The 57,671-nt window shown below is 73.3% G+C and carries 19 protein-coding genes and 1 pseudogene (2 of these 20 running past the window's edge); 10 read left to right on the forward strand and 10 right to left on the reverse strand.

Translation table 11 applies throughout. The features are described from left to right. From IF67_RS0124460 to IF67_RS0124475, 4 genes are all read left to right on the forward strand, one after another. Positions 1-12,474, forward strand: the 3' portion of a protein-coding gene (locus IF67_RS0124460) for a non-ribosomal peptide synthetase (RefSeq protein ID WP_030989077.1). It extends 6,168 nt beyond the left edge of the window; 12,474 of the gene's 18,642 nt are visible here — the last part of the coding sequence; the start codon falls outside the window, past its left edge; it ends in the stop codon at positions 12,472-12,474. A gap of 11 nt (positions 12,475-12,485) precedes the next feature. Continuing rightward, a complete protein-coding gene (locus IF67_RS0124465; protein WP_030989078.1) occupies positions 12,486-32,537 on the forward strand; it encodes a non-ribosomal peptide synthase/polyketide synthase in 20,052 nt (6,683 codons plus the stop codon). 281 nt (positions 32,538-32,818) lie between these two features. Next, positions 32,819-33,022, forward strand: coding sequence for an MbtH family protein (locus IF67_RS0124470; protein WP_030077941.1), 204 nt, complete (start codon positions 32,819-32,821; stop codon positions 33,020-33,022). 723 nt (positions 33,023-33,745) lie between these two features. Then, positions 33,746-34,330, forward strand: coding sequence for a GNAT family N-acetyltransferase (locus IF67_RS0124475; protein ID WP_078889601.1), 585 nt, complete (start codon positions 33,746-33,748; stop codon positions 34,328-34,330). 273 nt (positions 34,331-34,603) lie between these two features. Here IF67_RS0124475 and IF67_RS0124480 read toward each other — a convergent pair whose 3' ends face one another. The 3 genes from IF67_RS0124480 to IF67_RS0124495 form a co-directional block, all read right to left on the reverse strand. Further along, positions 34,604-36,490, reverse strand: a complete 1,887-nt coding sequence (locus tag IF67_RS0124480) for an alpha-keto acid decarboxylase family protein (RefSeq protein WP_030989081.1) — start codon at positions 36,488-36,490, stop codon at positions 34,604-34,606. Next, positions 36,487-38,616: a flavin monoamine oxidase family protein gene (locus IF67_RS0124485; protein WP_030989083.1), complete on the reverse strand. Its 2,130-nt coding sequence runs from the start codon at positions 38,614-38,616 to the stop codon at positions 36,487-36,489. The genes IF67_RS0124480 and IF67_RS0124485 overlap by 4 nt, the downstream gene beginning before the upstream one ends. Before the next feature lie 943 nt (positions 38,617-39,559). Then, positions 39,560-40,315 carry a dienelactone hydrolase family protein gene (locus tag IF67_RS0124495; protein ID WP_030989085.1) on the reverse strand — a complete coding sequence of 252 codons (756 nt, stop codon included), beginning with the start codon at positions 40,313-40,315 and terminating at the stop codon, positions 39,560-39,562. Positions 40,316-40,583: 268 nt separating this feature from the next. On the opposite strand from IF67_RS0124495, the gene IF67_RS0124500 reads away from it, so the two are divergent. Continuing rightward, on the forward strand, positions 40,584-41,066 hold the full coding sequence (locus tag IF67_RS0124500; RefSeq protein ID WP_030989087.1) for a hypothetical protein: 483 nt from the start codon (positions 40,584-40,586) through the stop codon (positions 41,064-41,066). A gap of 15 nt (positions 41,067-41,081) precedes the next feature. Here IF67_RS0124500 and IF67_RS0124505 read toward each other — a convergent pair. Beyond that, positions 41,082-41,330: pseudogene (locus IF67_RS0124505) on the reverse strand (MFS transporter); the annotation flags it as partial. A 55-nt stretch (positions 41,331-41,385) separates the two neighbouring features. Here IF67_RS0124505 and IF67_RS0124510 point away from each other — a divergent pair. After that, entirely contained in the window at positions 41,386-41,958 is a 573-nt protein-coding gene (locus IF67_RS0124510) for a S1 RNA-binding domain-containing protein (protein ID WP_030989092.1), read from the forward strand. 105 nt (positions 41,959-42,063) lie between these two features. Here the strand turns inward: IF67_RS0124510 and IF67_RS0124515 are convergent, their stop codons facing one another. After that, positions 42,064-42,594 (reverse strand): hypothetical protein, encoded by a 531-nt coding sequence (locus tag IF67_RS0124515; protein ID WP_030989095.1) that lies wholly within the window; start codon positions 42,592-42,594, stop codon positions 42,064-42,066. Between the two features lie 238 nt (positions 42,595-42,832). Here IF67_RS0124515 and IF67_RS0124520 point away from each other — a divergent pair, with 238 nt between their 5' ends. Beyond that, positions 42,833-45,586 carry a LuxR C-terminal-related transcriptional regulator gene (locus IF67_RS0124520; RefSeq protein ID WP_051818539.1) on the forward strand — a complete coding sequence of 918 codons (2,754 nt, stop codon included), beginning with the start codon at positions 42,833-42,835 and terminating at the stop codon, positions 45,584-45,586. A 188-nt stretch (positions 45,587-45,774) separates the two neighbouring features. On the opposite strand, the gene IF67_RS0124525 is transcribed toward IF67_RS0124520, so the two are convergent. Then, positions 45,775-48,405, reverse strand: a complete 2,631-nt coding sequence (locus IF67_RS0124525; protein WP_030989099.1) for a helix-turn-helix domain-containing protein — start codon at positions 48,403-48,405, stop codon at positions 45,775-45,777. 332 nt (positions 48,406-48,737) lie between these two features. Between IF67_RS0124525 and IF67_RS0124530 the strand changes: the two genes are divergently transcribed. After that, a complete protein-coding gene (locus IF67_RS0124530; RefSeq protein ID WP_030989100.1) occupies positions 48,738-49,451 on the forward strand; it encodes a FadR/GntR family transcriptional regulator in 714 nt (237 codons plus the stop codon). Between the two features lie 104 nt (positions 49,452-49,555). Here the strand turns inward: IF67_RS0124530 and IF67_RS0124535 are convergent, their stop codons facing one another. From IF67_RS0124535 to IF67_RS39500, 3 genes are all read right to left on the reverse strand, one after another. After that, a complete protein-coding gene (locus tag IF67_RS0124535) occupies positions 49,556-52,186 on the reverse strand; it encodes a helix-turn-helix transcriptional regulator (protein WP_030989102.1) in 2,631 nt (876 codons plus the stop codon). 217 nt (positions 52,187-52,403) lie between these two features. Further along, a complete protein-coding gene (locus tag IF67_RS0124540) occupies positions 52,404-53,342 on the reverse strand; it encodes a zinc-binding dehydrogenase (RefSeq protein ID WP_267959231.1) in 939 nt (312 codons plus the stop codon). 69 nt (positions 53,343-53,411) lie between these two features. After that, complete coding sequence (locus tag IF67_RS39500) at positions 53,412-54,731, reverse strand: DUF3103 family protein (protein WP_037839789.1); 1,320 nt, start codon at positions 54,729-54,731, stop codon at positions 53,412-53,414. Positions 54,732-55,202: 471 nt separating this feature from the next. Between IF67_RS39500 and IF67_RS0124550 the strand changes: the two genes are divergently transcribed. Then, on the forward strand, positions 55,203-55,994 hold the full coding sequence (locus IF67_RS0124550; RefSeq protein WP_030989108.1) for a lysozyme: 792 nt from the start codon (positions 55,203-55,205) through the stop codon (positions 55,992-55,994). Positions 55,995-56,201: 207 nt separating this feature from the next. Here the strand turns inward: IF67_RS0124550 and IF67_RS0124555 are convergent, their stop codons facing one another. Continuing rightward, complete coding sequence (locus tag IF67_RS0124555) at positions 56,202-56,993, reverse strand: SDR family NAD(P)-dependent oxidoreductase (RefSeq protein WP_030989109.1); 792 nt, start codon at positions 56,991-56,993, stop codon at positions 56,202-56,204. A 199-nt stretch (positions 56,994-57,192) separates the two neighbouring features. On the opposite strand from IF67_RS0124555, the gene IF67_RS0124560 reads away from it, so the two are divergent. After that, a protein-coding gene (locus tag IF67_RS0124560) for a TetR/AcrR family transcriptional regulator (protein ID WP_030989112.1) crosses the window boundary here: on the forward strand, positions 57,193-57,671 show its 5' portion. It continues 94 nt past the right edge of the window; the window shows 479 of its 573 coding nt (coding positions 1-479); its start codon is at positions 57,193-57,195; the stop codon falls past the right edge of the window.

The following is a 57,671-nucleotide window of genomic DNA, read 5'->3' on the forward strand; positions in this document are numbered from 1 at the left end:
GGCGACGCGCTGGAATTCACCTGGTTCTACTCGGCGCACCTCCACCACGAGGAGACCGTCGCCCGACTGGCCGGGGAATTCGCCCGGGCGCTGGGCGACATCGCCCGGCACGGCGCCCGGCCCGGGGCCGGCGGCCGCACCCCGTCCGACTTCCCGCTGGCCGCGCTCGACCAGCCCACCGTGGACCGGCTGGCCGGCGACGGAGGCACCGTCGAGGACATCCACCCGCTCACCCCCACCCAGGCCGGCATGCTCTTCCACCGGCTCTCCCAGGACGACCAGAGCGTCTACTTCCAGCAGCTCACCTTCGTGCTGGACGGCGTGTCCGATCCGCAGGCCCTGGCAGCGGCCTGGCAACAGGTGACGGACCGCACGCCGGTGCTGCGCGGACGCGTCGTATGGCAGGACGTGCCCGAGCCGCTGCTGGTGGTGGAGCGCGGCGCCACCGTGCCGGTCACCCACCTGGACTGGCGCGCCCTGCCGGACGGCGAGCGCCGGGCCCGGTTGCGGGAACTGCTCGACCGCGACCGGCGGCGCGGGATCGACCTCGAAACCGCCCCGCTGCTGCGCCTGGCCCTGGCCCGGCTGTCCGACACCGAGGTGCAGGTGGTGTGGTCCTTCCACCACCTGGTGCTGGACGGCTGGAGCCTGTTCCAGGTGCTCTCCGACGTCTTCCGGTGCCACGCCGCACTGCGCGACGCGGCGGCCGGGGACGGTGCCACACCCGCGGACCCGGGCATGCCCGGCCGCCGGCCCTTCCGCGACTACGTGGCCTGGCTGCGGGACCGCGACTGGGCCGAGGCCGAACGGCACTGGCGGACCCGGCTCGACGGACTGAGCGAGCCCACCGCACTGCCCTACGACCGTGAGCCCAGGGAGACCCACCGCGCGGAGTCCACCGAGGCGGTGCGCGTCAGGCTGTCCGCCGGCACCTCCCGCCGGCTGGACGAGCTGGCCAAGGGCGCGGGCCTGACCATGAACACCCTGGTGCAGGGGGCCTGGGCGCTGCTGCTGGCCCGTCAGACGGGGCGGCCCGATGTCGTCTTCGGCACCACCGTGTCCGGACGGCCGCCGGAACTGCCCGGCGTCGAGGCCATGAACGGCCTGTTCATCGCGACCGTACCGACCCGGCTGACGGTTGCCTCCGACGGCAGCCTGACGGACTGGCTGCGCCGGGTGCAGGAGATTCAGACCGACGACCGGCGCTTCGACTTCGTACCGCTCGCCCGGCTGAAGGCGTTCAGCGACCTGCCCGAGCGGGTCGGACTGTTCGACAGCATCGTGGTGTTCGAGAACTACCCCGTCGGCGGCGACCTCGCCGCCGCGCACGGACTGCGGCTGAGCGGCCTCGACGGAATCGAGACCACCAACTATCCGCTCAGCCTGGTCGCCTACCCCGGACCGGAACTGGCACTGCGGCTCGGCTACGACCCGGAACTGTTCGACACCGCCACCGTCGAGCGGATGGGCGAGTACCTCACGGTGCTGCTGGAGGGCATGGCCGGCGACGACCGGCGCCCGCCCGCGCGGCTGCCGGTGCTCGGCGCCGCACGCCGGCGCCAGGTGGTCGAGGAGTGGAACGACACCTGCGCCGCACTGCCCGAGGGCACGGTGGCCGAGCTGTTCGCCGCCCAGGCCCGGCGCACCCCCGACGCCACGGCCCTGGACGCCGACGGCGTCTGCGTGACCTACCGCGAACTCGACGCCCGTACCGATGCGTTGGCCCGCAGACTGACCGGGCTCGGCGTGCGTCCGGAGTCGCCGGTCGGCGTCCTCATGGACCGGTCGGCCGCACTGGTCGTCGCCCAGCTGGCCATCGTCAAGGCGGGCGGTGTGTACGTCCCGCTGGACGGCCGCGCCCCGCGGGAACGGCTGCGGCAGGTGCTGGGGGAGACCACGGCGGACCTCGTGCTCACCGACACCGCATGGGAGGAAACCGCCCACGAGGTGGCTCCCGGCGGGCACACCCTGCTGGTGACGGACCAGGGCGCACCGCCCGCGCCGCCCGGCACCGCCGACGTGGAGGGCGCACCCCTGCCCGTCCTCCACCCCGACAACGTGCTCTACCTGATGTTCACCTCCGGCTCCACCGGCCGCCCCAAGGGGGTCGCGGTACGCCACCGGGACGTCGTGGCGCTCGCCTTCGACCGCGCCTTCGACGGACACGACCGGGTCCTGGTGCACTCCCCGCAGGCCTTCGACGCGGCCACCTACGAACTGTGGGTGCCGCTGCTGCGCGGCGGCCGGGCCGTCCTGGCCCCGCCGGCGGACGTGGACGCCGCCACGGTGCGCCGGGCGGTCTCCGAACAGGGCGTCAGCTGCCTGTGGCTGACCGCCGGGCTGTTCCGCCTGCTGGCCCAGGAGGACCCCGAGTGCCTGCGGGGCGCCCGGGAGGTGTGGACCGGCGGCGAGGCCGTGCCGGGTGCCGCGGTACGCCGCGTCCTCGACGCCTGCCCCGGCCTGACCGTGGTCGACGGCTACGGCCCCACCGAGACGACCACCTTCGCGACCCGGCGCACCTTCCGCTCCGGTGACCTGCTGCCCGCGGCCCTGCCCATCGGACGTCCCCTGGACAACACCCGCGTCTACGTCCTGGACGACGCCTTGCAGCCCCAGCCGCCGGGCATCCCGGGGGAGCTGTACATCGCCGGTGCCGGGCTCGCCCGCGGCTACGGCGGCCGCCCCGGCGCGACCGCCGCACGCTACCTGGCAGACCCGTTCGGACCGGCCGGGACCCGGATGTACCGCACCGGCGACATCGTGCGCTGGAGCGCCGACGGCGAACTCCACTTCGTGGGGCGTGCCGACGACCAGATCAAGATCCGGGGCTTCCGTGTCGAACCGGCGGAGATCGAGGCCGTGCTCACCCGCCACACGGCGGTCGCCGAAGCGGTACTGACCGTCCCCGAGGACGGCGGCCGCAAGCGCCTGGCCGCCTACCTCGTACCCGCCCCGGGCGCCACGCTGCCGCAGGCGGAGGAGCTGCGTGCCTTCCTCGCCGCCGAACTGCCCGACTACATGCTCCCCGCCGCGTTCGTGACCCTGGACGCGCTGCCGCTCACGCGCAACGGAAAGGTGGACCGGCGCAGGCTGCCCGCCCCCGACTGGTCGGCCGCCGCCGCATCCTCTGAGCACCTCGCGCCGCGCACCGAGGCCGAGCGGATCCTCGCGGAGATCTGGTGCGCGCTGCTGGGCGTCGACCGGGTGGGGGTCGAGGACAACTTCTTCATGCTGGGCGGCGATTCGATCCTCAGCATCCAGGTCGTCTCGCGGGCCCGCCGGGCCGGCCTGACCCTGACCCCACGGGACCTGTTCCGGCATCCCACGATCGCCGCCCTGGCGGCCGCCACCGGTGCCGCCGCACCCGTCGCCGGCACCGGCCCGGTGACCGGGGACGTCGCCCTCACCCCGATCCAGCACTGGTTCCTCGACGCCCGGCCGCAACGCCCCGGGTTCTTCAACCAGTCCGTCGTCATCGAACTGGCCGAGGACCCCGATCCGCAGGCCCTGCAACGGGCCCTGCACGCCCTGTGGACCCACCACGACGCCCTGCGGGCCCGCTTCGTGCAGCGGGCGGACGGGACCTGGCACCAGCACTGCCCGGCCCCGGAGGCGACGGAACCGCAGCTGCTGGAGGTGCACGACCTCGGCGGGCGGGACGACGAGGAGTGCGCGGCCGCGGTCGAGGCCGCCATGGCCGAGGCGCATGCCGGCTTCCGGCTGGCGGACGGGCCCCTGCTCGCCGCCCGGCTGTTCACCGGGGCGGGGACCCGGCCGCCGCGGCTGTTCCTGACCGTGCACCACCTGGTGGTCGACGGGGTCTCCTGGCGGGTGCTGCTGGAGGACCTGGAGAGCGCCTACCAGCAGGCCCGCACCGGCGGGCCGGTGAGCCCGCTCGCCCGGACCACCTCCGTCCAGGAATGGGCCCGGCGGCTGCACGCGCACACCGAGACCGGCGGGTTCGCCGGCGAGAGCGCGCACTGGAGCGCGGTGGCCGCACACTGCGCGGCGCCGCTGCCCGTCGACGCCGCCGGGACCAACACCATCGCCGACCTGCGCTCGGTCACCGTCCGTCTGGACCGGCAGCGGACCGGCGACCTGTTGCAGAAGGTGCCCGCCGTCTACCGCACCCAGATCAACGACGTGCTGCTCACGGCGCTCGGCCGGGTGCTGGCCGACTGGACCGGACAGCGCACCGTCGCCGTCGGTCTGGAGGGGCACGGCCGCGAGGACCACCTCTTCGACGGCGTCGACCTGTCCCGTACGGTCGGCTGGTTCACCACCCTGTTCCCCGTCGCCCTGGACGTGCCGGCCGGCGACTGGGCCGCGGCGCTCAAGTCCGTCAAGGAGCAGCTGCGTGCGGTCCCCGGCCGGGGTCTCGGCCACGGGGCGCTGCGGCACCTCGGCACGGACGGCGAACTCACCGCCACTCCTCAGCCCCGGATCAGCTTCAACTACCTCGGCCGGTTCGACTGGTCGGGCGACGGCGGCCTGATCCGCGCCGTGCGCGGCGGACTGGACGGCGCCGCCGCGCCCGAGTCCGAACGGCCGCACCTGCTGGACGTGGTGGGCCGGGTCGAGGAGCGATGCCTCGAACTGACCTGGTACTACAGCAGCGGAGTGCACCGCGAGGAGACGGTCACCGCGCTGGCCACGGGCATGCTCACGGCGCTGGAGGACATCGTCGCCCACTGCGCAGGACCGGACGCCGGCGGCCGCACCCCCTCCGACTTCCCGCTGGCCCGCCTCGACCAGGCGTCCGTGGACCGGGTCGCGGCGGACGGCCGCGCCGTGGAGGACATCTACCCGCTGACCCCGATGCAGGCCGGGATGCTGTTCCACAGCCTGATGGACCCGGCCTCGCACACCTACTTCAACCAGGTCCAGCTGGTGCTCTCCGGCGTCACCGACCCCGTCGCGCTCGCCACGGCCTGGCAGCAGACGGCCGACGCCAACCCGATGCTCCGCACCCGCCTGGTGTGGGAGGAGACCGCCGAGCCGCTCCAGGTCGTCCAGGCCCGTGCCACCGTGCCCGTCACCCACCACGACTGGTCCGGGCGGAGCGCCGACGCGGCCGAGCGCGCGCTGACCACTCTGCTCGCCGAGGACCGGGAGGCCGGTCTCGACCTCGCCGCCGCCCCGTTGATGCGGCTGGCCCTGATCAGGCTGTCCGCCGACCGGGTCCGGCTCGTCTGGACCTTCCACCACATCCTGCTCGACGGCTGGAGCGCGGCCCAGGTCTTCGACGAGGTCTGCGAACGGTACGCGGCGCTCACCGGCGGCCGCCGCCCCCAGGCCCCCTCCCGCCCGCCCTTCGGCAGCTACCTGCGCTGGCTGGCGGAGCAGGACACCACACAGGCCGAACAGCACTGGCGCACCGCGCTGGCCGGATTCACCTCGCCCACCGAACTCCCGCGGGACCGCAAGCCCCTGGAGGCGCACCGCGCCTCGTCCTCGGGCTCGGTCCGCGTCACGCTGGACGAGACGGACTCCGCGCGGCTGCGGGAGATGGCACAGCAGTCCGGCCTCACCATGAACACCGTCCTCCAGGGCGCCTGGGGACTGCTGCTGTCCCGCTACAGCAACAACGACGACGTGGTCTTCGGCACCACCGTCTCCGGGCGGCCCGCCGCGCTGCCGGGCGTGGAGTCCATGGTCGGACTGTTCATCAACACCCTGCCCACCCGGGTACGGGTCGACGGGCAGCGCGCTCTGCTGGACTGGCTGCGCGCCCTTCAGACGGCGCAGTCGGAGTCCCGTCGCTTCGACTTCGTCTCCCTGACCGACCTCCGGTCCTGGAGTGAAGTCCCCCACGGGACAGGCCTGTTCGACAGCATCGTGGTCTTCGAGAACTACCCCTTCGACAGCGATGCCCTCGCCCGGCACGGCCTGGGCATCCAGCAGGAACGCGACCTGGAGCCGACCAACTACCCGCTGAGCGTGATCGTCGCCCCCGGCGAACGCCTCACCGTGGCCCTCGACTACGACCCGGCGGCCTTCGACGCCACGACGGTCGAGCGGCTGGGCGCGTGCCTGCGCGTCCTGCTGACGGAGATGGCAGCCGATCCGGACCGCCGGCTGGGGGACCTGCCGCTGCTCACCGAGGAGGAACGCGGACGCGTCCTGCGGGAGTTCGGCGGGCCGGCCGCCCCGCTGCCGCGGCGGGTACTGCCCGAGGTGTTCGAGGAGCAGGCGGGCCGCACCCCGCACGCCGCGGCCGTGCTGGCCGGGGACGACCGCCTCACCTACCGGGAGCTGAACGAACGCGCCAACCGGCTGGCGCGGCTGCTGATCGCCTCGGGCGCGGGCCCGGAGCGGTTCGTCGCCCTCGCGCTGCCGCGTACGGCGGACCTGATCGTGGCCCTGCTGGCCGTGCTCAAGAGCGGCGCGGGCTATCTGCCGGTCGATCCCAAGTACCCGGCCGAGCGCGTCTCGTTCCTGTTCGACGACATCGGACCGGACATCGTGCTCACCACCTCCGAACTGGCCGGCCGGCTGCCGGAGGGGCCCGCCACCCGGATCGTGCTGGACGACCCCGCGTGGGCGGACCGGCTCGCCGGGCAGTCCGCCGCCGACCTCGGCGACGGTGAACGGACCGGTGCGCTGCTGCCCGCCCACCCCGCCTATGTCATCCACACCTCGGGATCGACGGGTCTGCCCAAGGGCGTGGTGGCGACCCACGGTTCGGTGGTGTCCCTGGCCGACTGGGCGGCCGCCGAGTTCGGCGGCCGGGGCCTGTCCCACGTCGTGGCATCCACCTCGCTGAACTTCGATGTGTCGGTCTTCGAGATCTTCAGCCCGCTGCTGTCCGGCGGCTGCGTCGAGATCGTGAGCGACCTGCTGGCCCTGGCCGAACGCTCCGCCCCCTGGACCGCGAGCCTGCTCAGTGCCGTCCCCTCGGCCCTGGGGCAGCTCCTTGCCGAGGACACCGTCCACGTCACCGCGGACACCGTGGTGCTGGCCGGTGAGGGGCTCGCCGCCCGCACCGTCCGCGAGGTCCGCGCCGCCGTCCCCGGCTGCCGGGTCGCCAACATCTACGGCCCCACCGAGGCCACCGTCTACGCCACTGCCTGGTACTGCGACCCCGCGGACCCGGACCGCACCCCGCCGATCGGCAGCCCCGTCGCCGGTGCCCGCGCCTACGTTCTCGACCCGTACCTGCGGCCGGTCCCGGTCGGGGTCCCCGGCGAGCTCTACCTCGCCGGTACCGGCGTGGCGCGCGGGTACTTCGCGCGGCCCGGCCTGACCGCCGGGCGTTTCCTGGCGGACCCGTTCGGCCCCGCAGGCGAGCGGATGTACCGCACCGGCGACCTCGTGCGCTGGGACGCCGAGGGACAGCTGGAGTACCTCGGCCGGACCGACGACCAGGTCAAGGTGCGCGGCTTCCGCATCGAACTGGGCGAGGTGGAGGCCGCGCTGGCCCGGCACCCCGACGTGGCCGAGGCCGCCGCGCGGGTCGTCGAGACCGACGGCCACAAGCGCCTGGTGGGCTATGTGGTCGCACGGGGCGCGGCGAGCGCCGACCCCGCCGCGCTGCGTGCCTTCCTCGCACAGAGCCTGCCCGGCCACCTGGTCCCCGCGGTCGTCGTCCCCCTGGAGCGGCTGCCGCTGGGAGCGACCGGCAAACTCGACCGGCGCGCCCTGCCCGCGCCCGACTGGGCCGCCCCGGCCGCCGGTTACGTCCCGCCGCGCACGGACACCGAGAAGGCGCTCGCCGGGATCTGGGCCGACGTGCTGGGCCTGGACCAGGTGGGCGCCGAGGACAACTACTTCGCGCTCGGCGGGGACTCGATCCTCAGCATCCAGATCGTCTCCGCGGCCCGCCGCGCGGGCCTCGCGCTGACCCCGCGCCATCTGTTCGTCCACCAGACCGTCGCCGCGCTGGCCGCGGCCGCCGAGCAACTGCCGGCCGCGGTGTCCAACGCCGAACAGGGCCCGGTGGTCGGCGAGGTGCCGCTCACCCCCGTCCAGCACTGGCTGTTCGACAACGTCGCGGACAGTCCCGGGCACTTCACCCAGTCGCTCTCCTTCCAGCTGACCGCCGAGGTCGACGAGGGCGCGCTGCGTGCCGCCCTGGCCGCGGTGCTGGAGCACCACGACGCCCTGCGCATGGGCTACGAGGCCACCGGCGACGGCCACTGGCGCCAGTACGGCGCGGCGCCCGGCGCGGCGCCCGCACTGGAGGTGCATGACCTCTCCTGCCGGGCGCCGCAGGAGCGCGCGGCCGAACTGCGCGCGCTGACCCGCGACCTGTGCGCCGGTTTCGACCTGGCCGGGGGGCCGCTGCTGAAGACCGCGCTGTGCCACCTGGGCGACCAGGACCGCCCGGTCCTGGTACTGGCGGCCCACCACCTGGTCGTCGACGCGGTGTCCTGGCGCATCATCCTGGAGGACCTCGACACCGCCTACCGACGGGTGCGGGCCGGGGGCCGGGCCGCGCTCGGCCCCAAGACCACCTCGTTCCGCGCCTGGGCGCAGCGGCTGCACGACCACACCGCCGCCGGCGGCTTCGACGACGAACTCGCCCACTGGAGCGGGCCGGACGGTCACCCGGACCTGCCCACCGACCGTACGGGCCGCAACTCCGCGGACTCCGAGGACACCGTGACCGTCCGCCTGGAGGCCGAGGAGACCCGACGGCTGCTCCAGGACGTCCCGGACGTCTACCGGACCCGGATCAACGACGTCCTGCTGTGCGCCCTGGGCCGGGTGCTGGCCCGCTGGACCGGGCACGACCGGGTACGGATCGGGCTGGAGGGGCACGGCCGCGAGGAGATCTTCGACGACGTGGACCTCTCCCGCACCGTCGGCTGGTTCACCACCATGTTCCCGGTCGCGCTGGACCTGCCGCCGCACGCGGACCTCGCCACGGCGCTGAAGTCCGCCAAGGAGGGCCTGCGGAAGCTGCCCCGCCACGGCCTGGGACACGGCGCGCTGCGCCATCTGCGTACCCCGGCGGCCGCCGGGCTCCCGGCCGACCCGCAGATCGCCTTCAACTACCTCGGCCAGCAGGACTGGAGCGCGTCCGGGGGCGGCGGTCTGCTGCACGCACCGCACGGCGCGCTGGAAGGCGATATGGACCGGGCGGCCGACCGGCCGCATCTGATCGACGTGGTCGGCCTGGTGACGGACAAACGGCTGGAGTTCACCTGGTCGTACTCCGAGAACCTGCACCTGCGCACCACCGTGGCGAAGCTGGCCGAGGAGATGGCCGCCGAGCTGCGGGAGATCGTGCGGCACTGTGCGGAACCGGACGCCGGGGGCCGCACCCCCTCCGACTTCCCACTGGCCGGCCTGGACCAGGAGACCGTCGACCGGCTCGTCGGCGACGGCCGGGACGTCACGGACGTCTATCCGCTGACCCCCACGCAGACCGGACTGGTCTTCCACGGGCTCGACGAACCCGACCAGGGGCTCTACGTGGAGCAGGCCACCTTCGTCCTGGACGGCGTACCCGACTCCCGGCTGCTGGCCGCCGCCTGGCAGCACGTCGTCGACCGCACCCCCGTGCTGCGCAGCGCGGTGGTCCTGCACGAGGTGCCGGTGCCCCTCCAGACCGTCCACCGCTCCGTGACCCTGCCCGTCACCGCACTCGACTGGAGCGCCCTGGCGCAGGACGAGCGCGACACCGCACTGGAGCGGCTGCTCGCCGACGACCGGGACCGCGGGCTCGCCCTGGACCGGGCGCCGCTGCTGCGGCTGACCCTCATCCGGCTCTCCCCGGCAGAGGTACGGGTCGTGTGGACCTTCCACCATGTGCTGCTCGACGGGTGGAGCGTGTTCCAGGTGCTCTCGGACGTCTTCGCCTGCCATGCGGCGCTCGCCCGGGGCACCGACCCCGAGCTGCCGGACCGCAGGCCGTTCGCCGACTATGCCGCCTGGCTCGCCGCCCACGACACGGCCCCGGCCGAGGAGCACTGGCGCCGGGCGCTGGCGGGCCTGTCCGCGCCCACCCCGCTGCCCTACGACCGCCGCCCGGCCCCGGGCGCCGCCACCCGCGCCGGCACCTGGCTCTCGCAACGGCTCGGCGAGCAGGAGAGCACTGCACTCCAGGACTTCGCCCGGCGCCACCACCTCACCCTCAACACCGTCGTCCAGGGGGTGTGGGGCCTGCTGCTGTCGCGCTGGAGCGGACAGCGCGACGTGTGCTTCGGCACGACGGTCTCCGGCCGGCCCGCGGACCTGCCCGGCGCCGACTCCATCACCGGCCTGTTCATCAACACCCTGCCGGTGCGGTGCGACGTGGACGGCGGTGCGGCCCCGGCCGACTGGCTGCGCGGGCTCCAGTCCGCGCAGGCCAACGCCCGTGGCTTCGATCACGTCCCGCTGTCCGACCTGCGCGGCTGGAGCGAACTGCCCCCCGGATCACCGCTGTTCGAGAGCCTGGTGGTCTTCGAGAACTACCCGATCAACGACACCGCGGCCACCGCACACGGCCTGAGCGTCCGTGATCTGCACGCCCTGGAGGCGACCAACTACCCGCTCACCGTGGTGGTCTCGCCCGACACCCGCCTGAGCGTCGAACTCGGCTACGACCCGCGGTACTTCGAGGAGTCCACCGCCGAGTCGCTGGCCGCCCAGCTGGTGCACACCCTGGGCGCCCTGGCGGCACCCGGCGGCGCGGCGAGCGTGGACGCGCTCGACATCCTGCCGCCGGACGAGCACGAGCGGCTGACCGCGCGGCCGCCCGCCGACACGGTCCCGGCGGCCACCCTGGCCGCGCTCGTCGAGTCGGCCGCCGACCGGTGGCCGGACGCCCCCGCGGTGACCGCACCGGACCTCCGGCTCTCCTTCGCGCAACTGGAGGCCCGCGCCAACCGCCTGGCGCACCATCTCCTCACCCGGGGGGCGGGCCCCGGTGACGTCGTCGCCCTGGTCCTGCCGAGATCGGCCGACATGATCGTCGCCCAGCTCGCGACCGCCAAGGCCGGCGCCGCCTACCTGCCGGTGGACCCCGGGTACCCGGCCGAGCGGATCGCGCTGATGCTGCGCGACGCCGCCCCGGCCGTCACCCTGGAGTCCGACGAGGTACGAGACCTCCTGGCCGCCGAGGACGGGACCGCACCCGTCCACCGGCCCACCGACCGGGACCGCGTCCGCCCGCTCGACCTCGACGACCCGGTCTATGTGATCTACACGTCCGGCTCCACCGGCACCCCCAAGGGCGTGGTCGTCACCCACCGCGGCCTGGCGGGCTTCGCCGCCGCCGAGGCCGACCACTACCAAGTGCGGCCGGGCGACCGGGTGCTGGCCTTCGCCACCCCCAGCTTCGACGCCTCGGTACTGGAGCTGTGCATGGCCCTGCCGGCCGGTGCCCGCCTCGTGGTGCCGCCGCCCGGACCACTGCTCGGCGAGCACCTGGCCGAGGTGCTGCGCGGGGAACGCATCACCCACACCCTGCTGCCGCCCGCCGCGCTCGCCACCGTGCCGCCCGCCACCGCGGGGACGCTGCCGGACCTGCGCACGCTCATCGTCGGCGCGGACGCCTGCGGCGCCGACCTGGTCGGCCGCTGGGCCCCGCACCACCGGATGATCAACTCCTACGGGCCCACCGAGGCCACGGTCGTCGCCACCTGGTCAGGACCGCTCCTGCCCGACGGCGCGGCGCCCCCCATCGGCCGCCCGCGACAGGGCAGCGGGGTCTATGTGCTCGACGGGCGGCTGCGGCCGGTCGCCGACGGCGTCGCGGGCGAACTGTGGATCAGCGGGCCCTCCCTGGCCCGCGGCTATCTCCACCGCCCGGGACTGACGGCCACCCGGTTCACCGCCGACCCGTACGGCGCACCGGGCGACCGGATGTACCGCACGGGCGACCTGGTCCGCCGCGACGCCCGGGGCGAGCTCCACTACCTGGGCCGCACCGACCACCAGATGAAGCTGCACGGCCACCGGATCGAGGCGGGCGAGGTCGAGGCGGCCCTGGTGAGCCACCCGGCCGTGCGGGACGCCGTGGTGACCGTACGGGAGGACGAGCCCGGAACACCGCGCCTGGTGGCCCATCTGCTCGCCGCACCGGACACCGACGTCCCGGCCGGCGCGGAGCTGCGCGCCTACGCCGCCCGGACACTGCCCGGCCACATGGTCCCCTCGGCCTTCGTCGTCCTGGAGCGCTTCCCGCTCACCGAGAACGGCAAGACCGACCGCGCCGCCCTGCCCGCGCCAGGACCGGACCCGCACGAGCCCGCCGCGCACGTCGCCCCGCGCACTCCCACCGAGGAATTCCTCGCGGACGTCTGGGCCCAGGCCCTGGAGACGACCGTGGGCGTCGAGGACGACTTCTTCGCCCTGGGCGGCGACTCGCTGCGCAGCCTGCTCATCGCCTCCCGGACCAACGAGACCTTCGGCGTGGCCCTCACACCCCGGGACGTGCTGACCGCCCGCACGGTCGCCGCCCTGGCGGATCTGGTGGAGGAACACGTCCTGCGCGAACTCGAAGACGCCGCACGCGGCAACAGCGACCACAACGAACGGTGAGGAACGACGACATGACGTCTTCGAACGCCAAGAAGGACCGTGCCGCGGCCCTGCCGCAGGAGTTGCAGGAGGCGCTGCGCCGCCGCCTGGCGGGGCAGGCCCCGCCGGCCGCCAAGGCCCGGCAGGGCATCCCGCGCGCGGACCGGTCACAGCCCCTGCCGCTCTCCTTCGCCCAGCAGCGGCTGTGGTTCCTCGACCAGCTCAGGCCCGGCGACTCCCGCTACAACAGCGCGGTGGCGCTGCGGCTGACCGGCACCCTGGACCGGGCCGCGCTGTCCCGGGCGCTCGACGCCGCGCCGGCCCGCCACGAGTCGCTGCGGACCACGTTCGACGACGTCGACGGACGTCCCGTGCAGACCGTGCACCTGGCCGCGCCCGTACCGCTGCCGGTACACGACCTGAGGGCAGGACAGGGTCCCGCACCCGAGGCGGGGGAGGGGACCGGAACCGGCACGGGGGCGCTGGACGACCTGCTGCTGGCGGAGTACTCCCGCCCGTTCGACCTGCGCACCGGTCCGCTGCTGCGGGCCCTGCTGGTACGCGTGGCCGACGACGAGCACATCCTGCTGCTCACCGCGCACCACATCGTCACCGACGGCTGGTCCATGGGCGTGCTGCTGGACGAACTGTGCACGCACTACGACGCCCTGGCCCACGGGGAGACGCCCGCGCCCGCCCCGGCGGCCACGCAGTACCCGGACTTCGCCGTATGGCAGCGCGAACGGCTGTCCGGGGCCCTGCTGGAGGAGCAGCTCTCCTACTGGACCAAGCAGCTGGACGGGACCGTGCCGCTGGAGCTGCCGCTCGACCGCCCCCGCGGCGGCGAGGAGGCCGGCGACGGCGCGGTCCACGAGTTCCGCGTCCCGGCGGCCACGGCGGCCCGGCTGCGGGAGGTGGCGGCACAGCAGCACACCACACTGTTCGCCGCGCTGATCGCCGCCTGCCAGGCCCTGTTCGCCCGCTGGTCGGGACAGGACGACATCGCCGTCGGGTCGCTGACCCCCGGGCGCGGACGCACCGAACTGGAGCGCGCGGTCGGCCTCTTCGTCAACACGGTCGTGCTGCGCGCTCCCGTCGACGCCGCACGCTCCTACCGCGAGCTGCTGGACGTCTCCGCCACCGCCGTCCTCGATGCCTTCGCCCACGACGACACCCCCTTCGAGCGGATCGTGGAAGCCGCGCGGACGGTACGGGAAGCGGGCCGCAACCCGCTCTTCGACGTCATGGTCCTGCTCCACCCCGCCCCGCCCGCGGCCCCCGCCCTGCGGGGCATGACGGCCGGCACCGTCACCGTGCCCCGCCGCGCGGCCACCTTCGACCTGAGCGTCGAGTTCGTCCCGGACGGGGACGGGCTGACCGGGCTGCTGGAGTACCGCACCGACCTCTTCGACGCCCCGACCGCCGCGCGGATGGCCGAGCAACTGGTCATCCTGCTCGGGGGCGTGGCGGCCGAACCGGACCGGCCGCTGGGCGAACTGTCCCTGCTGTCGGAGCGCGAGCGGCGGCGGCTGACCACCGAGTGGAACGACACCGCACTGCCGGTCGCGCCCACCACCTACCCCGCCGCCTTCGAGGCGCAGACGGCCCGCACCCCGCACGCGACGGCACTGGTGGCCGGGGACACCACGCTGGACTACGCCGCGCTCAACGAACGGGCCAACCGGCTCGCCCACCACCTCATCGACCGGGGAGCGGGCCCCGAGGGGCTCGTCGCGCTGCGGCTGCCGCGCACCGCCGACATGATCGTGGCGATCCTCGCCGTCCTCAAAACCGGCGCCGCCTACCTGCCGGTCGACCCCGAACTGCCCGAAGAGCGGCTGCGGTTCCTGCTCGACGACGCCCGGCCGGCGCTGCTGCTCGACGAGGCGGACCTGCGCGCGGTTCCCGCATCGGCCCCCGCGAGCGACCCCACCGACACCGACCGCCGCGCGCCGCTGCACCCCGGCAACACCGCCTACGTCATCTACACCTCCGGGTCGACCGGCCGCCCCAAGGGCGTGTCCGTGGAACACCGGTCGCTGATGAACCTGCTGGCCGGGCACCGGCACGGCTTCGTCGCCGAGGCGGGCGGCGGCCCGCTGCGGGTGGCCCTGACCGCGTCGTTCTCCTTCGACACCTCGCTGGAGGGCGTGCTGCTGATGGCCGACGGCCACCCGCTGCACCTGGTCGACGAGGCGACCCGGCTCGATCCGGCCGCGCTGGTCGAGTACGTCGTCGAGCACCGCGTCGACTTCCTCGACCTGACCCCCTCCTACCTGCGTCAGCTCCTCCCCGCCGGGCTGCTCACCGACCCCCGCCACCACCCCCGGCTGCTGATGCTGGGCGGCGAGGCCGTCGGCCCCGCGCTGTGGCGGGACCTCGCCGCTCTGCCCGACGTCGCCGCGTACAACTTCTACGGACCCACCGAGTGCACCGTCGACGCGCTGGCCTGCCGCATCGACGGCACCGGGCGGCCCGTGGTGGGACGGCCGCTGGCCAATGTGCGCGCCCACGTCCTCGACCACCGGCTCCAGCCGGTGCCGCCCGGCGTCGGCGGTGAGCTGTACCTGGCGGGCGACCAGGTCGCCCGCGGCTATCTGCACCGCCCCGGTCTGAGCGCCGCGCGGTTCGTGGCGGACCCGTTCGGGCCGCCCGGCAGCCGGATGTACCGCACCGGCGACCTGGCCCGCTGGACCGCCGACGGACGGCTCGACTACCTCGGCCGCGCCGACGACCAGGTCAAGATCCGCGGCCACCGCATCGAGCCCGGCGAGGTCGAGGCGGCGCTCACGGCCCTGCCGGCCGTCACCGAGGCGGCCGTCGTCGCCGTCGCCGACGAGCGCGGCCACGCCCGGCTCGCCGCCTACCTGGTGCCCGCCGCCGGGACCGGGCGCCCCGCCGCCTCCGAGCTGCGGGCGGCGCTTCAGCGCACCCTGCCCGGCCCTATGGTGCCCGCGGCCTTCGTCGTCGTGGACGCCCTGCCGCTGACCACCAGCGGCAAGCTGGACCGCCGCGCGCTGCCCGCCCCCGACCTCGGAACGGCCCCGCGCGAGCGGGAGTTCGTGGCGCCGCGCACTCCCGCCGAACGGGAACTGGCCGGGATCTGGTCCGCAGTGCTCGGCATCGCACGGGTGGGGGTCACCGACAACTTCTTCGAGCTCGGCGGCGACTCGATCCTCAGCATCCAGGCGGTCTCCCGAGCCCGCGCCGCCGGACTGCGCCTGACCTCCCGGGACGTCTTCCTGCACCAGACCGTCGCCGAGCTGGCCGCCGCCGTGGAGCTGCGCACCGCCCCGGCGCCCGCGGCGCAGCGGCCGGACGACGCGGGACCGGCCCCGCTCACCCCCATCCAGGAGTGGTTCTTCGCCACCCACGGACCGCTGCGGCACTTCAGCATGTCGATGCTGCTCGACCTGCCGTACGACCTCGACCCGGACGCCCTGGAGCGGGCCCTGCACGCCGTGGCCGCCCACCACCCCGCGCTGCGCACCCGGTTCGTCCGTACCGGCGACACCTGGCACCAGCACCCGGCCGACGCCGTGGCGCCCGGCCTCCTGGCCCGGCACGACGTGTCCCGGACCACCGGCGCCGCCCGGGACGCCGCGCTCACGGCAGCGGCCGACGCCGCCCGCGCGGACCTCGATCCCGCCACCGGCACCCTGCTGCGCGCCGCCCTGCTCCTGCCGGAGCCGGACGCGCGGGCACAACTCTTCCTGACGGCCCATCACCTGGCCGTCGACAGCGTCTCCTGGCGCATCCTGCTCGCCGATCTGGAGACCGCCTACCGTCTGGCCACAGCAGACGAGCCGGTCCAACTGGAGCCCGCCACCACGGCGTTCACCACCTGGGCGGCCCACCTGGCCCGGCACGTCCAAGGCGGCGGACTCGACGACGACCTGGCGTACTGGAGAGCCCAGAGCGAGGCGGCACGCACCCCGCTGCCGGTGGACCACCCCGGCACCGCGCTCGCCGGCTCGGTCCGTACCGTACGCACCCACCTCGACCGCGACACCACCGAGGCCCTGCTGCGCCGGGTGCCCGGCGTGTACCGGACCCAGGTCAACGACGTCCTGCTCAGCGCGCTGGGCCGGGTGCTCGCCGACTGGGCGGGCACGGACCGGGTGACGGTGGCCCTGGAAGGGCACGGCCGGGAGGAGGTCGACGGTCACGACGGCAACGACGGCGATGCGGCTGCCGCTGCCGATGACACCGTCGACCTGTCCCGGACCGTCGGCTGGTTCACCACCCAGTACCCCGTGACCCTCACCCTGGACGGCCCGTCGCGGGAACCGGACTGGGGCGCCACGCTCAAGACGGTGAAGGAACAGCTGCGGGCCGTCCCCCGCCGTGGCCTCGGCTACGAGGCGCTGGCCCGCCTGGGCTCGCCCGACCCGGCCGCCCGCACGCTGCGCGAACTGCCGCTGCCCCAGGTCTGCTTCAACTACCACGGCCAGTGGGAGAGCGTGCACGGCCGGGACTTCGCGCCCGCCGGTGAGGTCCCCGGCCGTGACATGGCCGCCGGTGAAGCGCTCGACCACCTGCTGGACGTCTCGGCCGTGGTGGCCGACGGCGTGCTGGAGCTCACCTGGCACTACAGCGACCAGGTGCACGACGAGAGCACGGTACGGGAGCTGGCGGACGGCACCGCCCGTGCGCTGGCCGCCATCGCCGCCCACTGCGAGCGGCCGGACGCCGGCGGCCGCACCCCCTCCGACTTCCCCCTGGCCCGGCTCGACCAGGCAGGGGTGGACCGCCTGGCCGGGGACGGGCGGGCCGTCGAGGACATCCTCCCGCTGACCCCGCTCCAGGAAGGCATGCTCTTCCACCGCCTGATGGGCGGGGCGGACGACGTCTACCTCGACCAGGCCACCCTGCTGCTCGACGGCGTCGCGGACCCGCGGGCGTTCGCCCGCGCCTGGCAGCGGGTGGTCGACCGGACGCCGGTGCTGCGTACCTCGGTCGTCTGGGAGAACGTGCCCGTACCGCTCCAGATCGTGCACCGCCGGGTGACGGTGCCCACCGTCCACCTGGACCGGCGGGATCTCGACGACGAGCGGCGGACGGCCGAACTCGCCCGGATCCAGTCCGAGGACCTCGCCCTGGGCCTGGACCTCGGCACCTCGCCCCTCATGCGGCTCACCCTGATCCGGCTGCCCGACGGGAAGCTGAATCTGCTGTGGACCTCGCACCACCTGATCCTGGACGGCTGGAGCCTGGCGCAGGTCCTGACCGAGGTGTGCGAGGAGTACGCCGCACTCGTCGCGGACCGTGCGCCGGTGCCGCCCGTACGCCGCCCGTTCGGCGACTATGTGCGCTGGCTGTCCGGCCGGGACGGCCGCGCGGCCGAGGAGCACTGGCGCACCGTCCTCGCGGGCTTCGCCACGCCGACGCCGCTGCCCTGCGACCGCCCGCCCCGTGAGGCCCACCGGGCCCGCTCCGCCGCGGTGCGGACCGCGGCACTGCCCGCCGAGCTGTCCCGGGAACTGCTGCACACCGCCCGGCGCAGCGGACTCACCCTCAACACGGTCGTACAGGGCGCATGGGCGCTGCTGCTGGCGCGCTACAGCGGAGAGCCGGACGTGGTGTTCGGCACCACCGTCTCCGGCCGCCCGGACGCACTGCACGGCGTCGAATCCATGGTGGGGATGTTCATCAACACCCTGCCCACCCGGGTACGGGTCGACGGGCACCGCACGGCCGCCGACTGGCTGCGGGACCTCCAGGACGCCCAGTCCGAATCCCGGCGCTTCGAGGCCGTCTCGCTGGCGCAGCTGGCCGCGCTCAGCGACGTACCGGCGGGCACCGCGCTGTTCGACAGCATGGTCGCCTTCGAGAACTACCCGTTCGACGACGCGCGCACCTCCGGTGCCGGGGTCCGCATCCTGGACGTCGCCTCGCGGGACGCGACCAACTTCCCGCTGGTCCTGCGCGCCCACCACAGCGACCGCCTCGGCTTCGACCTCGCCTACGACCCGGACCTCTTCGACGCCGCCACCGCCGACGCGCTCGCCGACCGGCTCTGCCTGCTGCTCGCGGAGATCGCCGCCGGCCCGGACCGGCCGCTGCGCGAACTGGCGTGGACGACCGCCGAGGAGCGCCGGCGGATGCTGGTGGACTGGAACGGAACCGAGCACGGGCGGCCCGAACCGACCTTGATCGACCTGTTCGAGGACCGGGCGGCCCGTACGCCCGACGCCACCGCGGTCACCTGCGCGGGCACCTCGCTGTCGTACGCCGAACTCGACGCGCGGGCGGGCCGGCTGGCCCACCGGCTGGCCGAGAACGGAGCCGGCCCCGAGCGCTTCGTGGCGCTCGCCCTGCCCCGCTCCCCGGACATGATCGTGGCGATCGTGGCGGTGCTGAAGACCGGCGCCGCCTACCTGCCCGTCGACCCGGAGCTGCCCGGCGGCCGCATCGCCCACCTGCTCACCGACGCCGCGCCGGCCCTGCTGGTGACCACCGGTGCCGTTGCCGGACGGCTCGGGGCGGCCGCCTGCCCCCGGCTGCTCCTGGACGACCCCGAGGTCCGCGCCGACCTGGCCCGGCGCCCCGCCACCGGCCCGGCCCCGGCCCGCCGCCCGCTGCCGGAGCAGCCCGCCTACGTCATCTACACCTCGGGCTCCACAGGCCGGCCCAAGGGCGTGGTCGTCCCGCACGCCAACGTGGTGCGGCTGTTCTCCCGCACCCAGGACTGGTTCGCCTTCGACGAGCACGATGTGTGGACGCTGTTCCACTCGTACGCCTTCGACTTCTCCGTCTGGGAGCTCTGGGGCGCGCTGCTGCACGGCGGCCGGCTCGTCGTCGTCCCGCACGAAGTCACCCGGTCACCCGAGGAGTTCCTGCGCCTGCTGGTGGACGAGCGGGTCACCGTGCTCAACCAGACGCCCTCGGCGTTCTACCCCCTGATGCGCGCGGACGCCGAACACCCGGAGCTCGGGGCGCGGCTGGCCCTGCGGCGGGTGGTCTTCGGCGGCGAGGCGCTGGACCCGGCGCGGCTCACCGACTGGTACGAGCGGCACCCGGACACCGCGCCCGTCCTGGTCAACATGTACGGGATCACCGAGACCACCGTGCACGTCTCCTACGCGCCCCTGGACCGCGCCACCGTGACGGGCGCCACCGCCAGTGCCATCGGCCGCGGCATTCCCGACCTGCGCGTCCGTGTCCTCGACGCCGGACTCGACCCGGTGCCGCCGGGCGCCGTCGGCGAGATGTACGTGGCCGGGGAGGGCCTGGCCCGCGGCTATCTGAACCGTCCCGGCCTGACCGCCGCGCGGTTCGTGGCGGACCCGTTCGGGCCGCCCGGCACCCGCATGTACCGCACCGGCGACCGGGCCCGGTGGCGGCCCGACGGGACCCTGGAGTACTTGGGCCGCGCCGATCAGCAGGTCAAGATCCGCGGGTTCCGGATCGAACCCGGCGAGATCGAAGCCGCCCTGACCGCCCACCCGGGCATCGCCGAGGCCGTGGTCGGGGTCCGCGAGGACACCCCCGGGGTACGGCGGCTGGTCGCCCATGTCGTGGCCGCCGGACAGGGCGCCCCGCCGTCCGCCGCCGCGCTGCGCGCCCACCTGGAACACACCCTGCCCGCGCACATGGTGCCCGCCGCCTATGTCCCCCTGGACGCGCTGCCGCTGACCGTCAACGGCAAGCTCGACCACCGGGCCCTGCCCGCCCCCGGCCCCGACGGCTTCGCCGCCGGCGAGGACCGCACGGCACCGCGCACCGAGGCGGAGCGCCTCGTCGCCCGGGTGTGGGCCGAGGTGCTGGACACCGGGGACATGGGCGTGGAGGACAGCTTCTTCGCCCTGGGCGGCGACTCGATCCTCGCCATCCGCGTCACCTCCCGGCTCCGCGCCGTCCTCGGCGCCGAGATCTCTCCCCGTCTGCTCTTCACCCACCCCACCGTCGCCGCCCTGGCCGCCGCCCTGCCGGACCCGGCCGCGGCGCACCGGGCACCGGACGACACGATCCCGGCCGCCGACCGCACCGCCGCACTGCCGCTTTCGTTCGCCCAGCAGCGCCTGTGGTTCCTGGACAGCTTCGAGCCGGACAGCACCGAGTATCTGACCTTCTTCGTGCTGCGCCTGCGCGGTCCGCTCGACGAAGCGGCCCTGCGCACCGCTCTGGACGCCCTGGTGGCCCGCCACGAACCGCTGCGCACCACCTTCGCCGAGCAGGACGGCCACGCCCGCCAGCACGTCCACGCCCCCCGTCCGGTGGACCTGCCGCGGCACGACCTGTCGGACACGCCGCCGGACGACCGCCCCCGCGCGCTCGACGCGCTGCTGGCCCGCGAGGGTGCCACCCCCTTCGACCTGGGCAACGGGCCGCTGCTGCGGACCCGGCTGGTCCGCCTCGCCGCCGACGAGCACGTCCTGACCCTGGCGATGCACCACATCGTCACCGACGGCTGGTCCACCGCGGTGCTCGGCCGGGACCTGGGCGAGCTGTACGCAGCGGCCCTGCACGACCGCCGCCCGGAACTGCCCCCGCTGCCGCTCCAGTACGCCGACTACGCGGCCTGGCAGCGCAGCCGCGCGGCCGAGGCCGACTCCGAGCAACTCGCCTACTGGCAAAAGAAGTTGTCCGAGGCGGCCCCGCTGGAGCTGCCGACCGACCGCCCGCGGCCCGCCGTGCGGACCAAGAACGGCGCGCTGCTGGAGTTCTCGCTGCCCGCCACGCTGACCGACCGGCTGCGGGAGACCGGCCGCGGCGCCGACGCCACCCTCTACATGACGCTGCTCGCGGCCTGCAAGGTGCTGCTCGCCCGCTGGGCCGGCCAGGAGGACGTCGCGGTCGGCACCGTCGCGTCCGGACGCGAGCGCCCCGAACTGGAGCACTTGGTCGGGATGTTCGTGAACACCCTCGTGCTGCGCAGCCGGGTGCCCGACGACCTGCCGTTCACCGCGCTGCTGTCCGAGGTGCGCACCACCGTGCTGGACGCCTTCGCCCACCAGGACGTGCCCTTCGAGCGGCTCGTCGATGTGCTCCAGCCGGAGCGCGACACCAGCCGCACCCCCCTGTTCCAGGTCATGGTCGCCCTGCACAACCTGGGCGGCGAGGCACCGGACCTGCCGGGCCTCGACGTCGAAACGCTCCAGCCCCCGGGCCGGCACGCCGCCTTCGACCTCGGCTTCGACTTCGTGGAGCGCGACGGCGGGGTCACCTGCTTCGTCGAGTACAACACCGACCTCTTCGACACGGCCACCGTCGAGCGGGCGGCCGAACGGCTGCGCCTGCTGCTGGAGGCGGTCGCGGACGACCCCGGACGGACGGTGGGCGAACTGCCGCTGCTGTCCGGCGCGGAGCGGCGGCAGGTGCTGGAGGAGTGGCAGGGCGACACCCTGCCCGTCCCGGACCTCACGTTCGTGGACCTCTTCGAGGACCGGGCGGCCCGCACCCCGCACGCCACGGCCCTGGTGGCGCGGGACGCCACACTGGACTTCGCCGCGCTGAACGAGCGCGCCAACCGGCTGGCCCACCACCTCATCTCGCTCGGCGTCGGCCCGGAGCGCGTGGTCGCCGTCCAGCTGCCGCGCACCTCGGACATGCTGGTGGCGCTCCTCGCCGTCCTCAAGGCGGGCGGCACCCAGCTGTCCGTCGACCCGGAACTGCCCGCGGAACGCATCGCGTTCCTCCTCGCGGACGCCGCACCGCAGACCCTCCTGACGGCCGACGCGCTGCGCGACGCACCCCTGGACCGGCAGCCGGGACACAACCCCACCGACGCCGACCGCATCTCGGCCCTGTGCGGCGCCCACACCGCCTACCTCAACTACACCTCCGGCTCCACCGGCCGCCCCAAGGGCGTCGCCGTCGAACACCGTCAGCTCGTCAACCTCTGCCACGACCACCTGGCGGGGCTCGTCACCCCGCACACCACCGACGGACGGCCGCTGCGCTTCGCACTGAGCGCCGCCTTCTCCTTCGACACCTCGTGGGAGGGCCCGCTGCTGCTGGCGCTGGGCCAGGAGGTCCACCTCGTCGACGAGGACGTGCGCCTGGACCCGGCCGCGTTCGTCGGGCAGATCGCCGAACGCCGCCTGGACTGCGTCAATGTGACCCCGTCCTTCCTGCACGAGCTGATGGCCGCCGGACTGTTCACCGGCGATCACCACCGGCCCCGGATCGTCCTGGTCGGCGGCGAGGCCGTCGGCACACCGCTGTGGCGGGAGCTGCGGGAGACCGCGGGCGTCACCGCGTACAACGTCTACGGCCCCACCGAATGCACCGTCGACGCCGTGTACGGCCGCTTCACCGACCACGCCGAGCGTCCCGTCATCGGCCGGCCGGGCCGCAACCTCCGTGCCTATGTGCTCGACGGCGCCCTGCGGCCGGTACCGGTCGGGGTGCCGGGAGAGCTGTACCTCGCCGGCGCCCAGGTCACCCGCGGCTACCTGGGACGGCCGGGCCTCACCGCCGCGCGCTTCGTCGCCGACCCGTTCGGCCCGCCCGGCGCCCGGATGTACCGCACCGGCGACCGCGCGCGCCGGGACGGCCAGGGGCTGCTGGAGTACCTGGGGCGCACCGACGAACAGGTCAAGGTCCGGGGCTTCCGCATCGAGCCCGGCGAGATCGAGGCCGCCCTGCTCGGCCACCCCGCGGTCGGCGACGCCGTAGTGGTGGCCCCCGAACACGCGGGCCGGAAACGGCTGGTGGCCTATGTGGTGCCCACCGGCTCGCAGACGCCTCCGGCGGAGGAGCTGCGCGTGCGGCTGCGCCGGACCCTGCCGGACTACATGGTCCCCGCGGTGTTCGTCCCCCTGGAGCGGATTCCGCGGACCAGCAGCGGCAAGACCGACCGGCGCGCCCTGCCCGCACCCCCCGTCCAGCTCGACGCCGGGACGCCGTACGTGGCCCCGCGCACGGAGACCGAGACCGGCCTCGCCGGCATCTGGGCAGAGGTGCTGGGCATCCCCCGGGTGGGCGTCGAGGACAACTTCTTCGCCCTGGGCGGCGACTCGATCCTCAGCATCCAGATCGTCTCCCGGGCCCGCCGGGCCGGGCTCGCCCTCACCTCCAAGGACGTCTTCCGCCACCAGACCGTCGCGGAACTCGCCCTGCGCACCGCCGCCGTGACCCCGCCGCCCGCCGACGGCACCGAGGCCCCGGCCGGACCGGCGCCGCTCACCCCCATCCAGCACTGGTACCTCGACGGCCGACGGCCCGGGGACGCACTGCGCTTCACCATGACCAACCGGCTGGAGCTGGCCCCGGACAGCGACGAGCCGGCCCTGCGGCACGCGGTCGACGCCCTGGTGGCCCAGCACGACGCGCTGCGCACCCGGTGGTGCCATGCCGACGGTTCCTGGCGCCAGGAGGTACTGCCCACCGCCCCCCGGGACGTCTTCTCACGCCACGACCTGACCGGCCTCGACGCCCCCGGGCAGGAGGAGGCCGTCCAGCGCGCGGCCGCCGCCGCACAGACCTCCCTGGACGTCACCGAGGGCCGGGTCGTGCGGGTCCTGTTCTTCGACTGCGGGCCCGGACGTCCCGCCCAACTCCTGCTCACCGTGCACCATTTGGCAGTGGACGGCGTGTCCTGGCGCATCCTGCTGGGCGACCTGGAGACCGCCTACCGCAATTGCGCCGCCGGGCGGCCGGCCTGCCTGCCCCCGGCGAGCAGCGGCTACGGGCACTGGGCGGCCCGCCTGGAGCGGCACACCCGCTCCGGCGCCTTCGACGGTGACCTGGCGTACTGGACCCGGACCTGCCGGGCTCCGGCCGACATCCCCGTCGACCGTCCCGGCCCCCACACCCACGGCACCGCCGCCACCGTCACCGTCCGCCTGGGCCGGACCGAGACCGACGCCCTGCTGCGCCAGGTCCCGGACGTCTACCGCACTCAGGTCAACGACGTCCTGCTCAGCGCCCTCGGCCGTACCCTGGCCCGCTGGAGCGGCCGGGACACCGTACTCATCGGCGTGGAAGGCCACGGTCGCGAGGACCTCTTCGACGACCTGGACCTGTCCCGCACCGTCGGCTGGTTCACCGCCGAGTTCCCGCTCGCCCTGTCCGTCGCCCCGGACGCGGACTGGCGCGACACCGTCCGGTCCGTCAAGGAGCAGCTGCGCGCCGTACCGCTGCGGGGACTGAGCTACGGCGCGCTGCGCCACCTCGCACCGGAGAACCGGCTGCCCGAGGCGCCCGCGCCGCGCGTCGGCTTCAACTACCACGGCCAGTGGGACATCGCGTCCGGCGACCGCCCGAGTGACGACGGCCTCTACCGCGCCGCCCTGCCCCCGGCCGGGCAGGACACCGATCCGGACGAGACCCGCACCTATCTGCTCGACGTGACGGGCGTGGTCCAGGACGGCCGGCTCGAACTCGGCTGGACCTACCCGCCCGCCATGTACGACGAGTCCACCGTACGCCGCCTCGCCGAGGAGACCGTCGCGGCGCTGACCGACCTCATCGCGCACTGCGCCCGGCCGGACACCGGCGGCCGTACCCCGTCCGACTTCCCGCTCGCCCGGCTCGACCAGCACCAGGTGGACCTGGTCGCGGGCGACGGACGGGAAGTGGCGGACATCCATCCGCTCACCCCGCTCCAGGCCGGCATGCTCTTCCACGGGCTGGTCGACTCGGCGGGCGCCTACTTCGACCAGATGGCGGTGCGGATCGCCGGGGTCGCCGACCCGCACGCGTTCGCCGCGGCCTGGCAGACGGTCGCCGACCACACCCCGGCGCTGCGCAGCAGCGTCCGCTGGCAGGGCCTGCCCCGGCCCGTGCAGGTCGTCCACCGTCGCGCCGTCCTGCCCGTCGTCCACCACGACTGGCGGACCCTGACACCCGCCGAGCGCGACCGTGCGCAGGAACGGCTGCTCGCCGAGGACCGCGCGGCCGGCATCGACGTGACCACCGCACCGCTGAGCCGGATCGCGGTGGCCGCGCTCCCCGGCGACCAGATCGTGCTGGTGTGGTCCTCGCACCACCTGATGCTCGACGGCTGGAGCACCGGAGCGCTCTTCGCCGACGTGTGCGCGCAGTACGCGGCGACGGTCGAGGGACGCACCGTCCGGCCCCCGGCCCGACGGCCGTTCCGGGATTTCCTCCAGTGGCTGGGGGAGCAGAACGAGGAGGAGGCCGAGCGGCACTGGGCCGGCACCCTCACCGGGTTCACCGCCCGCACCCCGCTGCCCTACGACCGGCCGCCCGTCGAGGCGCACCGCGCCCGGTCGAACGCGCTGGTGCACATGGAGCTCACCCCCGACGTCTCCGCCCGGCTGCGGGAGACGGCCGGGCGGAACGGGCTCACCGTCAACACGGTGGTGCAGGGCGCCTGGGCGCTGCTGCTGGCGCGCTACAGCGGCCGCCGGGACGTGGTGTTCGGCACCACGGTCTCCGGCCGCCCGGCCGAACTGCCGGGCGTGGAGTCCATGGTCGGCATGTTCATCAACACCGTGCCGACCCGCGCCCGGACCGACGGCGACCGGGGCGTCCTGCCCTGGCTGCGCGACCTCCAGGAGCAGCAGAGCGACTCCCGGCGCTTCGACTTCGTCTCGCTCGCCCGCATCCAGGCGCTCAGCGAACTCCCCGCGGGCGAGGCGCTGTTCGACAGCATGGTGGTGTTCGAGAACTATCCCTTCGACGAGGCGGCCGCCGCCGGTGCGGGCATCCGCATCCAGGACGTACGCGCCGAGGACGCCACCAACTTCCCGCTGTGCCTGCGCGCCTACCTCGCCGACCGCCTCGGCTTCGACCTCGCCTACGACGGGGCGCTGTTCGACCGTGCGACGGTGGAGCGGGCCGCGGCCCACCTGGAGGCCCTGCTGACCGCGGTCGCCGACGGCACCGCCCGCTCTCTGGACGACCTGGGCCTGCTCACCGCCGCCGACCGCGCGGTGCTGCGCCGGTGGAACACCACCGCACGCCCCGCCCCGGGCGGCTCGCCGGTGGACCTCTTCGCCGAGCAGGCGCACCGCACCCCGGACGCGATCGCGCTCACCGATGTGGACGGAAGTGAGCTGACGTACCGTCAACTCGCTGACTGGGCAGACCGGGTGGCTCACCGGCTGAGGGCGGACGGCCTGGCCCCCGAGGGCCGGGTGGCGCTGTTCATGGACCGCTCGGCCGCACTCGTGGTGGCGCAGCTGGCGGTGCTCAAGGCGGGCGGCGCGTATGTGCCCGTGGACGGCCGCGCGCCCGAGGAGCGCCGCCGGACCCTGCTCGACCAGGCGGGCGCCACGGCCCGCCTGACCGCCGGGGAGGTGAGGGCCGCGCGGACCGCTGACCCGGCCGGTGCGCCGGCGCTGCCGCCCGCGGACCCGGACCGGCTGGCGTACGTGATGTTCACCTCCGGCTCGACCGGCACACCGAAGGCCGTGGGGGTGCGCCACCGCGACGTGGCGGCGCTCGCCACCGACAGCCGTTTCACCGGACCTGCCTGCGAACGGGTCCTGCTGCACTCGCCGGTGGCCTTCGACGCCGCCACCTTCGAGGTCTGGGCGCCGCTGCTGAACGGCGGGCGCGTCGTGGTGGCCCCGCCGGGCGCGGTGGACGCGGCCCTGCTGCGGCGGTCGGCCGCCGGGGGAGAGGTGACAGCGCTGTGGCTGACGGCCGGACTCTTCCGGCTGCTGGCCCAGGACGCGCCGGACTGCTTCGACGGGCTGCGCCAGGTATGGACCGGCGGCGATGTGGTCCCCGCCGCCGCCGTACGCCGCGTGCTGGCCGCCTGCCCCGGTCTGACCGTCGTGGACGGCTACGGACCGACCGAGACCACGACCTTCGCGACGTCCTTCGCCATGACCGACGCCGCGGTGGTCCCCGGCACCGTGCCCATCGGCCACCCGCTGGACGATATGCGGGTCCATGTCCTCGACCCACGGATGCGGCCCGTGCCGCCGGGCGTCGCGGGCGAACTCTTCCTCGCGGGCGAGGGGGTGGCCCGCGGCTACCTCGGCCGCCCCGGCGCGACCGCGGACCGGTTCGTCGCGGACCCGTCCGGACCGCCCGGCGCCCGGATGTACCGCACCGGGGACCTGGCCCGCCGCCGGCTCGACGGCACAGTGGAGTTCCTCGGCCGCACCGATGACCAGGTCAAGATCCGCGGCTTCCGCGTCGAGCCCGGAGAGGTGGAGGGCGCCCTGGCGGCCCACCCCGGCGTCGCGGACGTGGCGGTGGTGGCCCGTGCGGAACGGTCCGGGACGAAGCGGCTGGTCGCCTATGTCGTGGGGCATGACGGCCTCGACACCGAGGCGCTGCGCACCCACGCCCGGGACACCCTGCCCGACTACCTGGTTCCCACGGCGTTCGTGGCACTGGCGGCACTGCCCCTGAGCGCCAACGGCAAGGTGGACCGCGCGGCCCTGCCCGCACCCGGTACGGGCACCGACCGGCCGGAGCCGGTCGCACCCCGCACCGAGGCCGAACGCCGCACGGCGGAGGTCTGGGCCGAGGTGCTCGGCGTGGAACGGGTCGGCGTACAGGACGACTTCTTCGCGCTGGGCGGCGACTCGATCCTCAGCATCCGGCTGACCTCCCGGCTGGCGGAGGCGTTCGGGACCGACCTGACCCCGCGGGCGGTGTTCACCCACCCCACCCCGGCCGCACTCGCCGCGCTGCTCACGCAACCGGAGACCGCCCCCGCGGGCCGGGCCGCCATCGTCCCCGCACCCCGGGACACCGCGCCGCCGCTGTCCTTCGCACAGCAACGCCTGTGGTTCCTCGACGCGTTCGCGCCCGGCAGCTCCGAATACATCACCCCGCTGGCCCTGCGGCTGCACGGCCGGCTCGACACCGCCGCGCTCGGCGCCGCCCTGACGGCGCTGGCGGCCCGGCACGAGTCGCTGCGCACCACCTTCGACTCGGAGGACGGCCAGGGCATCCAGGTCATCCACCTGCCCCAGGACGTACCGCTGCCGCTGCACGACCTGTCGGCGCTGCCCGCCGACGACCGCGCGGGGCAGCTGGCACGGCTGCTGTCCGACGACCGCACCCGCCCCTTCGACCTGCGCCAGGGCCCCCTGCTGCGGGCCGGGCTGATCCGGCTGGCGGACGACGACCACGTCCTGACGCTGACCCTCCATCACATCATCACCGACGGCTGGTCGACCGCGGTGCTCACCGGCGACCTGGCGCATCTCTACCGGGCCGCCGTCGGCGCCATCACCACCGAACTGCCACCGCTGCCCGTGCAGTACGCCGATGTCGCGCACTGGCAGCGCACCGCACACGGGGCGGCCGCCGAGGAGCAACTGCGCTACTGGCAGGAACGCCTGGCCGGAACCGAGCCCCTGGAGCTGCCCACCGACCGGCCGCGCCCGGCCGTACAGACCAGAAGCGGGGCAACCGTCCCGCTCGTCCTCCCGCCGGAGACGTCCCGCATGCTGGCGGAGTTCGGCCGGGCCCGGCAGACCACCCTGTTCACGACGCTGGTCGCCGCCGCGCAGACCCTCTTCGCCCGGCTGTCCGGACAGCAGGACGTCGCCGTCGGAACCGTCACCTCGGGCCGCGACCGCGCCGAGACCCAGCGCCTGATCGGCTTCTTCGTCAATACGCTGGTGCTGCGCTCGGCCGTCGACCCGGACCTGGCCTTCCCCGAATTCCTGGCGCAGGTGCGGGAGACGGTCCTGGACGCCTTCGCGCACCAGGACGTGCCGTTCGAGCAGGTGGTGGACGAGGTCCAGCCCGTCCGCGACACCAGCCGCGCCCCGCTCTTCCAGGCCATGGTCGTGCTCCAGAACGCGCCCGGAGCGGCGCTGGACCTGCCCGGTCTCCAGGTGAGCGACATCGAGCCGGACACCCACCACGCCGGCTTCGACGTCACGCTGGAGTTCGCCGAGACCGGCTCCGGCGCGCTGCACGGGCTGATCACCTACAACACCGACCTGTTCGACGCCGTCACCGCCGAGCGGATGGCCGACCAGCTCACCACACTGCTGACCGGCATCGCCGAGGACCCGCACCGCCCCCTCGGCGCGCTGCCCCTCGCCCCGGACGGCGAACTGCGGCGGCTGCTGGCCCACGGGTGCGCCACCCCGGGCGCGGTGCGCCCGGCCACCCTGCCCGAGCTGTTCCAGCGGCAGGCGGCCCGGACGCCCGACGCGGTGGCGCTCGTCGACGGCGCACACGAGCGGACCTTCGCGGAGCTGGAGCGCGCGGCCAACCGGCTGGCACACCACCTCATCGGCCGCGGCGTGGGACCCGAGCGCGTGGTGGCGCTGGCGCTGCCCCGCTCGGCGGAGTCGGTGGTGGCGCAGCTGGCCGTGGCCAAGGCCGGCGGCGCCTTCCTGCCCGTGGACCCGGCCTACCCGGCCGAGCGGCGGGACTTCATGGTGCGCGACTCCGCGGCCGCCGTGGTCCTCGACGACCCCGCCGGCATCTGGCGTACGGACGGCCCCGACGCGGCGCCCACCGACGCGGACCGCATCGCCCCGCTGGCCGACGGGCACCCCGCCTACGTCATCTACACCTCCGGATCGACCGGCACCCCCAAGGCAGTGGCCGTCACCCACACCGGTCTTGCAGGTTTCGCCGCGGAGGCCGCCGCCCGGTACGAGGTACACCCGGGCGACCGGGTCCTCCAGTTCGCCTCACCCAGCTTCGACGCCTCCGTCCTGGAGCTGTGCATCTCGCTGCTCTCCGGAGCCACACTGGTCGCGGGCGAGGAGGGACCGCTGCTCGGCGAACGGCTCGCCGAGGTGCTCGCCGAGCAGCGGATCACCCACACACTGATCCCGCCCGCGGCACTGGCCACCGTGCCGCCCGAGGCTGCCGACGGCCTGCCGCACCTGCGCACCCTGATCGTCGGCGCCGAGGCCTGCCCCGCGGACCTGGTGGAGCGCTGGGCCCCCGGCCGCCGCATGATCAATTCCTATGGCCCGACCGAGGCGACGGTGGTGTCCACCTTGACCGGCCCGCTGGCTGCGGGAGCCGGTACCCCGCCCATCGGCCGCCCCCTCGGCGGCACCCGGGCGTACGTCCTGGACGCCGCCCTGCGCCCCGTGCCGGTCGGTGTGACCGGCGAACTGTATGTGGCCGGCGCCGGGCTCGCCCGCGGTTACCTGGCACGCCCGGGGCTGACCGCGGCCCGGTTCGTCGCCGACCCGTTCGGCGCCCCGGGCGAGCGGATGTACCGCACCGGGGACCTGGTGCGATGGGGCGCCGACGGCGATCTGCGCTATGCCGGACGCGCCGACGAACAGGTCAAGGTGCGCGGCTTCCGCATCGAGCCCGGCGAGATCGAGAGCGCGCTGCGGCGCAGCCCCCGGGTGCGGGACGCGGTGGTCGTCGTACGGGCCGCGGCCGGGCAGCGCCCCGCCGGCCCCGGGCGGCTGGTCGCCTACGTCGTTCCGGCCGACGGTACGCCGCAGCCGATGCCCGTCCCGGAGCTGCGCGACCACCTGGCCCGCCTCCTGCCGCCGCACATGGTGCCGTCGGTGTTCGTCCCCCTGGCGCGGCTGCCGCTCACCCCGAACGGCAAGACCGACCGGCGCGCCCTGCCCGAGCCCGATCCGGCAGCGGCCTCCACCGGACCGCACATCGCCCCGCGCACCGACACCGAACGCCGGATCGCCCAGATCTGGGCCGACGTCCTCGGCCTCGACACCGTCGGAGCCGACGACAACTTCTTCGACCTCGGCGGCGACTCGATCCTCAGCATGCAGGTGGTCTCCCGGCTGCGCAGGGCCGGACTGCACCTGGCCACCAAGGACCTGTTCACCCATCAGACGGTGGCGGCACTCGCCACCGTCGTCACCACCGGGCCGGACCGGACCGACAGCGGCCCGGTGACCGGAGACCTTCCGCTCACCCCCATCCAGGCATGGTTCTTCGCCACGCCCCGGGCCAACCACCACCACTTCAACCAGTCGGCGCTGCTCGAACTGGACGGCACCCCCGACCCGGCGGCCCTGGAGGAAGCGCTGGCCGCCCTGCTGGAGCACCACGACGCGCTGCGCATGCAGTTCACCGAGGCCGGCGGCCGCCGGCGCCAGCAGAACCCGCCACCGTCCGCCCCTCATGGCCTCCTCACCCGGCACGACCTGACCGGTCTGCCGCCCGACGAGGCCGACACCGCCATGGGGAAGGCCGCCGACGACCTGCACACCGGCTTCGACATCGGACAGGGTCCGCTGCTCCGGGCGGCGCTGTTCACCGGTGACCCGGACCGCCCCGCCTTCCTCCTCCTGGTGGCCCACCACCTGGTCGTCGACGCGGTGTCCTGGCGCATCCTGCTGGACGACCTGGAGACCGCTTACCAGCAGGCCGCAACGGGAGGGGCGATCACGCTCGGCGAGCGGACCACCGCCTTCCGGGACTGGGCCAGGGGCCTGGCGGCACATGTCGCCGACGGCGGCCTGGACCACGAACTGCCGTACTGGGAGGAGGCCGCGACCCCCGCTCCGCTGCCCGTCGACCATGACACCGGCACCCCCGCCGGCGCGTCCCGTACGGTCACCGTGACCCTGGACGAGCCGGACACCACGGCGCTGCTGCGTGCGGCCCCCACCGCCTATCGCACCCGCATCAACGACGTCCTGCTGGCCGCGCTGGCCCTTTCCCTGGCACGCTGGACCGGCCATGACCGGGTCTGCATCGACCTCGAAGGGCACGGCCGCGAGGACGTCCTGGACGGGGTGGACCTCTCCCGCACCGTCGGCTGGTTCACCACCGTCTACCCGGTCGGCCTCCAGGTGACCGATCCCTCCGACCTCACGGCCTCCCGGGACTGGCGGGCCCTGGTCAAGTCGGTCCGGCGCCAGCTGCGCGCCGTCCCCGGCAACGGCCTCGGCTTCGGTGCCCTGCGTACCCATGGCCCTGCCGAGGTGCGCGAGCGCCTGGACCGCACCGGCCGCGGGCAGATCGTGTTCAACTACCTGGGCCAGTGGGACGCCCGGCCGGGTGGGACCGCCGGCGCCCTGGTACGCGCCGAGCACGGCTCCTTCGGCCAGGACCACGACCCCCGCGACGGTGGCTCCCACCTGCTGGAGGCCGTCGGCGCGGTACAGGAGGGCCGCCTCTCCTTCACCTGGCACTACCGTCCCGACGTACACGAGGAGACGACCGTACGGGCGGTGGCCGGTGACTTCGCCGAGGCGCTCCGCCGGATCGCCCAGCACGCCCGGGACAGCGCATGAGCGGGCGGGCCGGGGGCCGCGCAGCCGTGCTCGTCGCGGCCACCGCCGTACCGGCGACGCTCGCGTACCTCGCCGCGTCGGTTTACCGAAAGGGCCGCCGCGCACCGGCCGTTGACGGCAGCCTGAACGGGATCACCCGCCCGCCCGGCCCCCTCGGGCCGCACTACCGGACCGCACGACCCGGCCCCTGCTGCCACCAACCGCCCGACCGCCCGATGAACCGCCCGACCACCCGATGACCTGCCCGACCGACAAGTCAATCCACGACAGGAGAACGTGACATGGACGAGAACGCTCGCTACCAGGTGCTGCGCAACGACGAGGACCAGTACTCGCTGTGGCTGGCCGACCTGGAGATCCCCGCCGGTTGGCACGCCGTGGGCAAGGAAGGCACCCAGGACGAGTGCTCCGCCTACGTCGACGAGGTCTGGACCGACATGCGGCCCCGCAGCCTGCGCGAACGCATGGACCACGTCGGCTCCTGACCGGATCCGCCCCGCAGGGCCACAACTGACCGCCATGCCCTGCCCGTTCCCGCACCACCCTCCGTGCGGGCCGCGACCGCCGGCCACCAGCCGGCGCGGCTCGCACGGACGCCCACGGCGACACCGCTGAACCGGGCTCGCCCCCATCACCCTGAAATACCGCGGCCACCAGGAAATCGCTCCTGGTGGCCGCTTTCCTTTCCCCGGCCGGCCGGTGGCCGCAGCCCCTCGCATCCCTGCGTTCCGACGCCCTACGGCAAATGATGTCGTACATCTTCATTACCCGGCATATCGGTTTTGGTGCAAAGTAGTGACGATAGGCGCCTATTACGCTATACCAGTGACATGCGCCGCCCGGGCCGGATGCCTGAGAGCGGAGTTCGGGACTTTTACGGGGTGAGGGAACTGCGGATCGCGGGGGTTTTTCTCAGTGGCCGGTCCGTGACGAGGCGCCGTCGTGCCCGGCTGGAGGGCGCGGCGCCGCTGCGCTCCGTCAGCGAGCCGCCGCGTTCGACTGCATGAGGGGTTAACTCCCGTTCCCTCGAACGGCGTTCAACGGATATCGGGTCACATCACAGCCGCCCGCCCATGCCCGGAAGCGGCCTGAGCGTTCCTCTCCGGGCTGCCTGCGCCACCCGGAATCCGCCCCTCCTGCACCCGTACCGGCATTGCCTTTCACTCCACCGAGACCACATGGCGTTCACGATGAGAAGGGAACCTGGAATGACCCCGATCCTGCGTACCGAACGACTGGTTCTTTCGCCCTACCGGCCCGAGGACGAGGATGCCTTCGTGGCCCTGCTCCGTGACGAAGAGGTCTGCCGCTGGATGGGTCAGGAGCGGTCACCCGAAGAAGAGATCAGGGCCGTATTCGCAGCAATTCTCAACGAGATCTATCCCAAAAACATGTTCGACGTGTGGGGAGTGTGGGCCGAGGGCGTTTATGTGGGCCACGCCGAGATCAAGAAGACGGGCAACGTCGACGGCTACGAGGTGGTCGCCGCCCTGGTCAGGCAGAGCTGGGGGAAGGGCGTGGGCACCGAGCTGGTATGCGGTCTGCTGGACTACGCAGCCGACACCTTGAAGCTCGACGAGGTCTACGGAATGGTGGGCGCGGAGAACGCCGCGAGTCTGGCGCTGGGCAGGAAACTGGGATTCGCGCACGTCCGCGACGTGGTCGGGGACGACGGCACGGTGACGAAGATGCTGGTCCTTCCCACCGCGGACAGAGAGAGACCCGGCGCGGGCCCCGCCGCCGGACCGCGGGACGGCGGACCGGTCCTGCCACCCACTCCCACAGCCGTCTGACCCGCACGGCCCGGAGCGGACTCCGGCGCCCGCCGGCGCTCCCCTCCTGACGCGGTGGCGGTACGGGAAGGGGCCGGGCCGGCCATGGCCGCATCCAGGGAACTCACGCCACCCTGGATGCGGCCGAAGGCACCGCCGGACCGGCCCCCGACCGGGGGGAATCCACCCCCGGGTCCGTCAGAACTCAGCCGAGCCCGTCAGAACACACCGGACCCCGTCCGAGGCATCGCGAGGATGACGCCGGTCGCCGCGGGCCGCTGTTCGCTCGGCCGGTCATCGCACGTTCCCTTCCGGCAGAGCGTCGCCGGACGGCGGAAAGGTCTCGACGATCTTGTACTTGAGTGCCTCGGGATAGTCGTGCCGCTTGAACTGCACCCGTACGACGACCGGGCCCTGGTTGATCTTGTCGCTGGGCTCGGCGATCCGTTGGAGCAGGGTGGCGAGTTCGTCGTGTGTACGGACGGCGAAGCCGTGCATCGGGTGTTTGGCGGAGCCGAAGACCTCCGCGAGCTTCTCGTACTGCCAGGGGTGCAGTTCGTTGTAGAAGTCGGCGCCGTCGGAGGACGGTGCCCCGTCCTTGTAGTAGCAGGGGTGGACGAGCATCTGCTCGATGCCGTAGAAGGCCTCGTTGTCCAGGATGAACACCACCGGGCGCAGACCGTGCCGCACATGGGTGGACATCTCCTGGCACGTCTCCTGGAAGGAGCCGTCGCCGACGAAGACCATCGGGCGCTTTGCCGCATGGCACCGCCCGAGCGCCACCCCGGTGGCCGCGCCGACCGAGTAGCCGATGGACAGCCAGCTGTTCTGCGCCACGTACGAGGCGCGTTCCGCCATCCGCAGATTCATCGAGCCGATCAGCGCGAACGCGGCGTCGCACACCACGGTGAACGGGTTGCTGCGCTCGCCCGAGGGCTCAGTGGTCTGCGAGTCGAGGAAGGCGTTGATATGGCGGAAGAAGCTGTCGTACGTCACGGCCTCCGGGTAGGGCCCGCCGGTCTGGGAAGCCAGGTAGGCGGCGGTGCTGTCGGGGACGTCGAGGCCCTCGCCATGGGCCCTGGCGAAGTAGTCCGCGGCGAAGGAGCCGCTTCCGAACTCGGCTACCAGGCGCTCGCGCAGCGCGGGCAGGAACCGGGCGAGCTGTACATCGGGGAAGTACGAGGCGCCGACATGTACCCCGTCGTGGGCGGCGACCGCCCAGTCGTCGCCGATCGACCGCTCGCCGCCGAGGTTCTTCGAGGTCGCCCACGAGCCCAGCCCGATGCGGCAGCCCGCGTTGTTGAAGACCTCGGCGACCTGCGGATTGCTGGCCTTGCCGTTGTAGACGCCGGAGAAGCCCGGGGTGTACTCGGACACCACGGACTTGGCGCCCACGGTGGTGCAGAACGGGATGCGGGTCTCGCGGACCAGCTTCTCGAACTCGTCGGACAGCCGGAAGCGGTCGATCTCCTCGCCGGCCCACAGGATCGGGTTGCGGTAGGTCCGGACGAGGTCCACACATGCCGTGACCGCCCGTTCGAGCATGCGCTGGTTCTTCGCGGTGACGGGCCGCTCCCGCCGCGTCAGACGGCCTTGCGGTGCGGGACACTGCGCTTCCCAGACGTCATCCATGACCTCCAGGTACACCGGCCTGCGGTGGGAGAGACATGCGGTGATCGCGCTGTCGATCTGGGTGGGGGCCAGGCCCGGGTTGGAGATGGCCTGGGCGTCCACCGTCACCTGGCGGTAGACGTCCAGGTTGCTGTCGGGGCGCTGGGACATATGCGAGGTGAGCAGGCCGATCGCCTGCTGGTTGAGCCACGACTCGTACGACGGGGCGGCGTTGATCGCGATCAGCGGTACGTACTCCGCGAAGGCGCCGCCGATCGCATTGAGCAGGTTGAACGCACCCACGCTGTAGGTGACCGCGACCGCGCCGATGCCCTGCTCACCGAGCGTGATCTGCGCGTCGGCGGACTTCACCCGCGTATACGCGTCCGCGGCCTGGCCGGCGCCTCCCTCGGTGGGGGTGCCGACCCAGCGCACCGCGGTTTTCTCGTGCAGTGTCGACAGGAACGGGCCCAGGTGGTCGCCGGGAACGCCGAACAGATGGGTGATGCCGAGCTGTTCCAGCCTGAGGGCCAGGTACTCGGCCACCGTGCAGGTCCTGGATGTGGTCATGACGTCAGCACGTCCTCTCGCGTCCGGTCCGGCGAGGTGGTGGATTCCCGGCGCTCGCGGGGCGCCGCGGCCCGCCCGCCGACGGCGCTCTCGTCCGCCGCGGGAGCCTCGTTGACTGCGATCGCGGCACGTACGGCCGTCTCCACCGCACCCTCGATCCAGGCGTGCTTGAGCGACACATGCTCACCGGCGAAGTGCACAGGACCCTCGGCCCGCACCACATCGAGGTGGAAGCTGGTCATCTGGTGCGGGGTGTAGACGGCCGCCTCACCGCAGGCGTACGGGTCGCGCAGCCAGCTCTGGGTCTGGCCGGCACCGGTGTAGAAGACCTCGATCCGGCGGCCGTGCACGGACTGGAGGTTCTGGAGGGCGTAGCCGTAGCGCTCGTGGTCCTCGAAGGAGTCCCAGCGCGCGGCGTCGTCCGACCAGGAGTAGCCGGCCAGCACCACGCCGCCCTGGCTTCCGGGGACGGGGTGGGAGGGGTAGTACATGAAACGGTTGGGGTTGTCGGTGGCGGAGCCGCCGCCGTAGGCGTTGGTGGCCGGCCGCACGCCGCCGCGCAGCTCGGAGTTCCGGTAGTACTCCACCTGCTTCCGGCTGATGCGCTTCTCGTCCACGCTCGGATGGGCGCCGAGCAGCCCGGTGGGCAGGTCCCGCAGGCTCTGCGGCACGGCCACCGCGGCCTCGGCGTCGTCCTCGCCCCACCGCTGGTAGTACTCGTAGAGACCGGGCGCGATGGCGTCGAGCTCCCGCTTCCAGTCCTCCTCGCTGAACTCCCACCAACGGCGCGAGAATTCCAGGAGCACCTTGGTGGCCTGGTCGTAGTGCGTCTCGATGACGGCGCGGCGCTTCTTGTACGAGAAGGCCGGGGTCACGGTGGTGAACCGCAGGCTGGAGAAGGGGATGGTGACGATCGCCAGGTCACCGGTCCAGGTCTGCACTTCTCCGTACGGGTCGCCCTCGGGCACGGTCTGGATCGCGACAGCGGGGCCGCCCGGCCCGGCGAGTCCGCCGTGGTGGCCGTCGCGGCCCGCGTCGTAGTACTCCAGCCGGACCATCCGCTGGCCCATCACGATCTGGTCCCGCAGATCCTTGGCGAGCGCCTCGGGAAGCATCCGGCTGCCGCCCTCGATCTCCCAGTATGTGGCGGTCGGGTCGATGTCGCTGCGGCCCAGGAAGCTGTGGAAGAACGCGAGGTGCAGCCGTGAGGTCATGTTCTCGATCGTGCCGATCGCCTCGATGGCCTCGTCGCTGAACCCGGCGTACTCGCGCAGGAAGCGGCCCATCGAATAGCCGTCGAAGTCGCGGATGACCCCGGCCCAGCCGTCCAGCCACTCCTTGAAGGGCTTGTTGATCCGCTTCCCGTCGCTCTGGAGTACGGAGTAGTAGTCGCGCACCGGCTCCAGTGCCTGGTTGACCATCTCGCCGACGGTCAGCCGCGATTCGCAGCCGGTGAGGTGGAAGCCCTCGTTGATCTGGGACGGGTCGGTGGCGTACTGGGCGCGCCGTGCCTGCGCGCGGTTGGTACGGATCCAGCTGTGGTTGCGCTTGTCCGGCTCCTGGAACTCGGGGCTGGGGTCGCCGTTCGTCCAGACCTTGCCGTCCTTGAACGACTTGTAGACCACCGGGGGGACGGGGGCGGTCTGGTTGCCCGTCGTGGGGTCGATGTCGACGTTGAAGAACAGCCGCCGCTTCAGGCCGAGCTTGTCGATCAGCGCCAGGGTCAGCGGATGGAAGCTGGGCAGGCGCATCGCCCCGGCCTCCGCGTACTGCGCGGGGTCGGTGAAGGGCGGCGGCTCGCCCTTCTTGGTGTGGAAGGTCTTGATCCGGCCGCCTACCCGGTTGGCGTTGGCCTCCAGGATCGTCACATCGTGCCCGGCGCGGGTCAGCAGATCGCCGGCGACCAGACCGGCGATGCCCGCGCCGACGATCAGGATGCGCTTGGGGGCTGCGGGGCGCTCCAGCCCCTCGTCGATCAGCACGTCGAGGTAGCGGAGCTTGAGGTCTTCGTTGGCCGGCTCGGGGCCGATCAGCAGGAGTTCGCGGGCGAGCTGCTGATAGGTCTTCTCATTGGCGCGCTCGGCTCCGGTGGGCCGACCGTGCAGGTCATGGCGGGTGTCATTCATGGCGGCTCAGACCTTCTCGTGCAGGGACTGGTTCGCGGCAAGCCGCCGCAGGGTGGTGATCGAGGGCGTGAAGGCGTACACCGCACCGGTGGTCCGCACGAACCGAATCCGCTGCGGTGATGTTCTTGAGCTTTTCGTCGAGCGCCTCCTCCGTGTCCGCGGCGACGAGCAGTACGGCGTGTACGCCGGTGCGGTCCGAGCCGAAAAGCCAGTTAAGGACACCCCCACCCAGGTGGCGGTGAGGGACGGATCCTGGCCGTAGGCGCGGCGGGAAAGGGAGAACTCCTCAGCGATGTCCGGGGCGGCCGTCGGGCGCATGGAGGTAGTGGTCACTTCTCTCCTTTGCTGGAGCTTCGCGAGCGTCGGGGAGCTGCGCGCGCAGGCGGATGTGGCTCCCGGCACGCTGAGGCGGCATATGAGGCGGAAAGTGATGCGGAAGGGTGATGCGGAAAGGACACAAGGGCACACCAATGCCAGCCGGTGCACGGCTTGTGGCACCAGCCCAGCATCGAATCGGCCACCCCGCAAAGCACCGACGCCAACCGGGGCACAGGGTCACCCACACCGGTGACCACGGGTCCACCACGGTGGACGGCATCGCGCAGTGAGCGGACGGCACAGGCCCCGCGAGCCGGCCGACGGAACGATCCGGTCAGCCGTCGCCCCGAGCGCCGGGGGAGCGTGCGCCGAGCGGGGGAGTGGGCACCTGGGGCGAGCCTTGGTCGGGCTCCTGTCGGGCGGGCCGCTCCACGGGCCACGCCGAACCTCAACTGAGCCCGGGTGCAGGGTACTTCGGTGCGTTCACCGCCGCCGGCGCGCGCACTCCCTCGACGGATCCTTCAACAGCGATGCCCCGCCGACCCGCTGCAAACGTGCGAGCGGGTCGGCGGGGCATCGCGGGCACGGCGGCGGAAGAGCGTTTCACCGGGGCCTGCCCGTGGTGTCAGAGGCGGCGCCCGAAGAGTTCCAGCAGATTGCGCCAATGGCGCTCGGCCGCCTCGGCGTTGTAGGCGGAGGTGTCGCTCTGGGTGTAGCCGTGGTGGGCGCCCTCGTACAGCTCGCTGCGGTAGGGCACGCCTTCGGCGTCCAGGGTCTGCTCCAGGCTCTTGATCTGGTCGGCCGGCATCGAACCATCCTGGTCGGCGTGCCCGAAGTACAGCTCCGCCTTGATGCGGCCGGCGAGCCGGTGCGGGCTGTCCTCGTCGTCGGTGACCAGGCGGCCGGCGTGGAAGGAGGCCGCGGCGGCGATGCGGTCGGGGTGGGCAGCGGCGGTGCGGAGGGCGAGGACACCGCCCATGCAGTAGCCGGTGGTGCCCACCGGGCCGTCGGTGACCAGGGGCGAGGCGCCCAGCCAGTCGAGGTAGGCACCGGCGTCCCGCATGGCCGGGGCGGGGGTGAGGGACCGCATGACCGGGGCGAGCTGCTCGAAGATCTCCGGCCGCTGGGAGGGGTCGATGAAATCGGGCAGGTCCACCACCGGGGCGCGCCCGGAGCGGTAGAAGACGTTGGGCACCAGAACCGTGTAGCCGTGCCCGGCCAGGCGCCTGGCCATCTCCTCCAATGAGGGGCGCAGCCCGAAGGCGTCCATATACAGCAGGACGCCGGGGTGCGGCTCGCCGTCGTCCGGGTGGGCGAGACAGGCGTCGGCGACACCGTCAGGGGTGGGGATGTCCAGGGGGGCGCCGTGCACGCTTGTCATGTCCGCACCTTTCGTCGGGCTCCAGGGCGACGCGCGAGAAGCGGGCCGCCCGTCCGCCGGTTCCACGCCGGCGGATCCCCCCACAGTAATCGTCTGTACGGAGGGAGCATCCGGTACGGCGGGGCGGGCCTCCCGACGCCGGGGGAGGGACGCCCTTCTTCGGGCCGCCCCGCCCCGGCCGATCTGTCCGGAGCCCACCACGGAGGCCCCGTAAGACTGTTCACGTCCGCACAAGTCCCTTGCGTTTCCCCTGTGTTGGAATCCAGGCATGACCAGTACCTCTCCCGTAACCGTGTCACTCTCCCGGAACGAGCCCTCGCGCCGGCCGCGCGCCGAGGTCGAGCGGTTATGTGACGAAGCGACGCGACAGAAGGACCTTGCGCACCGCAGAGCGGAATTCTGGGTCAAGGTCGATATCGCCCTGGGCTTCCCCGCGGCCCTCCTCGCCGGTGTATCCGGAGCGGCGGGGCTGGCATCGGTGGACGCACGTGTGCCCGCGGCGCTGGTGGCCCTGACCGCTGCCGGGTTCGCCGCCGGGGCCGCCTTCCTCCGGGGTGACAGCAGGCGTCTGGGCAACAAACGCGCCCGGCAGGCATGGGCCTTCGTGGAGGCCAAGGCCCGGATGAAGCTGGCGCAGGACCGGGTGGCCCCCGAGGACCTCGGCGAGGTACTGGAGAGCCGCCAAGCCGCGCTGGCGGCCTACGAAGGGGAAGACGCCCAGGCCGGTCCGCCACCGATGGTGTCGGGCTGAAACGCGGGAAGTTCGTCAGCCCGCGCGACGTATGACCGCGCGACGTATGACCGATTGGCAACCGTCGAGCCGCGTTCCTTGATCCTTCTCCATGGCAACGGCGGAGGCGGAGAGGAGCGTTGCGGCGGCGAGGCTGCCCCAGAGGGCGGCCGGGCCGTGGGGTGCGAGAGCGGTGATGGCCGCCGGGGAGACGGCGAGGCCGAAGCCCGTGGAGAGTTCGAAGCGGGCGAGGGCGTGTCCCATGGCATGGGCCGGGGCGAGGGCGCAGCGTGAGCGCACTTCCCACCCAGTGCGCAGCTCCTCATGAAAGGCTGGGAGCATGATGGGTGGACCGTCTGAGAACCCAGAACTCTGGGCCTTCCTGGAATCACTGCACCGAGGCGAGTTCCTTTCCGGCACCGTCACAGCGGTCGAACGGTTCGGTGTGTTCGTTGCGCTGGACGACGGACCCGACCATCCGGTCTTCCCCGGCGTGGGGTTCATCTCCTTCGCTGAACTGTCCTGGCGACGTTTCGCGGCAGCCTCCGACGTCGTGCAGGTTGGACAGCGCGTCTCATGCGAGTTCCTCCAGTTCGACACGTGGAACCTGGAAGCCAGACTGTCCTTGAAAGCCACACAGCCGGACCCCTTCCAGGTATTCGCCGACACCATCGCGGTGGGGCAGAAACTGCCTGGCCAGGTCACCAAGCTGATCCCGTTCGGCGTCTTCGTCGAGGTCGCCGACGGAATCGAGGGACTGGTTCACCTGCGAGAGCTCGCCTGGACACCGGTGGAGAGTCCATCAGATGTCGTCCAGGTCGGCGACAAGATCACGGTGGTCGTCACCGAGATCGAGCGAGAGCGACGCAGGCTAACCCTCTCCCGACGACAAGGCTCATCCGCTGGCGTGTGATGCGCTGCGTTCCTGCGACAGTTCCCTTGCGCGAGTGTTCCTGAACGTCTGCTCCGTCAAAGGAAGGCACACGCCCCAGGCCGGTGAACCTTTGCGGTCACAGCACTAGCCGGCGGCATCCCGTTCGGCCAGCTTCTTGAGGGTCAGCAGCTGCTTGCGCATCATGACGAGATCGCCCCAGGCGAGGAGTCTGCGGCGCAGCCTGTGGGCGAGTGATCCCTTGACCCCGGCAACGACCTTGACCACCAGACGGCAGCCGCTCTCGTGCGGGCGCAGGGTGTAGCTCACCGCCATCTGTCCGTGCCGCTCGGCGAGCCGGGGCGGGAGGACACCGGTGATGTGCCTGTCCGTTGCGAAGTCCGCGATCTCGAACACGAGGAACGGCTGTCCCGGGGCCAGATCCGGTAGTCCCTGTACGAGCTGCTGCGGGCTCTTGTGCCCGCGGAAGTCGATCCAGTCGTAGCTGTACGGGGCGATGGTCAGCTGCCGTAGCCAACGGAAGGTGAGACCGGCCGGTGCCGACACGTCCACCGCCCGGATCCACCCCTCGGACGGGGCCTCCACCAGGCGATCACACGGATAGCGTGCTTCCTGCTCCGGGCCGGTGGCGCCCCAGACCTTCCCGGTCACGTCCATGCCGCGACCCTATGCGAACGCGCTCGCCGCCGGTGCCCTACGAACGCCGCCGGCAACCGGTAGGGCAATGGCCCGGCCTGCGGCCGTGGGCGGGCGGCGTCGGCACCGGATGAGCAATGGCTGCTCATACGCCGACGGCCGGCAGGCATCATGCTGGGGAGAGGGAGGGCCGGGCCCTGGCGTCCGTCGTCACGTCCGGGGGGGTAGGGACATCGGTACGACAGGCAGGGAGCATCGTGTGACGTCCGCCCCGTCATCTTCGGTACCTGACGGCCACGAGGTTGACGATCACGAGGCCGACGGCCACGAGGCCAACGACCATGAGGGGGCGTCCACAGCGGGTGTCGGCCGGCGTCACCGGTGGCCGTTCGCGGGCCGGTCCGAGGAGTTGGCCGCGTTCGAGACGTACCTCGGCGGCGGCACGGTGTCCGCCCTGCTGGTGCACGGGCCGGCCGGCGTGGGCAAGAGCCGGCTCGCGGAGGAGTGCCTGCGCCACGCGGAACGGCGGGGCTATCGCACCGAACGGGTGGTCGCCACCACGGCGGACGCCGCACTGCCGCTCGGAGCCCTCGGGCATCTGCTGCCGCCGGACGCGCCCGTGCACGACCCCGTGCTCACCTTCCATGCCGTGGCGAAGGCCTTCGCCCCGCACCGCTCGGACGGGCGGTCCCGGCGCGGTGTGGTGCTGGTCGACGATCTCCCGCTGCTGGACAACGCCTCCGCGGTGCTGCTCGGTCACCTGGCCCGGACGGGCTCGGTCTTTCTGGTCGGCACGGTGCGTACCCCGGCAGCGCCCTCGGACGTGGTGGAGTCCTTCGAGCACGAGGACAGCACCAGACGCATGGATCTCGCCGGGTTCGGCGAGAGGGAGGTCGCCGCTCTCGTCCGCGGCTTCCTCGGCGGGCCGGTGGAGCACGCCTCGTTGAGCACGCTGACCCAGGACTCGCGAGGTAACGCGCTGGTGCTGCGCGAACTGGTCGCCGGTGCCCTCGACTCGGGTGTCCTGGGGTGCGAGGACGGGCTGTGGCGGCTGACCGGACGGCCGGCCGGGACCCGCCGCCTGACCGGGATCGTCCGGAGCCGGCTGGAAGGCCGCAGCGGAAGCCAGCACCGGCTGCTCGAACGCCTCGCCCTGTGCGAGCCGTTGCCCCTGGACGCCCTTCAGTACGGCGGCGGCCACACCGACGACCTCGAGACGCTGGAGGAGCAGGGGCTGGTACGCGTCCGTATGGACGGACGACGCACCGTGTGCGTGCTGGACCACCCCATGTACGGCCAGGTGCTGCGCCGCAGCATTCCCGCCGCGCGTCGCCGTGCCCTCTACCGGGAGCAGGCCGCTCACCTCGCCGCACTGGGCGCCCGGCGTCGTGAGGACGCGTTGCGCCTGGCGTCCTGGCGGCGGGCGGCCGGGCTGCCGGTCGGCCTCGACACGCTGCTGCCCGCGGCCCGGATGGCACGGCACGTATGCGACTACCCGACGGTCGTCGGTCTGCTCGCCACGGTCCCGGCGCGGGACGCCACCTTGGAGGTCTGGCTGCTGCGTGGCGAGGCCCACCACCACACCGGCCGCTGGGCAGCCGCCGAGGAGTGCCTGCGCACCGCGGAACGCCTGGCGGAGCGGGACGAGGACCTGCTGACGGTCACCATGGAGCGCACCCAGAACCTCTACTGGGGACTCGGTGACACCGCCCGCACCCTGGAGGTCAACACCCGGGCCGCCGCCCGGCTGGACGAGAGCGGCAGGCGGGTGCTGCGGGTCAACGAGGCGGCTTACCTGCTGTACAGCGGACGGGTGCCCGATGCGCTGCGACTGCTCGCCGACGCGGAGAAGATCGCCGTCCCGCGGCTTCGGATGTGGGCACAGTTGCAGCGTTCCCTCGCGCTGTCCTATACGGGCCGCAGCGGCGAGGCCGTGGAGCTGGCACGCGCGGTCCACGAGGAGTTGACCGCCGCCGAGAGCGAGCGTCGGCACGGCAGACCCTCCTCGCACGGCAGCGGGCCCGCGATCTACCGCGTCGCGGCGCTGACCGATGCCGGGCGTACACAGGAGGCGCGCGAGGTGGGCCGGGCCGCGTTCTCCCAGGCGGTCGGGGCCCGGGCGCCGGCACCGCAGATCTGGCTCGCCGCGCACCTGGGCCGCTGTGAACTGATCGCCGGGCACCTCGGGCCGGCCCACGACTGGTTCACCGAGGCGCTGAGTCTGGCGCGTGGCCAACAGGCACGGCGGGCAACGGCCTTCGCGGGTGCCGGACTGGCCGTGGTGCTCGCCCAGACGGGCCGCGCCGACCGGGCGCGCAGCGCGCTGGAGACGGCCCGGTGCCCGGAGGGGGAGCGCCAGCACGCCTCCCGGCTGATGCGGCAGCTCGCCACCGCTTGGTATACGGCGGCAGACGGCGCGACCGAGGAGGCGCAACAGGTGCTCGCCGAAGCGGCCGTACAGGCCCGTGAGGCGGGTATGTCCTCCTACGAGAGCTGGCTCCTGGCCGACGCCGCGCGGCTCGGCGCCGCCGTCGAGGTCAGCGGCAGACTGGCGCAACTGGCCGCGGACGGCGACAGCCCCCTCGCCGGCCTCAGGGCACGGTTCGCCGCGGCACTCGCCGTCGACGACCACCGGCGGCTGCGCAAAGTGGCGCAGCGGTGCGAGGAACTGGGTGCGGACATGATGGGAGCCGAGGCCGCCACCGGGGCATCGGCCGCCGCCGAGCGGGCCGGTGACCCGCGGGCCGCCGCGGCCGCCGCCGTACTGGCCCGGCTGCTGCTGGACCGCTGCGGCGCGGACCGTGTCACCGCTCCTCGGCGACGTGGTGCCGTGGTACGGCCGCTCACGGGGCGCGAGCAGCACGTCGCGCGGCTCGCGGCGGACGGGCTGACCAGCCAGGAGATCGCGGCCCGGCTGGTGCTCTCGGTCCGTACCGTCGACAACCACCTTCAGCGGGCCTACGCCAAGCTCGGCGTCACCTCGCGCGGCGAACTCGCCCGCATCATGCGGTAGTTGCGGCAGTCACGCGCCTGCCGGGCCGATGCCCGTACCTCACCCCGGCGGCCGCCGAAGGCCGCCCCGGGCCGCGAACGGCCGGGCTCCGGGCCCGCGCGATGACGGGGCTCCGGCCCGGTCGTCCCCGTCCCCCCACCGACCCACGGGCCCGTTGCCTGCGGCTCGTGCGCACCGCCGCCCGCGGTTCACCTCGCGGCGGGCCTCGCGACGGGCCCCGCGGCGGAACGATGGATCACCCCGCCCAGCGCCGTGCGGTCCGAGACCTCCAACTTGGTGTAGATCCGCTGTAGGTGGTTGCCGACCGTGCGGACCGCCAAGGTCAAGCGGGCAGCGATCTCTTTGCTGCTGAGGCCGCTCGCCGCCGCCAGTGCCACCTCCAGTTCGCGTGCGGTCAGCCGGGAGCGGACGGACGGCGGCACCAGCCCCGGGGTGCGGGCACTCGGGGCCGGGCCCACGAGCGTCAGGGCACGCTCCCGGGCGGCCTGCGCAAAGGCGTCGGCACCCGCGCGGAGGTACGCGGTGGCGGCCGCGTTCCAGGCCTCCGCCGCGAGGAGCGCCGCCCCCTGGGAAGCCAGACGTCCGGCGCACCGCTCCAGCAGGTCGGCCCGTCCGGCGGCCAGCGCGCGCACCAGGTCGGCGCGGGCGGACACCAGGGCGCTGTCGGACCCGGCGGCCAGTGCCCGTAGCGGCTGCTCGGCCTGCGCCGCCGCGCCCAGCCGTGCCGCGTCGCACAACAGGTGCGACTGCGCGGTCAGCAGACCGCGCCGGCCGGCCGCCCCGGCGGCGTCCAGCGCCACCCCGCGGGCTCGCCCCAACTGCCCGGCCGCCGCCGCCATCCAGGCGCTGACCAGCGCCGCCTCCGGACGCCACCAGCGGCCGGGCCGCAGGGACCCGGCCTCCTCCCACCACTGTTCGGCGCGCTCGGCGTCGCCGCCCACCGCCGCGGTCAGTGCCTGCCCGCACAGCCCCGCCCACTCCCCGGAACGCAGTCCCACCTCACGGGCGTGCGCCAGCATGCTGCCGTACCAGATGCGCGACTCGGGCAGCCGGCCGCGCAGGTAGCAGATCCAGCCCAGGTGCTCCGCCAGCCAGGTCTGGGCGCTGCCGGCGTGCGAGTCCATCGCCAGGTCGTATCCCTGCCGCGCCAGATCCTCGGCCGCCGCCAGTGACCCGGACTCGGCCAGCGCGCGGGCCTCGGCGCCCACCAGCAGTGCCGGATGCGCCACGGCGTCCACGGCGGTGCACGGCCGGCGGCCGGCCCGCGACAGCCGGGCGGCCCGTACCGCCTCGCCGGTGCGGCCCGATTCGGTCAGGCAGTACACGCGCGGCACCGCCGCGATCACGTCGGCCCGTGAGCCCGGTTCCGGCGCGACCGTCCGCCAGGTCTGTTGCGCCCGGCGCACATCCCCCACCAGGCTCCACAGCGCGATCTCGTTCGCACCCAGTACCGCCTCGTCCGGGTGGCCGGCGAACGCGCGCCGGGCCGCCGCGTTGACCGTGAACGCCTCGTCCACCCGCAGCAGACCGAACGCCAGGCTCTGGGCATGCAGCACCACGGCCGCCAACCGCTCGTCGTCCCGGGTGGACTCGCGCAGCACCCGCCGCACCGCCCGTTCCGCCTCCCGCGGGTGCCCGTGTTCGTACAGCTCCTCGGCGAGCAGCAGCAGCGAACGGGGACGGGGCCGGATCCGCGCCAACTCCCGCGTCAGCCGGAGCGCGAGGGCGTGATCGTGGGTCCGGCGGGCCAGCACGAGGGCGTGCTCCAGCTCGTCCGGGCCGACGCCGTCGGCCGCGTCGAGTCGCCAGCGCACCGACCTCAGCAGCCCGGCAGGGCCGGTGTCCCGATCCCGCGACCGGGTGGTCTGGTCCCGCAGGATCCGGCGGGACCGCTGCACCGGCAGGGCCGCGCGCAGCACGTCCCCGTACAGCGGCCCGGCGAGTTCGGCGCAGGTGTACGGCCCCTCCTCGACGAGGCGTACCCAGCCGTCGTCCGCCAGGAGGTCCGCGGATGCCCGGTGCGGTGGGTCCAGGGGGAGGCGCCCGCACACCGCCAACCGTTCGAGGAGGCCGAGGTGTTGCGGGTCGAGGTGTCGCAGCCGGTTCTCGATCAGCGCCCGCAGCCGCGGGGTCGCCGAGAGCGGGCCCCTCAGGCGCCACAGGCCGCCCTCCGCCACCAGCGTCCGGTGCCGCACCGCGCCGTCCACCAGTTCCCGCAGGTCCCGCGGTCGTCCGCCGCTGGCCCGGTGCAGCATGCGCACCGCTCTGCGCTCGACGGCCCCGCCCAGCACCCGCTCGACCAGATCGCTCACCACCGCCTGGGGCAGGGGCCGCAGATGGACCCGGTGCAGCGCAAGGTCCGGCCACACGGGAGGACGCGTGGCGTCGGTGGTGGCGACCAGGCCCACCCGGCCGGTGCGCAGCCAGGAGGTGAGCAGCGCGGCCGACGCCCCGTCCAGGTGGTGGGCGTCGTCCAGGAGCAGCACGGGCCGCCGCCCGGAGTCCGGCCCGGTGTCGCTCAGTGTGGGCGGGGCGCCGTCGGAGCCGGGTCGCAGCAGATGGGCCAGGGCGCCGAAGGGCACCGAGCGGGCAACGGGTGTGGCCGTGACGCGCAACTCCGGATGGCCTCGGCGTCCGGCCAACTGCCCGCACTCGTACGCCAGTCTGCTGCGGCCGGTACCGCACGCTCCGGCCACCAGCACACCGCTGCTGCGCGGGTCGCACAGCGCGCGGGCCGCCTCGTCCAGCTCCGTGTCGCGGCCGAGCAGGGGCCAGGGGCGCTCGGGCCGGGGCCGGCGGGCCGGACTCGTGGTCTTCATCGGGGTGCTTCCTGCACGTCTCGGGGTGCTTCCTGCACGTCGGCGGTGCCGTGACGCCGTACGGCGACCAGCCGGTGACGCCCTGCGGCTCGTCGTCACCGAATTGCCGTCACCGAAAAGAGGACCAGTGGCTGAGCCAATGAACCGGATGGACGTAGCGTCACCCACCTGCCCGCCGTCCGTCAACGCGTCTGCACGGCCGGGGCGGGACGACGTGGGGACGACGCGGCCACCTGACGGGCCCGGGAGGCGGCCTTGTACGGTGGTGCGCGCACGGCACGGGCGGACGGCCGCTCGGGCGGCGCTAGTGGGGGAGAGCGGTGAGGGCGCCGGTGGAGGAACCGATCACCCGTGACACGACGGTCGACGCCTTGGAGCGCCGGCTGCGCGACGCCATCATCGATGGGCGGCACCCGGTGGGCGCACTGCTGCCGCCCGAGCGGGAACTCGCCGCTTCCTACGGGGTCAACCGCACCACCCTCAAGCACGCGTTCGTCCGCCTGATGCAGTCCGGGCTGGTCGAGACCCGGCACGGCGTCGGTACCCGCGTGCGGGACTTCTGGCGGCTGGGCACGGCCGAGCTGCTGCCGGTCCTGGTGCTGCGCGATGACGCCTGGCTTGGCGAGATCTTCGAAGTGCGCCGCCAAGTGGGCGCATTGATCGGCGCCCTGGCCGCGCGCCGGGCCGGCCCGCCGGACGTCGCGGCGCTGCGACAGCAGGTCACCGCGGTGCGTACGGGCAGCGACAGCGACCAAGTGCAGCTCGCCGACGCCGAGTTCCACCGCACGCTGGCCCGCGCCACCGGCAACCGCGTCTATCTGCTCATGACGAACACCCTGCTCGGCGGCTATCTTCCGGTGCGGCAGGCGCTCGCCCAGCCGTTCCAGGACGCCGCAGCCGCCGCGGACCGCCTCCACCCGGTGGCGGAGGCCGTGGCCGCGGGGGACGAGGACGCCGCCCGCCGGGCCGTCGAGGCCTACATGACGGACACCGAAGCGCTCATGCGTGCCCAGGGGGACAAGCCGTCGGCGCGACGCCGCCGCTGAGACCGCGCCCGGCAGCGGGCGGGTCCGCCCCACCCGTCACCCGTACACCCGACGCCCCCGCCCGGCCCGTCATGGGCAGGACGGAGCACCCGGGCCGTGCGGCCTCATACGCCGCTGCGCCGCGTCATCAGCGTCCGTAGGTCCCGGCGGTTCGCGGCGCCCACCTTCCGGTAGACCCGGTACAGATGGTTGTTGACGGTGCGCACCGACAGGCTCAGCCGCTCGGCCACCTCCCTGTCCGACAGACCGCCCGCCGCGAGGCCGGCGATCAGTCTCTCCCGGTCCGACAGGAGCGCGGAGTGACCCAGGAAGCGCAGGGGCGGGGTGTCCACCGGGCCGCAGCCGCGCAGCAGTTCCCGGGCCCTGGCCGTGGCGGCGGTGGCCGCCTTGGCGCCCCCGGCACGCTGGTGGAAGCGCGCGAGTTCGGCGTACGCCTCGGCCGCGAACAAGCCGGCCCCCATGTCCGCGAAGGCGCGCGCCACCCGCCCCATGAGCTTGGGCTCGCCCGACCGGTACGCCTCCGCGTACGCCCACCGTGCCCGCAGGAACGCGCCCTCCAGGTGCAGATCGGCGGGGGCCCGCCCCGGGGCCCGCAGGGACAGCCGGGCACACTCGTGCAGCCCGATGGCGGCGTCGGCGTGTGACCCGTCCGCCAGCGCCCCCGCCACCGCGCCGTGCAGCACCCGCTCGGCCACGGCGGTGTCACCCCTCTCGTGGTGGCGCCGGGCCTGCACCACCGCAAGGAACATGGCGCAGTGTCCGGCATCCCCTGCCGTCAGCCCGTCGGGCAGCGGGTCGTCCGGCCGCCGGTCCGCCGGCAGGCAGCTGACCGCGAGCGCCGCGTGGATACCGGCCTTGACCTGCCACTGCCGCCACCCCACGCGGTAACTGGAGGTGAACGTGAAGTACTTCAGTGCGGCCTCGACGGTGCCCCGGTCGTGCAGCAGGTGCCCCAGGGCCAGACCACGCTGCGCGTCGATGCGGACGTGGTGGCTCTGCACGGCCTGGGCGTACTCCCGCCAGTGGATCCGCTCCGCCTCGTCGAAGCGGCCGCAGTAGTGGAGCGCGGAGGCGTGCAGTTCCTCCAGGGAGTCGGCATGGAACTTCGTGGGCCCTCCCGGTGCGCGGTCCAACTCGGCGCGGAGCGTGGCGTACAGGGACAGCGCCTGCTCGGGCCGGCCCATATGGCACAGCGAGCCCATCATGATCAGGCCCGCTTCCAGCCCGTGTTCGGCCGGCCCGTTCCGGCGCAGGGCCCCCGCCAGCGCGCAGGCGTCGCTGAAGCCGCCCTGGAAATACCGGGAGGTCATCCGGAAGTAGGCCTGTTCGCCGGCCGGCAGTCGCGGCAGTAACCGGTCCAGCTCCTCGTACCGTGCCTGGAGCAGCATGCTGTGTGCCTCGGCCCGCTCCAGTGCACGGGCGTACCCGGGACCGCAGGCGCGCACCGTCGTGAGGAACGCTGCAAGCCGGGGGAAGTCGGCACTGGCGGTGAGCGCCCGTGCGTGCAGTTCGGCGGTGTCCGTGCCGGGGTAGTGGCGCCACGCCGCCCGGGTCAGCCGTACCGCACTGGGCAGCGCCGGGTCGCGCAGGCTCTGCTCGATCGCCCGGTCCAGCAGGGCCCGCGGCGGGGTCTCGTGGGCCTCCAGGTGCCACTCGGCCAGGCGCAGGCAGTCGTCGTCGGCCATCAGCGCGGTCAGCCCCTGGTGGGCGGTGACCCAGTCCCGCAGCCGGCGACGGCGTCGCAGCGGCGGCACGCCGCACGACATCGCGTATGACGCGAGCGGGTGGGCGATGCGCACCCGTGGTGCACCGGACGGGTCGGCGCTGCCGTCGACGATGCTCAGCAGGTTCCGGCGCTCCAGCTCCTCCAGTTGTCCGGTGTCACAGAGCTGCTCGACGGACGCCAGCCGCGGACTGCCGGCCAGCGCCACCAGCTCCAGCACCTCACGGCCCGCCTCGTCGAGGTCCCGCAACTGCGGCTCGACCAGCTCCAGCACGGAGGGCGGCACCGGAAGCCGGTCACCGGCGAAGTGCCAGCAGTCCTCCGACCGGACCAGGAGGCCCTGTTCGACGGCAGCACGGGCCACCTCTCGCAGCAGACGGGGGCTGCCGCCGCACCACTGGGCCAGCCGGGCCGCGCTGGTCTGCCCGAGCCCCCCTTCGAGCAACGAGTCCGTCAGTTCCTTGACGCCGGTGGCGTCCAGCGGCTGGAGGTCCATGCGCACCAGCGCCCGGTCGCTCCACAACGCCAGGAGTTCCGGCGGCAGTCCGTGTCCGTCGGTGGTTACCGAGACCAACAGTTTCCCCGTCGGATGCCGGGCGGCCTCGTGCAGCAGCGGCCACAGCTCCGGCCCCAGCAGATGCGCGTCGTCGACGCTCAGCAGCCAGGCGTCCGCCGGGTCGCGCTCCGCAAGACGCGCGAGCTCGGCCAGTGTCCGGGCAGTGGTGGGGGAGCGGTGGGGGTCCGTGCTGTGCCTTGATACGGCGGCTTCGGCGTGCGGGTGCAGGCTGATCAGGCGTCGGCGGGGTGCGAGAGCCGGGGCCTCGTCCAGCAGGCGGGACTTGCCGATGCCGGACGGTCCGGCGATCAGAACGCCGCGCGGGCCCCGCCGGGACAGCAACACCCGTCGGATCCGCTCCAGTTCGCCGACCCGTCCGACGAAGGGGGAGCAGGTGGCGAGGACCGGCTGATGACCCGCCGCCGGCGGGAACGGGGAGAGCTGCATGGGTTCCATCGATTCCTGTGCGGGCGGCGGAAGGTGATCATCGGTCCTGGCCAGTTTCCGTGGGCGGTTCGCCACCGGCCAGGGGAGCCGTTACTCAACTTGGCGCGCATACGCGCCGACCGTCCCCGATCGCAGCCCGAGCGCCTGTAGCACGGCCGTCCGCGGCCCGGCCGTCCGCGGCCCCGGCCCCGCACTCCCACCCAGGCACCCAGGCCCTCGGTCCGCATCAGCCGAAGTGGATGAGGGGTTTGATGATGCCGTCCTCCTTGAACTCCATCATCCGGAACGCCTTGACGATGTCGTCGAACCCGAACTCGTGCGTGGTCATCGGGGTGGGATCGACCTTTCCGGTGCGCATCAGCCGGAAGATCCGGTTGAGCCAGTCGCGGCCGCCCCGGTTCAGCCCCGCGTAGACCTGTTTGTCCGACATCCCGTAGCCGAAGGGCTCCAGTGGGATCTCGAGCGGCTCGGGGTCCTCGCCGTGGTAGCCGACGTTCGAGATGCGCCCTCCGGGCTTGGTCACCCGGAAGGTGGCCTCCCAAGTCTGACGCGAGCCGAGCGCTTCGATGGCGGCGTCGACCCCCTGACCACCCGTCAACTCCATGATCTGCGCGACGGGATCACCTCGCGTGTGGTCGACGATCACATCCGCACCGAAGTGACGTGCCAGTTCCTGCCGCGGGGGGAGTGACTCCACCGCGATGATCAGCCCGGCCCCGCGCAGCCGGCAGCCGATCGTCGCCGACAGGCCCACCGCGCCCTGTGCGAAGACGGCCACCGTCTCGCCGAAGTCGAGCCCGGCGTGCTCGGCGGCGACGAATCCGGTCGACAGCATGTCCGTGGCGTACAGCGCCTGGTGATCGGAGAGATCGTCCGGGATCGGCGCGAGGTTGGCGCGGGCGTGGCCGACGAGGAAGTACTCCGCCATGTTCCCGTCCCCCCGGGTGGTGAACCTGGCGGCACCCAGGATCACGCCGCCGCACTGCGACGTGAAGCCGCGCTGACATGTCTCGCACTCGAAGCACGGCGTCACCCCGCTCACCGCCACCCGCTGCCCCACGTCCAGCCTGTCGACCGCTTCCCCCAGCCCGTGCACCACACCGACCGCCTCGTGCCCGAGCGTGACGTCGGGCGCGACGGTCATGGCGCCCCTCTTCGTGTGCAAGGCGGGCCTTCCTCGGGCGACGGCGTCCCTCCCAGGACGGTGGGCCCTGGGAGTCGGCCGGGCCCCGGATCAGGTCTTCGGGATGAAGGCGTTGCTCAGCCCGATGGAGAGGTTGCTCCCCCCGGAGGCGCCGAAGTACGTCAGGCCGGGGGCACCGGAGTTCTGCGCCTTGGCGATGGCGTCCTGGCTGACCGAGTACACCTGGTCCAGCTCGTCGGTGTCATCGGTCCACCACTTGTCCGGAATGGCGTCCATGATGGTGTTGGCGAGCGGGATGCCGGTCGTGCCGTAGCCGGTGACCGTCAGCAGCGCGTCGACGATCGCCTTGGTGAGGTCCTTGTAGTTGGTGCCGTCGTCCTCCTCGAGGAACACCAGGTCGGCGGAGTCGTAGCCGAAGTGACCCCAGTCGATCAGGTTCTGGTTCGGGTGGTAGTCGACGCCCGTCCAGTCGAGGTAGGGCAACTGGAGGGCCGGCTCGGCGAACGCCTTGTCGTTCTTGTCCCAGCCGCTGACGACCGCGAAGGCCTCGGCGCCGCCCTTCCAGAACGGCTCCTCGTTGCTCTTGTGCAGTTGGACGTTGTTGATGCGGGTGACGTTCTTGCCCTGCGATGCGCCGGCGGTGCTGCTTCCGGAGGCGGTGCCGTTTCCGGAGGCGGTGCCGTTTCCCGGCGCGGTGCCGGTTCCGGATATGCGTGCCGCCGGTGCCTTCCGGCCGTCCGGCCGGGGGATCGGCGCGGTACGTGAGGCGGCGCGGGCCGCGGCCGAGGTCTTCGGCTTCAGGGTGGCGAGGTCCCCGCTGGAGGCGGTGCCCGCCCGCGGCCAGGCGGCCTTGAAGCCGTCGCTCATCACCTTCGTGCCGGCCGCCACGATCCGGTCGCCGTCGATGCCCACGATCAGCACCGGGACGTCCGCGGGCGCCTTGGCGCCGAGCTTCACCTCGGTGCCGTCGGGCCGGTAGGCGGTCAGCGAGGTGGCCTGCCGGTCGGAGGGCTCCGCGGCGATCAACGGCTGTACGCCCTCGGCCAGCGCGGCCCGCGCCTGCGGATTGGCGAGCCGCACCTGTAGGACGTTGCCCGTCGAGGCGGGCAGTCCCTTGGCCGTGAGGATCGCGCTGTTGGACGACTCCACCGACGCACGGAAGCCACTGGCCGCCGACCGGATCGGCAGCCGGTCCAGGCTCACCTCGTTCGCCGAGGTCAGCGTGCCGGCCATGACGTCTTTTACCTGGCCGGTGGCGTACGCCTCCCGCAGACTCTGCGCCGCCGCCTGCTTCGCGTTCTGCACGGCGTCCGCCCGTGTGGGCTGCGCCCCGGACGGCGCGGTACGTGCCTCCGGCTGCGCCCACGCCCCCGCGGCGCCGCTCACCAGGCACACGGACGACGCGGCCACTGCCACCGCCGTCCTTATCAGTCCAGACCGGTACATGGTTTTCTCTCCATTGCTCGCGGCGGCGCGTTCGGATGCCGCGCCCGCCTCGGTCCACGTTCCGGCGCGGCAGCGGGACGTCGCCGCCTTGTGGGCAGCACCGCCCCGGACGCATTCCGCGTGCCGCGCCGAGGACCCATTAAGGCCATCCGCGGGCCACCTGTCGTGGGTATCCGCTACTCAACTGGAGTCAACTGGCCATGGTGGCAAGGGAATCAGCCCAGCTCAGGCGCACCCCGCGACCGGAGCCGCGCATGATCGCCTCACGGGTCCGGTGGACCGCGCACCACACCACCTATGTTCGCTCCAGCTCCACGCGCCAAGGACGCAACGCCCCTGGCCGATGCCCTTGGTCGCAACGCCACTTCGCCTCCCACGGGCGCTACCGCACACTCCGGTCCCTCCCCGGACCACACCACCGAAAGGCACCCCCACATGCCCCTGTCCCCGCTTCGGCGTCCTCCCTGTGCCCTGCGCACGGCCCTGCTGACCACTCTCGCCGCCGTCACCGTCACGGCGACGCTCCTCACCGCTCCGCAGCCCGCATACGCCGCGGCATCCGTCCACGGCACCGGATCCGCGGCCGGGGCCGCGGCCGAACAGGTCCCCGGGATGGACGTGAGCCGCTACCAGGGCACCGTCGACTGGCAGGGCGCATGGGCCAACGGCGCCCGCTGGGCCTACGTCAAGGCCACCGAAGGGACGACGTTCCAGAGCCCGACCTTCCCGGAGCAGTTCCAGGGCGCCGGCGACGCAGGCCTGATCCGCGGCGCCTACCACTTCGCGCGCCCGGACCTGTCCGGCGCGGCAGAGCAGGCCACGCACTTCGTCGACCACGGCGGGGACTGGACGGCGGACGGCAGGACGCTGCCGCCCGCGCTCGACCTCGAGCACAACCCGTACGGCCCGGACGCCTGTTACGGCCGTGGGCAATCCGACATGGTGTCCTGGATCAGGGAGTTCAGTGACGCGGTAAAGGCGCGCACCGGGCGCGCTCCCGCCCTCTACACCACCAGCGACTGGTGGACCCGTTGCACCGGAGGCGACACCAGTTTCGGCGGCACCAACCCGCTGTGGGTCGCCCGGTACGCCACGTCCCCCGGCACTCTGCCGGCCGGCTGGTCCGCTCACACCTTCTGGCAGTACGCCGACTCCGGTACGTTCCCCGGCGACCAGAACTGGTTCAACGGCTCCTACGACGAGCTGAAGGCATTCGCCCGGGGGTGACGAGACCGCCCTCTGGAGGCGGACCGGGCCGGGGCTACGAGCGGCCGCGACCGGGCACCCGGGCCGGTCGCGGCTGAGTACGACTACTCGGGCGCGACCGAACCGCGTGCCTCACCATGGCCAGGCATCGGGGGCAGACCCTCCGGCCGCGACGGTCAGTTGTGGCGGTCGGCCGCCGCGGTCAGCCGTGGCGAACAGTCGTGGCTGTCACCGTTGGTGGCGCTGGGCCTGGGCGACCTGCTGGACGAGGGAGGCGGGAGAGGCTCTGCGCTGGGCAGCGGCCGCCAGGGTGGGGAAGAGCCCACCGACGGCGCTGCCCAGGCGCAGTTCGAGAGGTGCGACATTGACTTCGGCACGGTCGCGTTCGATCGCGCGCACGACGCCGGCCGCGACCTGTTCGGGGCTGACGGTACGTATGCCGGCAGGTGGCACGGCGCCGGTGTCGGCGAACATCCCCGCCTCACGGACGAAGCCCGGCTGCACGATGGACACGCCTACGCCCGTGCCGTACAGATCCTGGCGCAGGCCATGGGCGAAGCCGCGCAGGCCGAACTTCGCGGCGCTGTAGAGCGAGGTGCCGGGGGAGGACGTCCGGCCCGAGAGCGAGCCGATCATGACCAGGTGGCCGCGGCCGGCAGCGACCATGTGCGGGGCCAGGAGCCGGGACAGCAGGAGCGGTGCGCGCAGGTTCACGTCCAGCGACCGGTCGATCTGCCGGGGCGTGTAGTCGAGCAGGTTGCCACTGGAAGGAAGGGCGGCGTTGGCAACCAGGATGTCCACGGGCCCGGCTCGTTCGGCAAGGTCCTCCACCGCCTCGCGGTCGCTGAGATCCGCGACCAGTGCACGGGCTCCCAAGGACGTTTCGAGTTGCTGGAGTACCTCGGCACGTCGGCCGGTGACCACCAGGCGGGCGCCTTTGGCCGCGAGCTTCCGGGCCAGTGCCATGCCGATGCCTCCGCTGGCACCGGTCAGCAGAACGGTCGATCCCTTGATGTTCAACAAGTCGTCCTCCGCTACTGTTCGTTCGAACGAACAGTAGCGGAGGAGGTCGGGATCCGCGATGCCCGAGAGCAACTGCGCGGGTTTGTGGTGGCGGGGTAGCGGGGTGGCGGAGAGCGGCCGGGGCGCCCGGCACCCACCCGCCCCTGGTCACCACCGAGGTGGATGACGCCCTGACCGGCCGTGGGACGATGACGCCATGCCGAACACCTCCCAGGTCCGCGCACGCATCATCGCGGCCACGCTACGGATCATCGGCGACGACGGGATCGCCGCGGTCACCAACCGTCGCATCGCCAAGGAGGCCGGCGTCTCCCTCGGCTCGGTCACGTACCACTTCGCGACCCAACACGACCTGCTGCGCGAGAGCTTGCGTTCCTTTGTCGACCAGGAGACCTGTCGCTTCACCGACCTGGCCACCCGCTACTGCGCGGACCGCACCACCACCCCGGAGCAGGCCGCCACCCTGATCGGTGAGGTCGCCGCCGACACCGCCTTCGACAGCGAACACATCGCACCCTTCGAGCTCTACATCCAGGCCGGCCGAGACCCTCAGCTGCGCGCTGCCGCGGCGGAATGCTTCGCCGCCTACGACCGTTTGGCCGCCTCCCTCCTGGGTGCGATCGGCACGCCCGACGCCGAACGCCGGGCCGGCCCCACCATCGCCCTCATCATCGG

Source organism: Streptomyces sp. NRRL S-1813 (genome assembly GCF_000719605.1).
GTDB lineage: Bacteria > Actinomycetota > Actinomycetes > Streptomycetales > Streptomycetaceae > Streptomyces > Streptomyces decoyicus.

Bases quoted from the DNA above. Each gene is read 5' to 3' on its own strand.
- IF67_RS0124475 (WP_078889601.1), top strand. From the start codon at position 33,746: ATGACCCCGATCCTGCGTACCGAACGACTGGTTCTTTCGCCCTACCGG.
- IF67_RS0124510 (WP_030989092.1), top strand. From the start codon at position 41,386: ATGATGGGTGGACCGTCTGAGAACCCAGAACTCTGGGCCTTCCTGGAA.
- IF67_RS0124480 (WP_030989081.1), bottom strand. From the start codon at position 36,490: ATGACCACATCCAGGACCTGCACGGTGGCCGAGTACCTGGCCCTCAGG.
- IF67_RS0124535 (WP_030989102.1), bottom strand. From the start codon at position 52,186: ATGGAACCCATGCAGCTCTCCCCGTTCCCGCCGGCGGCGGGTCATCAG.
- IF67_RS0124515 (WP_030989095.1), bottom strand. From the start codon at position 42,594: ATGGACGTGACCGGGAAGGTCTGGGGCGCCACCGGCCCGGAGCAGGAA.
- IF67_RS0124495 (WP_030989085.1), bottom strand. From the start codon at position 40,315: ATGACAAGCGTGCACGGCGCCCCCCTGGACATCCCCACCCCTGACGGT.
- IF67_RS0124500 (WP_030989087.1), top strand. From the start codon at position 40,584: ATGACCAGTACCTCTCCCGTAACCGTGTCACTCTCCCGGAACGAGCCC.
- IF67_RS0124465 (WP_030989078.1), top strand. From the start codon at position 12,486: ATGACGTCTTCGAACGCCAAGAAGGACCGTGCCGCGGCCCTGCCGCAG.
- IF67_RS0124485 (WP_030989083.1), bottom strand. From the start codon at position 38,616: ATGAATGACACCCGCCATGACCTGCACGGTCGGCCCACCGGAGCCGAG.
- IF67_RS0124470 (WP_030077941.1), top strand. From the start codon at position 32,819: ATGGACGAGAACGCTCGCTACCAGGTGCTGCGCAACGACGAGGACCAG.
- IF67_RS0124525 (WP_030989099.1), bottom strand. From the start codon at position 48,405: ATGAAGACCACGAGTCCGGCCCGCCGGCCCCGGCCCGAGCGCCCCTGG.
- IF67_RS0124550 (WP_030989108.1), top strand. From the start codon at position 55,203: ATGCCCCTGTCCCCGCTTCGGCGTCCTCCCTGTGCCCTGCGCACGGCC.